The organism is Pseudomonas sp. Kh14 (genome assembly GCF_900291005.1).
In the GTDB taxonomy this organism is placed as follows: domain Bacteria; phylum Pseudomonadota; class Gammaproteobacteria; order Pseudomonadales; family Pseudomonadaceae; genus Aquipseudomonas; species Aquipseudomonas alloputida.
On the sequence record NZ_OLKJ01000032.1, the window covers coordinates 1 to 50,279 of the forward strand.

The window sequence follows — 50,279 nt, forward strand, 5'->3', positions numbered from 1 at the left end:
ATCAGGTAGTGGCTGCGTGAGGCTTAAAAAAACAATGGGTTGCATTTTGTTTGATGAGAGCGGGTTTACCCGCGAATACGGTAGCGGCGACAGCAGTGAACGGCAGGTGGAAATTGGCCAGCAGGCCCGGCCCTTTCGCGAGTAAACCCTTCCTACAGGGGGCTTGTGGTTTCCCTGTAAGAGCGGCTTCAAAGAGCGCCGCTCAGCGTATCTGGTGCTTGTGCAGCAACCGATAGAACGTCGGCCGTGAAATGCCCAGCACCTTGGCCGCCACGCTCAGGTTGTCGCTGTGCCGGTTGAGCACATCGCACAGCGCCTGGCGCTCGGCGCGCTGCTTGTACTCTTCCAGCGTGCCCAGCGGCTGTTGTTCCGGGTCGAGCAGCTGCAACCCCAGGTCCTGCGCCTCGATCTGCCGCCCTTCAGCCAGCACCAGCCCGCGGCGCACGCGGTTGGCCAGCTCGCGCACATTGCCCGGCCAGTCATGCCGCCCCATCGCCGCCAGGGCATGGTCGCTGAACGATCGTGGCCGACGCCCGGTCTCCACGCTGTAGAAATGGGCAAAATGGTTGGCCAGCATCGACAGGTCACCATGCCGGTCGCGCAACGGCGCGGTCACCACCTGCAAGACGTTCAGGCGGTAATACAAGTCTTCGCGGAAACGCCCTTGCTCGATGGCCCGCTCCAGGTCCACATGGGTGGCCGCCAGCACCCGAACATCCACCGGTATTGGCTGGCTGCCACCCACCCGCTCGATGTGCTTCTCCTGCAAAAAACGCAGCAAGTTGGCCTGCAACTCCAACGGCAAGTCGCCGATTTCATCAAGGAACAGTGTGCCGCCATCGGCCGCTTCGATACGCCCGGTCTTGCGCTGGTGGGCACCGGTAAAGGCGCCCTTCTCATGGCCGAACAGTTCGGACTGGATCAAGTGCTCAGGGATCGCCCCGCAGTTGATCGCGATGAACGGCTGCTCGCTGCGTTGCGACTGGCGGTGCAGTGTGCGCGCCACCAGCTCTTTGCCGGTGCCGCTCTCACCGCGGATCAGCACCGGCGATTCGGTGGGTGCCAGTTTACCCAGCAACTTGCGCAACTCGCGGATAGGCCGGCTTTCGCCGAGCAACTCATGGGTCGTCTCATCGACCTTGACGGCCCCCTTGCCGCGCAGGCGTGCCATGCCAAAGGCCCGGCCCAGGGTTACCTGCACGCGGGAGACGTCGAACGGCAGGGTATGGAAGTCGAAAAACCACTCACACACAAAATCACCGAACGCCGGCATGCGCAGTTGGTCGGCGCTGAGCACGGCAATCCATTCGGTGTTGCTGCGCTTGATCATGTCCTTGACCGCGTCCGGGTGCCTCAGGTGCGAAGCCTGCAAGCGCAATAGCCCGACATCGCACGTGTGGTCCAACGCGGCCCCGAGCATACAGCTGTCCACATCCCAACCTGCGTTGCGCAGACCAGGTAGCAAGCGGTGACAATCGTCGCAGGGGTCGACGATAAGCAAACGGCGTTGAGCGGCAGGCTGCTGCATAACCGATCCTTGGCGCCAGTTTTTGGTTTTTTGAAATAAAACAGCAAGTTGTGGCGCCCGTTTAACAGTAGCAACGAAGTTGACGGTGCCCAGTACCGTCTGTCTGCCGAATCATTTTTTTACAAACCGCCATGGGAATTTTCGCACTTTATCGACATCACATGGCGGCGCCGGCAAGAACTGCGTCGACGCTTAAAAAAAAATTTACAGCCAATGTGTGACTTACCCACGAACAACGAGCATCAGTAGACATAACCCCGCGCTGCACTTCGCGATCAATGAGGCGACTTTGAAGCAACGCGGACTTCACTTCGATGTTTGGGACCATAGAGAGACCGAACCATGAATGCCCCGCTCCGTGTCAACGAAGCACTGCTGATTGCCGACCACGCCTTCGAACCTTTCCAGTGCGTAGCCTGGGATGCACCCAACGGTACTGGTGAACTGAGCCTGGCAGTGATCGACCGGACCAGCACCCGCATCGGCGCCAAGCAAGTGTCGTCGCGCATCTACTCCGACCCGGCCCAGTGGGCCAGCCTGATCGAAGAAGTGCGCGCCGAATTGTCTGAAAAGGGCTACGACCTGCAACCGTGGTCGATGCCAAAGTAATATCGGCCGGCACAACAAGTGCGTGCATGGTCACGCACTTGTACAACTTCTCTGTTGCTGTTGTGGCAACTTTCCCAATTGCGACAGAGTGTCGCAACCTGCCAGTTCAATCCACCACCTTGAATTGTTGCAAGTGCTGGTAATCGGCCCGCAATTGTTCTGCCAGACGCTGCGCGCGTCCCAGGCGCACTGGCGCCAGTTCCATATCGACCAACAACGTGGCGCATGGCATCGGCTGCACGGTATTGCTGTGCTGCAGGCGCCCGTCGGTGAACACCAGGCAACGCAAGGCCTCTTGCGGGTGGGCTCGCTGCCGCGCCTGTAGCCAGTGCCGCGCCTGTTCCAGTGCGGCGATCAGCGGCGTGCCCCCACCTGCTCCCAAGGCCTGCAGCCAGGGTTGCAAGGCAGCGGATGCCTTCAGCCCGTGGCGCTGCCACTGCGGCGTGCGGCCGCTGGCAGTCAGCAGGGCCAGGCGGGCGCGCTGGCGATAGGCCTGGTCGAACAACGCCGCCAGCAGCCCTTTGGTCTGCGCCAGCGCCTGATGGCGCCGGGTTGAAGCCGAGGCATCGACGATCACCAGCCACAATTCTGCCGGCCTGCCTTGGCGCTGCTGCCAGCACAGGTCCTGTCGCTGACGTGGCCGTCCTTTGAGCAAGGTTGGCAGCCAGGCTACCCGGCCGGCCGCCGCACTTCGCACGAGGCCACGGCGGCTACCGTTCTGCTTGCCTATGCCCGCTCTGGCATCCGCCCCTTTGGCTGGTGGCTGGGGGATGCTCAGGGCTTTTTTGCCCAGTTCGGCACCTCACGGCGCGCGCCGCTGGCCACCGGCTGTGCCGGTAATGCCCCCCAGTCGCCCTGCCCACCCTGTTCACCCGGGTTGCCGGCACCAGGCTGCTGGTCAGGCGACTGTGGCGCCGACGGCGGATTGGCCTGGGGCGTCATACGGCGGCGATGGCGCAAGGCGAATTCGGCCACCGCCTCGACATCCACTTCTTCGATAGCTGCAGCCCCCCGCCAGGCACAGTGGGCGCGCGCAGCGCGCAGCCACACCAGGTCGGCGCGCAGGCCGTCCACGCCGGCGGCGTAGCAGCGCTCGGTGATCCAGGCCAGCGCCTGGTCATCCAGGGCAATGTCGGCCAGGGCCTGGCGCGCCGCCTGGCAGCGCTCGCGCAGTTGCGCCTGGGCCTGGGCCCAGTGTGCGCAGAACGCCTGCGGGTCACTGTCGAAGGCCAGCCGGCGGCGAATGATCTGCTGCCTGGCCTCGGGCTCCGGCAACCCCTCCAGCGCCACGTTCAGGCCGAAACGGTCGAGCAACTGCGGGCGCAGCTCGCCCTCTTCCGGGTTCATGGTGCCGATCAGTACGAAGCGGGCGCTGTGCCGATGCGAGATACCGTCACGCTCGATGCGGTTTGTGCCGCTGGCAGCCACGTCAAGCAACAGATCGACCAAGGTGTCGGGCAGCAGGTTGACCTCATCGACATACAGCACACCGCCGTCGGCCTGGGCCAGCACGCCCGGGGAAAACTGCGCCTTGCCCTGCCCCAGCGCGGCATCCAGGTCGAGGGTGCCGACCAACCGCTCTTCACTGGCGCCCAATGGCAAGGTGACGAACGGGCCTTCGCCAAGCAGGTCGGCCAGGCCACGGGCCAGGGTACTCTTGGCCATGCCACGCGGCCCTTCGATCAGCACACCACCGATCCTGGGGTCGATGGCGGTCAGGCACAGCGCCAGCTTGAGGTCGTCTGCACCGACCACGGCCGCCAGCGGAAATTGTACGGGTTCACTCATTTCAAGCCTGTTCCTCGCCGTCGAGCAATTGTTCCTCAAGGGCTTCGCGGTAGTCGCCCGGCGCCTGCCACAAGCCGCGCTGCTGGGCCTCCAGCAGGCGCTCGGTGAGGTCGCGCAGGGCCTCGGGGTTGTGCTCGCGCATGAAATCGCGGGTCGCCGGGTCGAGCACATAGGCATCGGCCAGCCCCTGGTAATGATGGTCGTCTATCAGGTGCGTGGTGGCGTCGAAGGCGAACAGGTTGTCGACTGTCGCGGCCATCTCGAAGGCACCCTTGTAGCCGTGACGCTTGACCCCGTCGATCCACTTGGGGTTGAGCGCACGGGCGCGGATCACCCGGTTCAGCTCTTCCTTGAGGGTACGGATGCGCGGTCGGTCGGCCTGGCTGTGGTCGCCATGGTAGCTGGCCACCACCGCCCCGGACAGGGTTTCCGAGGCCGCCAGCATGCCGCCCTGGAACTGGTAGTAATCGTTGGAATCGAGCAGGTCGTGCTCGTGGTTGTCCTGGTTCTGCAGCACCGCCTGCACCTTGGCCAGGCGCTGGGCGAACTGGGCGCGGGCCGGGGTGCCGTCGTCGCTGCCGCCATAGGCATAGCCGCCGTGGTTGAGGTAGACCTCTGCCAGGTCGTCGCGGCTGTGCCACAAACGCCCGTCGATGGCGTTCTGCACCCCGGCACCGTATGCGCCGGGTTTGGCACCAAACACCCGCCAGCCAGCCTGGCGTGCGGCCTGCTCGGCATCCACACCTTGAGCCTGCAGCGCGGCCCGCTCGCTGCGCACACGGGCAGCCAGGGGGTTGAGGTCGTCAGGTTCGTCCAGCGCGGCCACGGCCTGCACGGCGGCGTCGAACAGGCGGATCAGGTTACCGAAGGCATCGCGGAAGAAGCCGGAAACGCGCAAGGTCACGTCCACCCGCGGGCGGTCGAGCAGGCTCAACGGCAAGATTTCGAAGTCGTCGACGCGCTGGCTGCCGGTAGCCCAGACAGGCCGCACGCCCATCAGCGCCATGGCCTGCGCGATGTCGTCGCCGCCGGTGCGCATGGTTGCCGTGCCCCACACCGACAGGCCGAGCTGGCGCAAGTGATCGCCGTGGTCCTGCAGATGGCGCTCGAGGATCAGGCTGGCCGAGGCGAAGCCCAGGCGCCAGGCTGTGGTGGTGGGCAGGTTGCGCACGTCCACGGTATAGAAGTTGCGGCCGGTGGGCAGCACATCGAGGCGCCCTCGACTTGGCGCACCACTGGGGCCGGCGGGCACGAAGCGCCCGGCCAGTGCCGCCAGCAGGCCATGCATTTCAGCCGTGCCGCAGGCGTCCAGGCTGGGTGCGACCGCTTCACGCAGGGCTTGCACTACAGCGTGCACCGGTTGCCACTCACTCAGGTCGGGTAACTGTGCTGTGCCTTCCAGCGCCTGCCCGATCACCTGCAGTGCCAGCAGCTCAAGGCGCTCGCGGGTGTCGCCACAGGTGCGCCAAGGTTCATTGCTCATGGCCTGCAGCTGTTCAGGGCGCATGCCCTGCCACGGCTGCCCAAGGTCGCAATCAAGCGGGTCCCAGCCCGGTATCAGTGCCTTGGCCAAAGCCCGCAGCAAGCTGGCATTACCGCCACGGCCGTCGCCACGCTCAACCCGCAACAATGCCAGCAGCGTATCCAGGCGTAGCCGCCCTTCAGGTGACTGACCAAACACGTGCAGGCCATCGCGAATTTGCGACTCCTTCAGGTCGCACAGGTAGGTATCCAGGCGCGGCAGCCAGAGCGCCGCATCGTCCAGTTGCCCTTCCAGTTGCAACTCACGGTCAATGTGGTTGGCCTTGACCAGTTCGAGGATGTCACGCTGCAACTCGCGGGCACGCCTTGGGTCGAGCAACTGCGCTTCGTAGAATTCGTCGGCCAGTTGTTCCAGGTGGCGCAGCGGGCCATAGGTTTCGGCACGGGTCAGCGGCGGCATCAGGTGGTCGATGATCACCGCCTGGGTACGGCGCTTGGCCTGGGCACCCTCGCCCGGGTCATTGACGATGAACGGGTAGATGTTCGGCAGCGGGCCCAGCAGCGCGTCCGGCCAGCACTGCGCCGACAGCCCGACGCCTTTGCCGGGCAGCCATTCGAGGTTGCCATGCTTGCCGACGTGGATCACCGCATCGGCGGCAAATGCGTGACGCAGCCAAAAGTGAAATGCCAGGTAGCCATGCGGTGGCACCAGGTCAGGGTCGTGATACACCGCGCTGGGGTCCACCTGGTAGCCCCGCGCCGGCTGGATACCGACGAAGGTCAAGCCAAAGCGCAGGCCGGCAACCATCAGCCGGCCGCTGCGGAACATCGGGTCCTGTTCGGGCGGCCCCCAGCGTTCCAGCACTGCCTGGCGGTTGGCCTGCGGCAGGCGCTCGAAGGCCACCTGGTAATCGGCCAGGCTCAGGCTCTGGGCACAGGGGCGCTGGTCGAGGTGGTCGAGGTCGTTGGTCACCCCACCGAGCAGCTGGTGGATCAGTTGCGTACCGCTGCCCGGCAATTCGGCCAGCGGGTAGCCTTCGGCCTGCAGCGCCTTGAGGATGTTGAGTGCGGCGGCGGGCGTGTCCAGGCCGACGCCATTACCAATGCGGCCATCCCGGGTCGGGTAGTTGGCCAGCACCAATGCCACGCGCTTCTGGGCGTTGGGCAGACGGGCCAGCTCGACCCAGCGGCGGGCCAGCTCGGCGACAAAGTCCATGCGCTCGGGGTGGGCGCGGTAGCAGACAACGTCGGATTGGCTGCGCTCGCTGCGCCAGGCCATGTCCTTGAAACTGACCGGGCGCGTGATGATGCGCCCGTCCAGCTCCGGCAATGCAATGTGCATGGCCAGGTCGCGCGCGCCCAGGCCCTGCTCGCTGGCTTCCCAGCCGGGCTGGTTGTCCTGCGCGCAGATGGCCTGCAGCACCGGGATGTCGCGGCGGAACGGGCGCAGGTTGGGGCGCTCGGGGCTGGACAAGGCGAAACCGGTGGTATTGACCAGCACTTCGGCGCCGGCCTCGTCCAGCCAGGCTTCGACCTGTTCCAGGCAGGCGCTTTCCTTGAGGCTGGCCACGGCGATCGGCAACGGGTTCAGGCCGGCAGCCTGCAGGCGCTGGCAGAACACGTCGATGAAGGCGGTATTGGCCGCTTGCAGGTGCGAACGGTAGAACAGCAGCGGCGCCACTGGCTGCTCGGGGTGCCAGTGTGGGTACCAGTCCTCGAGTGTCGCGCTGCCCTTGGCGGGGTGATACACCGCCGTGCGCGGCAAAGGCTGCGGCTCGTCCCAGGCATAGTCGCGGCCCAGCCATTGGCTGGCCAGGCAGTTGAACAGGTTGATGGCGTTGGCCTTGCCGCCCTGGCGCAGGTAATGCCAAAGCCGCTCGGCCTGCTCACCGCGGACGTTGCCCAGGCTGGTCAGCTCCGGGTCCGGGCGGTCATCGCCCGGCACCAGAATCAGCTGCACGCCACGGGCGGCCAGCTCGACCAGTTGTTCGACGCCGTAACGCCAGTAACCAACGCCACCGTGCAGCGACACCAGGATGACCTTGGCGTGGCGCAGCACCTGGTCGACATACAGGTCGACCGAGGCATGGTTCTGCACCTGCATCGGGTTGGCCAGGCGCAGGCTGGGAAAGTCTTCGGGCAATTGCTCGGCGGTGTCGGCGAGCAAGGCCAGGTGTGAATCGCCGCTGCAGAGAATCACCAGCTCGGCGGGTGTCTGGCCGAGGTCGGCAATGCTGTCATCCGGTACGAAACCACCGGGCTGGGTCCGCAGCAGGTGCATGGGTCAGGCGCCCAGTGCCTGGCGCAGGCGCGCTTCCAGTTGGGCAGCATCGAGGTCCTGGCCGATCAGCACCAGGCGGGTGATGCGCGGCTCGTCGGCGCGCCAGGCGCGGTCGAAGTGCTTGTCGAAACGGGTGCCCACGCCTTGTACCAGCAGGCGCATCGGCTTGCCCGGGATGGCGGCGAAGCCTTTGGCGCGCAGGATACCGAACTCCACCACCAGCTGGGTCAGCGCATCGAGCAGCAGGCTTTCGTCGGCTTCCGGCAGGTCGATGGAGATGGAGTCGAAAGCGTCGTGGTCATGATCGTCATGATCGTCGCCGTCGTGGTGCGAATCGTGGTGGGTTCGGCGGCCATCGATATGCGCCTCGGACTCGGCACCCACGCCCAGCAGCACCTCCAGTGGCAGCTTGCCGCTGCTGGCCTCGATCACTTTCACCGCCGGCGGCAGTTCTTCGGCCAACTCGGCACGCACCTTGGCCAGGCCTTCGGCATCGATCAGGTCGGCCTTGTTCAACACCACCAGGTCGGCGCTGGCCAACTGGTCAGCGAACAGCTCGTGCAGGGGCGATTCATGGTCCAGGTTAGGGTCGAGCTTGCGCTGGGCATCGACCTGGTCCGGGTAGGCAGCAAAGGTGCCAGCGGCCACGGCCGGGCTGTCGACCACGGTGATGACCGCATCGACGGTGCAGGCGTTGCGGATTTCCGGCCACTGGAACGCTTGTACCAATGGCTTGGGCAGGGCCAGGCCGCTGGTTTCGATGAGGATGTGGTCGAGGTCGCCACGGCGGGCCACCAGCTCACGCATCACCGGGAAGAACTCTTCCTGCACGGTGCAGCACAGGCAGCCGTTGGCCAGCTCGTAGACGCGGCCGCTGGCTTCTTCCTCGGTGCACCCGATGCTGCACTGCTTGAGGATTTCGCCATCGATGCCCAGTTCACCAAACTCGTTGACGATGACCGCAATGCGGCGGCCCTGGGCGTTGTCGAGCATGTGGCGCAGCAAGGTGGTCTTGCCCGAGCCGAGGAAGCCGGTGACGATGGTGACGGGGAGCTTGGCCAGTGTTTTCATGTCGCATTGCCCTTGGCAGTGTGGCGCGGGCATGCAGGACGACAGCCGCAGGCCAGGCCGGCCGGGCTTGTTCGCCACCGGATCACCCCGCCCGGTTGAAAGTCGAAAACGTGACGAGGCAGGTCTCCTGGCTTGCACCGTTCCATGTCCCCGTTCAGTCGAACAGCGGGCTGGCGGGATGACGCCTTCCCGCGCGCTGGCGCAGTGGCTGTGTCGATCCGTTGTCGGTGCTTACAGTTGCGGGGGCAGCCGCGGCTTGTACCGCGTTCCCGTCTTAGCTTCGGCCAGGCCGAAGAACCTCGAAGTGGGCAAGGCTACGCAGTGGCTGGCGGGTGGTCAACCATTGCTGCCGGCTGGTCGACCATAAGGGGAGCAACTGCGCTACAGTGGCACCTTTTCAACGGACAAGGACGCACCATGCCCCTCGCCCCCGCCATACCTGTCCTGCGCATATTCTCGATCGACAAGGCCAAGGAGTTCTACCTCGATTTCCTGGGTTTCAGCCTGGACTGGGAGCACCGCTTCAGCCCGGACTTGCCGTTGTACATGCAGATCCATCGTGATGGCCTGATCCTGCACCTTTCAGAGCACCATGGCGATGCCTGCCCTGGCTCGACCGTGTTCGCCCGCCTCGACGACCTGCACGCGCTGGAGCGTGAATTGCAGGGTAAACAGTACGGTTTCGCCCGGCCCGAGGCCGAGCGCCTGGATTGGGGCCTGCAGATGCAGGTGTGGGACCCGTTCGGCAACCGCCTGCGCTTTTGCCAGCAGATCGATGACGAGGCTAACCCGTGAAGGCATTGGGCAAACGCGAAATGGGCCGCCTGGAGCGGGAGTTGGTCGCGTGCCTGACCGATGCCTGCGAAGCCGCCAAGGCGGAGATTGTCGGCTTCAGTTGGCTTACCCATCGCCTCCACCCCGAGGACTTTCCGGGCAGCCTGCGTATTACCTGGGTATTCGGGCAAGAGGCTGACAAGGCAGCGGCCGTGGTCGGTGATGCGAAGGCGCGCATGTTGGCACTTACCGCTCTGGCGCTGGAGCAAGCCGGCATTCAGCTGGACCATCCGGCCTGGCATGTGCGATTCGACAGTGAAGAAGCCTGCGCGCACGGCCACGGCGGAGACTGGGCCAAGCGCTTGCAGACGCAGCGCTAAGCCTCAACCGGCAGCCGGTGCTTTACCCGGCCCCAGACGGTCCGTTAGGCTACGCATTCTCTAAATTACGAGGTGTTCGTCCAATGCGCCATTGATGCCGCCGTCCGTTCGACGGCCAGTCTTCAGCCTCCGGTTCGTTCCGGAGATGTCGCGGCATTTGTGGAGTTGTGCATGACGAACACGTCGATTCTGACGCTGGACAGCGTCTCCTTGGCCTTGCCTGATGGCAGGCCGCTGTTTAGCAACCTCAACGAAACCTTCGACCAACGCCGCACCGGCCTGGTCGGGCGCAATGGCGTGGGCAAAAGCCTGCTAGGGCAGATTCTTGCCGGCCGGCGTGAACCGAGCAGCGGCCATTGTCGGCGCCTCGGGCTTGTCCATTTGCTGGACCAGCAAGTCATCGCGCGCAGCGCCACGCTGGCCGACCTGGCCCAAGTGGGGCCGGTGATTGCGGCGCTGGAGCGCATCGAGCAAGGCAGCATCAAACCCCAGGATTTCGACACCGTTGGTGAGCGCTGGGATATGCGCGAGCAATTGCAGCTGCAGCTTCAGGGCCACGGGCTGGGTCAACTCGACTGGCGCCAGCCCGCACGAACCCTGAGCGGTGGCCAAGCCATGCGCGTGGCGCTGATTGGCGCGTGGCTCAGCGATGCCGATTACCTGATCCTCGACGAGCCAAGCAATCACTTGGACAGCAACGCCCGAGCCCAGTTGCTGAGCATGATCGAAGAATGGGACCGTGGCTTGCTGGTGATTAGCCACGACCGCAGCCTGCTGGCGCACATGGCACGCATTGTCGAATTATCCAGCCTGGGCTTGCAGGCCTACGGTGGCAACTACAGCCTCTATAGTGCGCAAAAAGCCAACCAGACGGCGCAGGCGCAGCAGCAACTTGCCCGGCTGAAGCAGGAGCAGCAACGCCAGGCCCGTGAACTGCAGCGCCAACGCGAAGACCTGGAGCGCCATCAGGCCCGGGCCGGGCGCCAAGCCAAGCACGCCAACCAGGCCAAGATTCTGGTCGACCGCAAGCAGGAGCGCAGCCAGGCCACTGCTGGCAAGCAGCGCCGCGACCATCGCGATGCTCGGCAAACGCTACTGGGCAAAGTGCGTGACGCCGCCCGCGAGGTGGAGCAAGACAGCGCCATTACCTTGCACGCGCCCGCACCTCAGCGTCATCCGGGCCGTGAAGTGTTGGCCTTGCAGGCACTTTGCTTGCCCCATGGCACCCGCAAAGCGCTTGACCTGCGCTTGTGCCTGGGCCAGCGCGTAGGGCTGATCGGCGCCAATGGCAGTGGCAAGTCCACCCTGCTCAGGCTGCTGAATGGGGAATTGCCGGCATCGCCCGACAATGTGCACCTCAGTGGTGAGACCGCCCTGCTCGACCAGCACTGCAGCACACTGGCAGGCAACCGCAGCGTGCTCGAACACCTACGCCAAGCCAACCCGACGCTGGCCCAGGGGAAATTGCGCAGCCGCCTGGCGCAACTGGGCCTGGATGCGGCCCGTATCGAACTGCCCAGTAGCCTGCTTAGCGGCGGCGAGCGTATGAAGGCGGCGCTGGCCGCCGTGCTGTACCGCGAACGGCCGCTCGACCTGTTGCTGCTGGACGAACCCGGCAACCACCTGGACCTGCCATCGCTGACAGCCCTGGAACGTATGCTCGGGCAGTTTCGCGGGGCGCTGATAGTGGCGTCCCATGATGCAGTATTGCTGGAAAACCTGGCGCTGGATGAGTACTTGCTGTTGTAGAAACCGAAAAAAAAGCATCGCAGCCTATCAATTCGTGACTGGCCGTTCCCGATCCGCGTGGGATGTATTAAGGTGGCATGGTGCGCATACAACAGCAGCCCGAGCGATCGGGCACTTGCAAGACAATGAGGGTGTCATGAGCAACGAAAGCATTAATTGGGACAAGCTGGGTTTCGACTATATCAAGACTGACAAACGCTACCTGTCCGTATGGCGCAATGGCGAGTGGGACAAGGGCACCCTGACCGAAGACAACGTACTGCACATCAGTGAAGGCTCCACGGCCTTGCACTATGGCCAGCAGTGCTTCGAAGGCCTGAAGGCCTACCGTTGCAAGGACGGCTCGATCAACCTGTTCCGCCCGGACCAGAACGCGGCCCGCATGCAGCGCAGCTGCGCACGCCTGCTGATGCCGCACGTGCCGACCGATGTGTTCATCGAAGCGTGCAAGCAAGTGGTCAAGGCCAACGAAAAGTTCGTGCCACCGCACGGCAAAGGCGCCCTGTACCTGCGCCCGTTCGTGATCGGCACCGGCGACAACATTGGCGTGCGCACCGCCCCCGAGTTCATCTTCTCGGTGTTCGCCATCCCGGTTGGTTCGTACTTCAAGGGCGGCATGAAGCCGCACAACTTCCAGATTTCCAGCTTCGACCGTGCTGCCCCACAGGGCACCGGCGCGGCCAAGGTCGGCGGCAACTACGCTGCCAGCCTGCAGCCGGGTGCTGAAGCGAAGAAGGCCAACTTCGCCGACGCCATCTACCTCGACCCGCTGACCCACACCAAGATCGAGGAAGTCGGTTCGGCCAACTTCTTCGGCATCACCGCCAACAACGAGTTCGTCACCCCGAAATCGGCCTCGGTACTGCCAGGCATCACCCGCCTGTCGCTGATGGAACTGGCGCAATCACGCCTGGGCCTGACCGTGATCGAAGGCGACGTCGAAATCAGCAAGCTGGACCGCTTCATCGAAGCCGGCGCTTGCGGTACTGCTGCGGTGATCACCCCGATCGGCGGTATCGAGTACAACGGCAAGCTGCACGTGTTCCACGACCTGGAAAAGGTTGGCCCGGTTACCCAGAAGCTCTACAACGAGCTGACCGGCATCCAGAGCGGCGATGTTGAAGCACCGGCAGGCTGGATCGTCAAGGTCGACTGAGGCGCATCAGATGTATGAAAACGGGGCATGCCAGCGATGGCATGCCCCGTTTTTCATGGGTTTACGCGGCCACCTTGAGGTGCGGGTTTACCCCGACGGCAACGGTGAACGGCGTGTAGAGATTGGCCAGCAGGCCCGGCCCTTTCGCGGGTAAACCCGCTCCTACGACGGCCTGTGCCCAACCCCGACCTGTGCCCACCCCCGATCAATGAACCGCGCCGGGTGGCCGAATCATGCCAGGCGCCGCTGCACCAGCAGGTGCCGGGCTTTGTCGAACGCCCAGTTGTACAGCACCGTGTAGGGCAGGATGATCACGAAGAAGCCCAGCTCCACCATGAACGCCTGCAGCAGCGAAATCTCCAGCATCCAAGCCGCCACCGGCAGGCACCACACCACCAGGCCGGCTTCGAAGCCAAGACCGTGCACGAAACGCGTACTGGCCTTCCAGTTGATGCGTTCGGTTTGCACCCAGCGATCGACCAGTGCGTTGTAGACCATGTTCCACAGCATGGCGATCACCGACAGGGTCACCGCCAGCGCGCCCGCCGTTGCCAACGACTTGCCCATGATCCAGGACAGCAGCGGCGCACACAGCAGTACCGCAAAAACTTCATAGCCAACGGCGTGGACCAGGCGTTCGGTGAAAGACACGTTTTTCATTGCAAATTCCATCCATTGCGGGAGTCGTACTTCCCATTTTCTTTGATAGAACTGATACTCGCGACATAGCTACCATCGGTTTTATCAATACTATGCGTTACTCTCCCGAAGCTCTGGTCGCCTTTACTGAAGCCGCCTCGCTAGGTTCGTTTTCTGCGGCGGCGCGCAAGCTGCACAAAAGCCAGTCCACTGTCAGCATCGCCATCGCCAATTTCGAGGCCGATATCGGCTGCCAGCTGTTTGACCGCAGTGGCCGACACCCCACGCTCAATGAGGCGGGCAGGCAGGTGCTGAGCCATGTCGAAGCAATTCTCGACGCCAGCGCCCAGCTCGATGCGCTGGCAGTGCGACTGGCGCAAAATGTCGAGGCGCTGGTATCTGTGGTGATGTCGGACAGCTACAGCGTAACGTTCCAGGGGGCGGTGATGACTCGTTTCGCCCAGCACTACCCTCATACCGAGCTACGCTGCGGCCCGGCGGAGGACGCTGATGTGATCGAGATGATCCAACAGGGCCTGGCCCATGTCGGCATCCTTGCCACACAGCCCGGCTACCCCGCCGACGTGGCCGTGGCGCGCTTGCCGGAGCAGGCAGAGTTCGGTGTGTATGTCGCCAGCGAGCATCCGCTGGCGAGCCTGGCGCAGGTAAAGGCGCAGCACCTGGAGAACGCACGACAGCTGTATATCAAGACCTATGCCCCCAGCCTGCACCATGGCCGTGGCCAAGCGTGGTCGGCACCGGATTACCTGACCCTGCTTGAGTTCGCCGTGCGCGGGTTTGGCTGGGCCGAGCTGCCCAGGGCGCTGGTAAAACGGTTTGGCAACGAGCTGGTGGAGTTGCAGATAGCGGGCTACCCCCGGCGGGTGGATATGGATGTGGCCTGGTCGAGCCGACGTGCCTTGGGGCCGGCCGGGCAATGGCTGGTGCGACAGATGTTGGGCCAATAGTTGTGTCGCCTGCCCGAACTTGAAGTGCGCCCAGACACAACAACCGGTACACCCAGCGACAAGCCTTCCCCCCACCCCGCCCCTTAGCCTGTCACCACGCGCCGCCCCGCTGCGGCACGCACCCAAAGCACAAGAACAAACGTTGGTGACCTATGCAGACAGTAGATCCGATCACCCTTGCGGTTGTCCGGGGTGCGCTGGAGACAGCGCAACGCGAAATGACCCTGACCCTGGAAAAGACCGGGCGCTCCAGTGTGTTCAACCTGGCCCACGACTATTCCAACTCGCTGTTCGACCACTTGCCGGAAATGATCCTGCAGGGCCAGGACATTCCCATCCACCTGGGCTCGCTTATCCCGGCCATGAAGTGCGTGGCCGAGTTCTTCGGCGACGACATCGCCGAAGGCGACGTGATCTACCACAACGACCCCGCCTACAAGGGCAGCCATATTCTCGACTGCTGCATGTACAAGCCGGTGTACTACCAGGGCGAACTGGTGTTCTGGACCGTGTGCAAGGGCCACCTGACCGACATCGGCGGCCCTGTACCCGCCGGTTACAACCCCGACGCCAAGGAAATCTACGCCGAAGGGCTGCGCATTCCACCGGTCAAGCTGTGGGAAAAGGGCAAGCGCCGCGAAGACGTGATCAACTTCATGCTCACCAACATGCGCGCCCGCCCCTATCAGGAAGGCGACCTTAATGCCCAGTACGGCGCCTGCAAGGTCGGCGAGCGGCACTTGCTGGAGCTGCTGGACAAGTACGGCGTGGCCCAAGTGCGTGCCTGCATTGCCGAGCTGAAGAACATGGCCGACCGGCACATGCGCGCGCTGTTGCGCGATGTGCCGGACGGTGACTACAGCGGCACCGCCGTTCTTGAAGATGCCGGCCACGGCCTGGGTGAACTGGCCATCACCGCCCATGTGCGGATCCGTGGCGACCAGGCCCATGTACGCATCGAAAGCCCGCCGCAGGTGCCGTACTTCATCAATTCCTATGAGGGCAACTCGGTATCCGGGGTATACCTGGGGCTGATGATGTTCGCCCAGGTGGCGCCGCCTTACAACGAAGGCCTGTATCGCTGCGTAACGGTCGATGTCGGCCCCAGGGGCACGCTGTGCAATGCCGAGGAACCCGCGCCCCACGTCAATTGCACCACCACGCCGATGGAAACCCTCGCCGATGCCGTGCGCACGGCGCTGGAACAGGCCTCGCCACAGCGGGTAACGGCCTCCTGGGGGCACACCAGCGGCATCAACATCGCCGGCCACGACCCGCGCAACGGCAACAGCGAGTACGTGACGATGGTGCTGGCCTCGATCATTTCCGGTGCCGGTGCCAACCAGGTGATGGATGGCTGGCACGCCTGCGGCCCGCTGTGCTGCTTCGGAGCGCTGATGAGCGGTGACATCGAGCTGCTCGAACACGCTTATCCGGTGCTGATCCACCGCTACAGCCTGATGGCCGACAGTGGTGGCGCCGGTGAGTTGCGCGGAGGTTCGGGCACCCGCCTGGAGATCGAACCGCTGGACCACGCCATGACCGTGGTCGGCTTCGGCGAGGGCCGCCAGCTGCCAACCGCCGGGGCCGCCGGGGCTCGCAATGCCCTGCTCGAGCCCAAACTGGGCCGGCTGATCCATCGCCACGCCGATGGCCGCGAAGACCACTACACGCAGAACCCCATGCTCACCCTGCAGCCCGGCGAACGCATCATCAACATCAACCCCGGTGGTGGTGGCTACGGCGACCCTCTGCGCCGCCCGGTCGCAGCAGTACTGGAGGACGTGCGCAACGGCCTGGTCTCGCCTCAAGGCGCAGCCCTGGAATATGGCGTGGTCCTCGATGCCGATGGCCATCTGGACGAAACAGCCACCCGCCTTGCCCGCGCCCCGCGCTAACCGGAGAACCATCATGCGTAACCAATATCGCCTGGGCATAGACGCTGGCGGCACTTTCACCGATTTCATCCTGACCGACCGCGACGGCGGCGTGCAACTGTTCAAGGCTCCCTCCACGCCGCAGGATGGCACCCTGGCCATTCGCGCCGGCCTGGCACAGATCGCTGACGCCACCGGGCGCAGCCCGGCCGAACTCATCGCCAACTGTGACCTGTGCATCAATGGCACCACCGTGGCCCTCAACGCGCTGATCGAACGCACCGGGGTCAAGGTAGGCCTGCTGTGCACCGAGGGGCACGAGGACAGCCTGGAAATCCGCCTGGGCCACAAGGAAGAAGGCCACCGCTACGACGCCCATTACCCGCCGGCACACATGCTTGCCCCACGCCACCTGCGCCGCCCGATCGGTGGCCGTATCCTTGGCGATGGCCGGGAGCACAGCCCGCTGGACGAAGCCGCCATCCATGCCGCCATCGACTACTTCCGTGCCGAAGGCGTGCAGGCCGTGGCCATTTCCTTCCTGTGGGCGGTACGCAACCCCAGCCACGAACAGCGGGCCGCCGAGCTGGTACGGGCTGCCCTGCCCGAGGTGTTCGTCTGCACCGGCTGCGAGGTGTTCCCGCAGATTCGCGAATACACCCGCACCTCCACCACCGTGGTCAACGCCTACCTCAGCCCGGTAATGGCACGTTACGTGGCGCGCATCGACAGCCTGTTCCAGGAACTTGGCGCACAGCAGCCGGTACGCTACTTCCAGTCCAACGGCGGGTTGGCGCCCGGGCACCTGATGCGTGAGCGCGCCGTCAACGCGATCAACTCCGGTCCGGCCTCAGCGCCACAAGCCGGGCTGGCAGTAGCCAAGCCGTTCGGTATCGACAACGTCATTACCGTGGACATGGGCGGCACCTCATTCGATATCACCCTGACCAACGCCGGACGCACCAACTTCAGCAAGGACGTGGACTTCCTGCGCCAGCGCATCGGCGTGCCGATGATCCAGGTGGAGACCCTGGGTGCCGGCGGTGGCTCCATCGCCCACCTGGACGAATTTGGCATGCTCCAGGTCGGACCGCGCAGCGCCGGCGCCATGCCTGGGCCGGTGTGTTACGGCAAGGGTGGCCACGAACCCACGGTCACCGACGCCAACCTGGCACTTGGCTACCTGCCCGACGGCGCACTGCTGGGCGGCAGTATCCGCCTGAACCGCCAGGCCGCGCTGGACGCCATCCAGAGCAATATCGCCGAACCGTTGGGCATCAGCGTGGAACGCGCTGCATTTGGCATCACCACCCTGGTCAACCTGAACATGGTCAACGGCATCCGCCGCGTATCGATCGAACGCGGCCACGACCCGCGTGACTTCGCCCTGATCGGCGCAGGCGGTGCGGCGGGCATGCACGTGGTGCGCCTGGCCGAAGAAATCGGCATGCACACCGTGCTGATCCCCAAGGTAGCCTCGGGCTTGTGTGCGTTCGGCCAGATCCTGTCCGACGTGCGTTACGACCAGCTCACCAGCCTGTCGATGCGCCTGGACGCCGGGCACGTGGACCTGGCGCAACTCAACCAGACCCTTGCCGAGCTGCGTCAGCAAGGCCTGGCCAACCTGCGCGAAGACGGCTTTGGCGACCAGGCCAGCAGCTGCCACTACACCTTGGAGATGCGCTACCTGGGGCAAGTTCACGAATGCAGTGTGGACCTGCAGCAGCACAGCCTGGACGAGGCAGGCCTTGCCGCGCTGATCAGCCGCTTCCACAGCCGCCACCAGACGCTGTACTCGTACAGCGAACCCGACAGCCCGGTGGAGCTGGTGAACCTGGAGTGCTCGGTGATCGGCCACCTGCCACGCCCGCCGCAACCCGAGCTGCTGGGGCCGGCCGAGCCCCCCGCCCCCACCGCGCAATCCGTCCGCCCGATGCTGTTCAGTGCCGACGGTGAATGGCAGCCCACACCGGTGTTCAACGGTAACCACCTGTTGCCAGGGCAGACCGTGCATGGCCCCTGTGTGATCGAGGAAGACACCACCAACATTGTCCTGCCACCCGGCTGGCAGGCTCGCCTGGAGCCTTCGGCCACCTACCGGGTGACACGCGGGGGTTGATCTTGCGGTCGGCGCGCGCCGATCATGGGCCTGATAACCGCCCGGCAGTTTTGCGCTGCCGGGCGGTTCGTACAATAACAAGAGCTGCTTGAGTAGCTTGCCTGCAGTTCCTTTTTTCAATGCTGCCCTCTTTGAAAAAGGACCCACCATGCACACAGAACTCTCGACCCACGGCTGGCCACAACCGGAACGCCAGGTACGCTGGGCCGAAGCCATCAGTGACACCTATTTCCCCTTGAGCCTTGAATTTGCTGCCGGACAGCCGTTCGATGGCCACCTGCAGCGCTGGAGTACGCCGAGCACGCCACTGAGCCTGTCGCGCTTGCGGTCCAGCCAGCTGGGTTACTCGCGCAGCAAAGCGCATATCGGCCAGGACCATGAAGCGTTCTACCTGGTGACCGTGCCGCATGGCAGCGAAGTGCACTTCGAACAGGACGGCCACCAGATCAGTTGCAGCCCGGGCGGTTTCATCGTCGAGCGCGGCGATGCACCCTACCGCTTCCACTACGGCACGCAGAACGACTTGTGGGTGCTCAAGCTGCCCGAGCGTGCGCTCAAAGCCAACCTGCTGGGGCACAAGCGCTATACCCGGCATTGCTTCGATGCCCGTCAGGGCCTGGGGCGCATCTTCGTCGAGCAACTCGACCTGTGTGCCCGCCATTTCGACACCAGCCCCGCGGCAGCCCGGCATTTACTGCTGGAACAGGCTTCTGCCACCCTGCTGCTGGCCTTGCAACAGGATGAGCGCGTGCTGGGCAGCGAAGGCAGCAACCTCAGCACCCTGCACCTGACGCGGGTCGAGCAGTACGTGCAGCAAAACCTGGGTGACCCCGAACTGTCGCCACAAACCATCGCCAGCGCCTGTGGGCTGTCACTGCGTTATCTGCACAAGCTGTTCGCGATCACGCCTTACACCCTTAACGAATGGGTACGCCTTCAACGCCTGGAGGCCGTGCACCGGCAACTGCGCGACCCGCATTGCCACCTGGCCATCGGCGAACTGGCATTTCGCTGGGGTTTTGCCGACCAGGCGCAATTCACCCGCGCGTTTCGCCAGCAGTATGGGTGCACGGCGAGCGAAGTGCGGGCTACGCGTACGCACTGATAAAAGCAACGGAAACGTGCCCGCTTCCACAGGGGCCGCAGCTGCGTTGGCTGTGCGGGCTCAATCCCCCGCCGCCACATCCACCACTTTCCAGCTGTCATCCGGGTCGAAGCGTTTCATCTCCTTCGCCAGCCTGTCGCCATTCGGCCCGAGGTCTTTTTCGAACACTTGGCCGTCATGGCTGATCATGAAGCTCATCACCCCGGTGTCGTCGTATTTGGCCGGCCAGGCGACCATGGCGAAGCCACGGCTCATCGGGTTACCGATCAGGTAGCTGTAGGCACCGCCCGGGGCGGACGGGCCCTGTGCATCCAGGATGCGGAAGTGGTAGCCATACCAGGCGTCACCGACCACATCCTGGCCGAACAGCGGGCCCAACGGGCTGACGTCACCGTCGCCATCGTCATCCCAATACAGCCCGTCATGCTTGCCCGGCTCGCTGAAAATCTTCTGTGCGTACTCCAGCGCACCATTGCCGTTATGGTCCTGGGTGGCGTAGTCCATTTGCGCATCGTGATAGGCCAGCAGCGACTGCAGAACACCCAGCTCGTTGCGCCCGATACGACGGGCGCGGATTTCGGCACTGCCCGCCTTGAGGTCGAAGCGCCAGCCCTGGCTGGTTCTGGTCAGCGGTATGGGCAGGGTCCAGTGACCGGTGCCCACCGCCAGGATGGCCTTGCCCTCGCCTGACATGTCGATGCTGTGCTGTGCGCGATACTGCTCGAGGAAGGTATCCACATCGCTGCGTTGCACACCACCGCGCGGTATGTAGGTGCGCCAGTCATCGCCCAGCAACTGGGCCAGGCGGGCTTCATCAGGTTTTTCCTGGCCCAGCGCCGCGACAAAGGCTTCCACGGCCTTCTCCGGCGTTGAGAAGGCTTGCTGGGCAGCGGCCATGAACGACCAGGCCAGACCTGCCGTCAGCAGCAATGCAGCGAGTGTCGGGCGCTTCATCGACGGCCTCCTGCGCCGCGACGCGCGGGCGCACTGGGCCGGGAGATCGGGTGCCCGGCGGCACGCGACGCACCAGGCCGCTGAGCGAACGACTGGCTGGTACGGCCGCGGTTGGCCTGCGCGCTGGTGCGCGACGGTGAGCGCACGCCGTCGAAAGCATTGTTGCGGGCACGGCCTGCCGTATTGGCAGGACGGCTCTGCGCCGGCTGCCGCGCCTGGCCGTCGCCCTGCCGGCGTTGATTGGCCAGGTTGCCGTTCTGCTGGCGGCCTTGGTCATTGCGGGTTTCCTGCCGACGGTCAGTAGCCCGCGCGCCATCATCACGGGACGGCATGCGGTTGCCGCCAGGATTGCCTGCCTTGACCTCGCGCATTTGTTCGCGGGCCTGACGGTTACTGGTAGCCGGCCGTTCGATACCTGCGCGATCCATCGATGCCCTGGCTTTGTCTCGGGCCTGGGCCCGTTGGGCGTCGTCGCCACGGAACGCGGTGCGCTGAGTCGCACCGTCCAGCTGGCGGCCATACTGCTGACGGCTGCGAGAATCGCGGTATGGCACCCCGTCCCGGTTGGCGGCATTGTGCTGCCATTTGTTCTGGTTGTTGGTGATGCGGTTGTTGACGTTGAGGTTGTTGTAGCGGTTGACGTCAATGTCGATGTCATTGTTGTCCCAGTCGCAATCGCCCCACAACGAGGCAACGATCGCCACGCCGGTACCGAAGGCCAGGCCGGCCACCAGCGCGGAACCGGGGTAGTACATGGGCGGCGGCGGATAATACACCGGCGGCGAGGCCGGGTAGGCCCAGGTGCCATAGGTGGTGGTCGGGTTATAGCTGGGCACATACACCACTTGCGGGTCGGCCGGTTCGATGACGATGGTGGTGGGCGGGCTGCTGGCCGCTGCCCCTTGGGTGCTACTGCCGCTGGCGGCTGGCGCAGGTGCGGTCTGCACGGTTACGTTCTGGTACTGGCTGCTCTGCAGATTGCCGGCGGCCTGCGCCTGGTGGCGCAAACGCTGCACGCTGCCCATGACATCATCGGGCTGGGCGAGGAAAGCATCGCCCAGGCGCTGCACCCAGACCGGGTCCTGGCCAAGTGTTGCCAGCACCTGCGGGAAGGCCACCAGTGCCTGTACGCTAGGGTCCCAAGGCTGCTTGGCCACTTGCCTGACTGCATCGTCGCCGGTGGCCTTGGGGTTGGCCTTGGACCAGGTCACGGCTTCATTGACCTGCCCCGGGTAGGTTGACGCCATCAGCACCTGAGCCAGCAACTGATCAGGGTACAAGGCAATGGGGGCCAGCATCTGGTCCAGTTGCTCCTGGGAGAACACCGGGTCCTTGGCCACGGGCGTGGCAGCGGATGGCGCCGGATCCGGCGCGGGCACGTCTTCGGCCAGCACCAGGCCCGGAGCAGCGCTCAGGCAAAGCAGTGCCGACAGGACAGCAAACAATGGCATGCGCATCGCTTATCCCCACAAGGTCAGACCGCGTGGGTTAAGGGTAGCAATGGCGGTGCCGTTGACCAGACGAGGGGACGCAAACTTTTCGCGCTTCAACGGTGGGATGGTTGATGCGTTTGAGTCTAGGTGGGCTTCGCCGGAACCGTCGATAGTCACTATCGAGCAGGGCAATTTCTACCGAGCACTGTGGCCGCATAACCTAGCGCCATCCCCACGCTACCTCCTAGACCGCCCTGGAGCTAACCGATGAATACCTTGGCCCGCCAGCTGTCCGCCACCCTTGTCGTTTTTGCCATCGCCGTGATCAGCGGCTGTGCCAGCCACCCTGAACTGCGCCCGTACACCGCAGAAGAAACCCGCCAGTTGCAACTGGAAGCCTTACAGCGCCGCGGCCTGTCGCTGGACAATTACGAGCAGCAACGGCGGGTGATCCTGCGTGCCGACAAGCTGCCTGTAGTGACCGAGACCGCCGACGCTGAACGTTCGACCAAAGGCTGAACGGGCTAGCCGGCGGTTCCCTCCCTCCACTTGCGCAGGTATTCTCTACCGCTCAACCGCAAGCCTTCCAGGACGGAGACCATGATCAGGCCCCTTCTGTTGCTGAGTGCTGCACTGCTTTTCAGCCCCGTGTTACCAGCCCAGCAGATGAAACGCCAGCTGGGCGATTTCGACTTCACACTCGGCACCACTCCCTCGCGCAGCATGGCGCAAGGGCTTATCTCCCCCAGCGCCGTCGGCGCGTTCCATGGCGGGCTCGACCTCAGCCACCCCAGTGGTTGGTACCTGGGCCAGTACGCCCCAAGCATGGGCGTCACCCCCAACTCGACCCTGCGCCTGGACAGCTACCTGGGCTACAAGCACCATTTCGACAGCAGCCTGGGCTACGAGGTAGGGTTGATCCATTACAGTCAGCCCAATATCGCAGGCCCCGACAGCTACGCCCTGTATGGGGGGATTTCGGTGCTGGGCAGCCGCTTCGGCGGGGCGCTGCGCGACAACCCCGACAACCGCACGGGCACGCTGTTCGCCGACTTCGGCCATCTGCCGATGTTCGACGTCGACTTTACCGTCAAGCTCGCCCACCACCGCCTGGGCACGCCGTTCACCATTGGCGATGGCAGCCAGGTGAATACCTTTTCCGATTGGTCACTGGAGCTGTCGCGGCCCTGGCTGGGCATCGACCTGAACCTGATCTACAGCAACTCCAGCCTGAGTGGCGCGAGCTGCGATGCCTATGCGGGCATCAATACCTATTGCGACAGCGTGGTCACACTCAAGGCCCAGCGCAGCTTTTTTTAACGGCGCGGCGCCAACGCCAGGGCAATACCGCCCAACACCACCACACAGGCGATCAACAAACGCAACGACACCGACTCGCCGATCAGGGCAACCCCGCCCAGTGCAGCAATCACTGGCACGCTGAGCTGCAGGGTCGCCGCCTGTTGCGCACTGATCTGCCTGACCACGCCATACCAAACGGCATAGCCTGCGCCAGAAGCCAGCACACCGGAACCCAAGGCATACAACAAGCCAAGTGGCGTGAAGTGCGGGTCGGCCCCCAGCAACAGCATCGGTAGCAGCAGCACCAGGCACGGCAAGCTACGGGCAAAATTGCCGGCAGTGTCGGCCAGCGGCCTGGGCGAGCCTTTGCCCAGTAGCGTATATACCCCCCAGGCCACACCGGACAGGGCCATCAGCAAGGCACTGGCCAACGGCGGCGCGGAAACGCCGGGCAACAGCAGCACCAGCAGGCCGGCAAAGGCAATCAGCATACCCAGCAGCATGCGTACAGTGATGTGTTCGCCCCTGTACCACGCGAAGCCGAACATGGTGATCTGCACGGCACCGAACAGCAACAACGCCCCCACCCCTGCCCCCAGTTGCAGGTACGCCGCAGAAAACAGGAACGCGTACAGGAACAGGGCCAGACCGCCCCACCAACTGCCGCCCATGGTATGCACCGGCCTGCGCAGGCGAATCAGCAACAGCAGAAACAGCGCACCACTGGCCAGGCGTACCACGGTGAAGGATACCGGGTCGATGGCCCCGTCTTTCAGCGCCAGCCGGCAGAACACCGAGTTGGCAGCGAAAGCCACCAGGCTGAACAGAGCAGGCCAAAGCCAGGCTCTGGTCTTGCGTTCAGCAAGCGTGGTCGTGCCGGTGCTCATGGTGGGGTCACCTCTGAGTGGAAATTGTTGTTAAAGCGGCAGTGCCGATGCCTGACCGATATACAACAGAGTAATTCCCTGGCGCCACCACTGATTTCACCGCACTACACCGCGGCTACAGCCTCGATTTCCACCAGCATGCCGTCCAGTGCCAGCCGGGGTACCGGTATCAGCGTGCAGGTCGGTTTCATGTGCGCCCCCCAGGCCCTGTCGGCTTCGGCCACCCATTGGTGCAGCCGTGCTTCGGAGTGTTCGACAATCAGCAGGGTCAGCTTGAACACCTGGGCCAGGCTGGCACCTTTCGACGCCAGGGCCAGTTCCAGGTTGGCCAGCGCCTGGCGGGCCTGTTCGGCGAACACGGGTGACAACTGGCCCTGGCTATCCTCCCCACCCTGACCGGCGATGAACAGCAGACGGCTGTCAGCGCGCACTTCGGCGACATGGGAGTAGGCATTGCCACTGGGGTCGTAGAGGCCTTCGGGGTTGCTTAGCTGGAATGCGTTTGATGGGGTCATGACAAGCCCTCGCTCGGTGGGAAGAGCGCAGGAGTATCGGACCTTAAGTTAACTCGAGGTCAAGCGCAAAGTAGGACATTTCGTACAAAGCATCGTCATGCCAGAACCACGCGTGTGTTTGCGCCGTGGCTGTCAGGCCGTAGATTGCAAAGCCCGGCATGGAGGCCTGTAACCAACGGGGAATACCGATGAGCAAATTTGATTTTCAGCTGGCTTACACCATCAAGCCACACAACCCTGCATACGATGAAACCGATGCGGCACAGGCACGTCTGCACCTGCGGGAAAAGCTCGGCCTGGACACCGTTGAGCACATTGAAACCACGCTGCTTGGCATGATCACGCTCAATGGCCCCACCCGCGCTGACCGCAAGCGGGAAGCTGAAAAGCTGGTCCGTGATTACATCCATGACGCGCTCAAGGAACTGCGCGTACTGTCTACCGTGAAGTTCTACGGCTGCCTGATGGTGGACGGGCTGGGTCCTGCCATGCGTTTCGACATCCTGCCCAAATGACCCTCGACGGCCTCAGGCGCCCCCGCGCCCGAGGCCGCAAACCGTCATTTTTCCTGCAACACCGCCCTGCCCTTCACCGCCCGCGGCCCGCGCCAGGCCCAGAACAGCAAACCTGGGAATGGTGCGTAGACCACGAAGACGATCCACAGCATCTTGCGCTCGGCGCGCCGTTCACTGCCGATGATGTGCCAGATGGCCCAGATCTCCAGCAGAATGACCAAGGCCGCGATGATGATCCAGATCGTACCGATTTCCATGAGCGCTCTCCCAATGGCATGTATTGGGTTGGGTTGCTGCAAGCGCTGAGGGTTCAGATTGATTTGACTCACCGCGCCTCTTTGCAGACGCGGCGATAGGCCTCATCGCCGTGGTGCATTCTCCAGTGCAGCCTTCAACGCTGCTGCATCGGTGAACGCCCGTTGGCTGACCAGCACGCCCTGCTGCAGTTGCAACCACTGCACCTGGCCCTCCTGCCCGGGGTAACGGCTGGCCACTCGCCCATCACGGTCGAGCAGCACCCGGTAGCTGTAATCGCGCATGGCCGGGACCGCGAACAGTTTGCTGATCAGCGCAGGCATGCGCTGAATGTCGGCCACGAATACAGCGGCCCGTGCTTCCAGGTAGCCCTTGGGCTGCTCGGCCAGTGCCGCCTTGACCAGCTTGGCACCGTCCATATCGCGCGCCACCAGCAGAATCTGCGTGTCGGCACCAAGGCTGTAGGCCTGGTCGTACTGGTCGAGCAGCGTGAACGGGGCGAGCTTGTCGCCCTGCTCCAGGGCGTTGGCCAGCAACGGCAACAGGCTGAGCAACACTACAGCGGCATATCTCATCAGGGGCATCCTCAATGACGGAACGTCAGCATAGCGGTATAGCACCAGGACAGGCTGGTTTGCCTGAACACGACCTGTAATACGACACAGCCACCCGGGAGATTGTCTTTCCTCCGGGCACCGTCCACACTCTGCGAGCCAGCCAGGAAGCGGAGTTCAGAGTGCCCACGCCACGCCAGTTCAGCCAAAAGACCAGCACCAGCAACATGCTACGGCTCAAAACAAGCAGCGCCAATGCCCAGGCGCCCTATCGGGTCGACTTTATCCTGCTCGAACACTTCTCGATGGCCAGTTTCACGGTGGCCATGGACGTACTGGTCACGGCCAACCTGCTACGTGCCGACAGCTTCCGGTTCACCCCGCTGTCGCTGGACGGCGACCGGGTGCTCAGCGACCTGGGACTGGAACTGGTAGCCACCGAGCTGTCCGCTGCGGCGCTGAAGGAACTGGACCTGTTGGTGGTCTGTGGCGGCTTGCGCACACCACTCAAGTACCCGGAACTCGATCGCCTGCTGAACGATTGCGCTGCCCACGGCATGGCCTTGGGCGGCTTGTGGAACGGCGCCTGGTTCCTTGGCCGTGCCGGGGTGCTGGACGACTACGGTTGCAGCATCCACCCCGAGCAACGTGCCAGCCTGTCGGAGCGCAGCCCGCAAACCCGCATCACCCCGGCCAGCTTTACCCTCGACCGTGACCGCCTCAGCGCCGCCAGCCCCAATGGCGCCATGGAGCTGATGCTGGGCCTGGTGCGCCGGCTGTACGGTGATGGCCTGGCCGAAGGCGTCGAGGAAATCCTGTCATTCTCCGGTGCGCGCTACCGCCAGGTGGGTCCTGGGGCGAAGAAGTCCATGAGCCTGCACCTGCGCACCATTGTCGAGCTGATGGAGAACAACCTCGAGGAAACCCTCAGCCTCGACCAGTTGGCCGCCTACAGCGGGCGCTCGCGGCGACAGATCGACCGCCTGTTCCAGGCCCAGCTGGGCACGTCGCCCCGGCGCTATTACATGGAGCTGCGCATCACCAAGAGCCGCCGGCTGCTGCAGTACTCCGACCTGTCGGTGATGGAAGTGGCGGTGGCCTGCGGGTTTGTCTCGGTGTCGCACTTCAGCAAGTGCTATGCGGCGTATTTCGGCTACCCGCCGTCGCGCGAGCAACGGCTGGGCGAGTGACCCAGGCTTCGAGTCAGCCCAGGCGCTCGAGCAATCTCAGGTACGGGGCTCGAGCTGGATATACCGCAACACCGCATCACAGATCATGGCTTTGTGGCGCAGCTTTATTTGCTCATCAGACAGGTCGATCTGGAAGATCTCGCCAAACGTATGGCGGTTCGACACCCGGTAGAAGCAGAACGAGCTCATCAGCATGTGCAGGTCGATGACCTCGATGCCAGCGCGGAACACGCCTTCCTGAACGCCACGGCGCAGGGTGTTGCCCAAGGCCTCCAGCACCAGGCTGCTCATTTCGCGAATGGCCGGCGACTGCTTGACGTACTCACCATAGTGGATGTTTTCGGTGCAGATGATGCGCACGAAATCGACGTTGCGGTCATGGTGATCGAAGGTGAACTCCACCAGCCGGCGGATCGCCTGCTCAGCCGGCAACGACTCCAGGTCCAGGCTCTGCTCGGTCTTGCGGATATCCCCGTACAACTTCACCAGGCACTCGCAATACAGCTGCTCCTTGCTGCCGAAATAGTAGTAGATCATGCGCTTGGAAGTGGCGGTGCGTTCGGCAATGGCGTCGACGCGGGCGCCGGCCAGCCCCTGCTGAACGAACTCGCTGATGGCGGCCTGGAGGATGTCCTCGCGTGTTTTCTCAGGGTTGTTCTTGCGCGTTTTGCGCACCCCTTCGGTTTCAGGCTGGCCGAGGCCGACTACGGAATCACTCATACCCACTCACAGGCTGTTTATTGGAATGCGGGGGATTATCCGTTAGCGCGGCCATGCAGGGAAGCACGCTGTTGGTCGGGTAGCCATCATGCCTTGGCCATTGGCAAGCCTTTCGCGCCCCATAACCCCTCCTGCAACGATAGACGCCAAGCCCAAAAAACAAAAGGATATAAAAATAACAAATCAATCTAACAAATAGGAATATATAAATTGAAAGCCAAACGCCACCTCCTTAGTCTGGGCAGATCGCCTCTCACCCGATTCAAGGAGCAATGCCCATGCCCAAACATGCCTTCTCCCCACTACGCCGTCTGCTGATCGGCGGTTTACTGGCCAGCGTCGCCAGCGCCCTGCTGCCCTGGTCCGAAGCCATTGCCGACGACGCCAGGACACTGCGCATCGGCTACCAGAAATTCAACAGCATCAACATCCTCAAAGGCAGCGGCGCCCTGGAGAAGGCCCTGGCACCGCAAGGTGTGAAGGTCAGCTGGCATGAGTTCGCCGCAGGCCCCCAGCTCCTGGAGGCACTGAGCACCGGCGCCATCGACCTTGGCCACGCAGCCGATGCGCCCTCGGTGTTCGCCCAGGCCGCAGGCAAGCCTGTGGTCTACCTGGCCGCCGAACAACCCTACCCACGCGGCATTGGCCTGGTCGTGCGCGAGCAGGACCACCTGGCCAGTGTGCAGGACCTGAAAGGCAAGCGCGTGGCCACCGGCCGCGGCTGGAATGCCCAATACCTGCTGGCCGTAGCCCTGCAGCAGGCTGGCCTCAGTTACAAGGACATTACCCCCGCCTACGTCAACAATGCCGCCGATGCCGTGGCCGCCCTGCAATCGGGCAGTGTGCAGGCCGTGACCCTTTGGGACCCGTTCCTCGCCGCCGCAGAAAGCCAGCCAGGGTTGAAGAACCTGCGCGACGGCAGCGGTCTGTCCAACAACCGCACCTTCTACCTGTCCACAGCCCGCTATGCCGACCAGCACCGTGCACTGCTGAAAACCTTCTTTGCCGAGCTGGGCAAAGTCAGCCAGTGGGCCAACGCCAAGCCCGCCGAAGTTGCCGCGCTGCTGGCACCGCAGCTGGGGATCAGTACCCAGGTGCTGGAAGTGGCCAGCGAACGGCGCAACTACAACGCCGTCGCTATCACCCCGCAGATCGTTGCCGAACAACAGAAGCTGGCGGACACCTTCCAGGGCCTGGGCCTGATTCCACGCAAGCTACAGGTGGCCGAAGCGGTCTACCCGGCTTCCGTGCTGCCTTGAACGGAGCGCGCTGACCATGCCTCGCCCGATCCGCTTCAACGCCTTCAGCATGAACGCTGCCAGCCACCAGTCCCCTGGGCTGTGGCGCCATCCGCGCAACACCAGTGTGGCGTTCAACCGCCTGAGTTACTGGACCGACCTGGCCCGCCTGCTCGAGCGCGGCCTGTTCGACGCCCTGTTCATCGCCGATGTGCTGGGTATCTACGACGTCTATCAAGGCAGCCCGCAAGCCGCCCTGCGCGGTGGCGTGCAGGTGCCGGTCAATGATCCGCTGCTGCTGGTGCCGGCAATGGCCGGGGTGACCGAGCACCTGGGTTTCGGTGTCACCTTTTCGCTGACCTACGAACACCCCTACCCCTTCGCCCGGCGCATGTCCACGCTCGACCACCTGAGCAATGGCCGGGTCGGCTGGAACATCGTCACCGGGTATCTGGACAGCGCTGCGCGCAACCTCGGCCTGGCGCGTCAACTGGGCCACGACCAACGCTACGACCTGGCCGAGGAATACCTGCAGGTGCTGTACAAACTGTGGGAGAAAAGCTGGGACGACGACGCCGTGCTGCTGGAGCGTGAAAGCGGGCGCTATATCGAACCCTCGCGGGTACACCCGATCAACCATGTGGGCGAGCACTTCCAGGTGCCCGGCATGCACCTGTGCCAGCCGTCGCCGCAACGCACCCCGGTGTTGTTCCAGGCCGGTGCGTCGGCACGCGGCCAACAGTTTGCCGCACGGCATGCCGAATGCGTGTTCATCAGTGGGCCAACGCCGACGGTGTTGCGCCGCTACGCCGACGGCATCCGCCAGGCCTGCGAAGCGGCCGGGCGTGGCCGTGACGAAGTGCTGATCTACGCCCAGGCGCTGTTGATCATCGCCCCCACGCGGGAAGAGGCCGAGGCCCGCTTTAACGACTATCGCCGCTATGTCGACCTGGACGCTGCCCTGGCGCTGCTGTCAGGCTGGACCGGTATCGACTTTGCCGGCCTCGACCCTGATGCACCGATCGAGTACGTCGAGAACGATGCTGGCCGTGCTGCCCTGGCAGCCTTCACCGCCGCCGACCCCACTCGCCGCTGGACCGTACGCGAAGCCGCCGAGTTCGTTGGCCTGGGCGGTCGCGGCCCCGTGCTGATCGGCGCTGCCAGCGAGGTGGCCGACCAGCTGGAAACCTGGCTGGACCCTACCGGCATCGACGGTTTCAACCTGACCTACGCCGTGCAACCGGACGACCTGGCCAATGTAGTCGACCTGCTGGTGCCCGAGCTGCAACGGCGCGGCCGCTACCCGCTGAGCTACACCGAGGGCCCCCTGCGCCACAAGCTGTTCGGCCGCGGCGGCCAGCTGCCCGAACGGCACGTTGGGCGCCAGGTCAGCATTCAGTGATCAAATACCGGGTATTCCAACATTTAATTTGTGGATAGCACGTACTCGACCCTATTCTGTGGCCACATCCCCTGCGCCGCACCGGCCGGTGCGGTTCAAGGCATGGGGAGAGAACAACAAGTCGAGATCGTCCATGTCGAACCATTCGTACTTCGCCCCCCACGGTGGGCACCCGGCTCAAACCGAGCTGCTGACTGACCGTGCCATGTTCACCGAAGCCTATGCCGTCATCCCCAAAGGCGTGATGCGTGACATCGTCACCAGCCACCTGCCCTTTTGGGACAAGATGCGCATGTGGGTCATCGCCCGCCCGCTGACCGGTTTTGCCGAAACGTTCTCTCAGTACATCGTCGAACTGGCCCCGGAAGGCGGCAGCGAGCGCCCTGAGCTGGACGCCGATGCGGAAGCCGTGGTGTTCATCGTCGAAGGCGAACTGGACATCACCGTCGAAGGCAAACACCACACCCTGGTACCTGGCGGCTACGCCTTCCTGGCCCCGGGCGCCGAGTGGAGCCTGCGTAACAACAGCAAGTCCAACGTCACCTTCCACTGGCTGCGCAAGCACTACCAGAAGGTTGAAGGCCTGGACGTACCGGAATCCTTCGTCACCCACCGCGACAACGCCACCGTCATCGAGATGCCGGGCACCGAAGGCCGCTGGAAAACCACCCGTTTTGTCGACATGGCCGACATGCGCCACGACATGCACGTGAACATCGTCACCTTCCAGCCGGGCGGTGTGATTCCGTTCGCAGAAACCCACGTGATGGAACACGGCCTGTACGTGCTGGAAGGCAAGGCAGTGTACCGTCTGAACCAGGACTGGGTCGAAGTGGAAGCCGGCGACTTCATGTGGCTGCGCGCCTTCTGCCCGCAAGCCTGCTACGCCGGCGGCCCAGGCAACTTCAGCTACCTGCTGTACAAGGACGTGAACCGTCACGTACACCTGACGCTGAACCCCAAGCGCTAAGCCCAGGCTGATGCCCGCAAGCCCGCCAGCCTGGCGGGCTTTCTGTTTGCCGCGCATACTGAAATACCCACCCTTGCAGGGTACCGGCCATGAACCGCTGCCTGCTGATTGCGACCTTGCTGCTGTGCACCTCTGCCCTGGCCACCAATGGCTGGAATCTGGCCTACGACCGCGAAGGCATTCGCGTGTACCTGAAAGACCCAAGCGCCTCGCCCTACCAGCAGTTTCGTGGTGTCAGCACCATGAAAGCCAGCGTGCGCACGCTCACTGGCCTGCAGGATAACCTGCGCGTAGCCTGCAAGTGGCTGTACGCCTGTGACCAGATGCGGCTGCTGGATGTGGAAGGTGACAGCACCTGGATATACCTGACCACCAACCCACCATGGCCGACGAGGCCGCGGGACATCGTGCTGAAAGTGACCAGCGAACGCCTGGCCGACGGTACCCTGGTGCGTCACCTGAGCGCCGAGCCCGACAGGATCCCCAACGTTGACGGACTGATCCGGGTACGGCACCTGAGTGGCAAGTGGCGGATGAAGCCGCTGGGTGAACGGGTGACCGAGGTGACCTACCAGTTGCAGGCCGCCCCTGCCGGGGATGTGCCGAGTTGGCTGGCCAACCGGTTCATGGTGGATACAGCGGTGGTCACGCTGCGTACGTTGCGCGCGGTGGCTGAGCGCCAACCTTGAAGTGCCGGCAGGCCGCAGACCGACTGCAGCAGGGCCGGCAGCCTTTTATGCAGTACACCTGGCAAAAGGCCTGGCTCAGCGGTCACATCTTGTAGGTCGAAAGCAGGATGCTGGTCTCGGTGTTCTCGATATGCGGGATCGAGCGGATGGCGTTCAGCGCCCGGTCGAACGCTTCGAGGGTGTCGGCGCGCAGCTCTGCCATCAGGTCCCAGCGGCCATTGGTGGTGTGGATGGCCACTACATTGGGATGCCCGCGCAGCGCGTGCTTGACCTCTGCGGCATGGTGGCCGCTGATGCCGATGCTGGTGATTGCCCGCACCCCCTGGTCCAGCGCATCGGAGCGCAAACGTACCGTGTAACCGATGATCACACCTTGTTCTTCAAGCCGGGTGATGCGGTTGTGCACCGTTGCCCTGGCCACCTTCAGCTTCTTCGCGAGGGTCAGCACAGGGGTACGTGCGTTGTCCCGCAACAGTGCAATCAGTTCCCGATCGATCGTGTCCATAAGCCTGCCAAATAATCAGATTGCTACGTTGGGTTAGCAGATTGTCCAGAAGCCTGACAAAACTGACAACCTGCATGCTTCCGATTGACGCAACCTGTCATCAAAATGTTCATGCGGCTTCACTTCGATAATCCCAAGCGCTTACCCCGCACTGCTGGGCAAGCGCACAATAACAAGGTGCAAGAGCATGACGTATTTCATTGATGTTCCAACCATGTCGGACTTGGTGCATGACATTGGCGTAGCGCCGTTTATTGGCGAGCTTGCCGCTGCCCTGCGGAACGATTTCAAACGCTGGCAGGCGTTTGACAAGTCCGCGCGCGTTGCCAGCCACTCGGAAGTGGGCGTGATCGAACTGATGCCGGTCGCCGACAAAAGCCGCTATGCCTTCAAATACGTCAACGGCCACCCGGCCAACACTGCACGCGACCTGCATACGGTGATGGCCTTCGGTGTGCTGGCCGATGTCGACACCGGTTACCCGGTGCTGCTGTCCGAACTGACCATCGCCACCGCCCTGCGCACCGCAGCGACTTCGCTAATGGCAGCCCAGGCACTGGCCCGCCCGAACGCGCGCAAGATGGCGCTGATCGGCAACGGCGCGCAAAGTGAATTCCAGGCCCTGGCCTTCCACAAGCATCTGGGCATCGAAGAAATCGTCGCCTACGACACCGACCCGCTGGCCACCGCCAAGCTTATCGCCAACCTCAAGGAATACAGCGGCTTGACCATCCGCCGGGCCAGCTCGGTAGCCGAGGCAGTGAAAGGCGTGGACATCATCACCACGGTGACGGCCGACAAGGCCTACGCCACCATCATTACCCCCGACATGCTGGAGCCTGGTATGCACCTGAACGCCGTGGGCGGTGACTGCCCAGGCAAGACCGAGCTGCACGCCGATGTGCTGCGCAACGCGCGGGTGTTCGTCGAGTACGAACCACAAACCCGTATCGAAGGTGAGATCCAGCAGCTGCCAGCGGACTTTCCGGTGGTCGACCTGTGGCGCGTACTCTGCGGAGAAACGGAGGGCCGCCAAAGCGACAGCCAGGTCACTGTGTTCGATTCGGTGGGCTTCGCCCTCGAAGACTACACCGTACTACAGTACGTACTACAGCAAGCCGAAAAGCGCGGGATGGGTGCCAGGATCGACCTGGTGCCGTGGGTTGAGGACGACCCGAAAGACCTGTTCAGCCACACCCGAGGCCGCGCTGGCAAAAGGCGCATCCGACGGGTTGCCTGACATTGAATCGGGCTGGACGAAAGTGTGTGGGCTTTGTTTCATGTGCAAGCGCATCGCCCACAGATCGTCAGATCCCACCGCCCGCCAGCAACTGCGTCATCACCTCAGCCAACGCCTTGACCATCACATCCGCCGTCGGCCGATGCACGATGACGATCTCATAGCTGTCGACCTCCGGCAGCCCTTGCCCGCCCCCCAGCACCCTGTGCTCGCCGGTGGCCGCCCTGGGTGGCAGCAGGCTGATACCCATGCCATCGGCGACCGCAGCCTGGATGCCACTGAGGCTGGAACTGGTAAAGCTGATGCGCCAGCGCCGCCCCATGCCTTCGATGGCGTTGATCATGTCCTCGCGGTACAGGCCGCGCGGCGGAAAGGTGACCAATGGGATCGGGTCCAGCTCGAAGGCGGGCGTGCGCGCGCTGTCGATCCACTGCAGACGCTCTGGCCAACAGGCCACGCCCTCACGGCTGTTGCGCCGCTGCTTGAGCAGCACCAGGTCAAGTTCGCCATTGTCGTAGGCCTGGCTCAGGTCACGGCACAAGCCACTGGTCACTTCGAGCTTCACCTGTGGGTGCAGCCGGCTGAATGCCGACAGCGCATTGGTGGTACGCCCGCCAACGAAGTCCTCGGGCACGCCAAGGCGTACCGTGGTGCCCACCATCGCCCCGGCCAGGGCTTCAAGCATCTGGTCGTTCAGGGCCAGCATGTGCCGGGCATAGCCGAGCAAGGTCTGCCCGGCGTCGGTCGGCAGCACGTCACGGTTGCCCCGCACCAGCAGGCGGTGGCCGACCATGTCTTCCAGGCGGCGCACCTTCTGGCTGATCGTCGACTGGGTCGAATGCAGCCGCGCGGCAGCGGTGGTAAAGCTGCCGCAGTCTGCCACCACGACAATGGCGCGCAGCAGGTCGAGGTCGAACAGAGCCCTATTCGATTTAACGCTGATAGACATCTTGGTATTCAACTACTGAATGGCAAGTCTGCGTTCTATCACGGCTAGTCACCGAGGGCCACTCCTTCCCGCCGAGGATCGGCACCGCCTGACCAACCCTCGCCGCTGCGCTGGATGATCTGCATGCCGCTGGTCATGGTCATCGGTGTCACCTCATGGCCCCAGGCTGCCAACTGGCGGATCAGCGCCGGGCTGCTCAGCCCTGCTTCCACTTCGGTGCCGGCATTGCGGCTGCCGAAGTTGGGCAGACCGGCGGCCTGCTGGGGGTCGAGCTGCCAATCCAGCAGGCCGATCAGTGCCTTGTTCACGTAACCGATGATCTGCGAACCACCCGGCGAACCGAGGCTCGCGACAAACTCGCCCGTGGCACGCGAGAACACCAATGTTGGCGCCATGGCCGACAGCGGCCGTTTGTCCGGCTGCACCCGATTGGCCACCGGCTTGCCGTGCTCGTGGGGGATGAACGAGAAGTCGGTCAGCTGATTGTTGAGCAGGAAGCCCTTGACCATCAGGTGCGAACCAAATGCGGCCTCCACCGAGGTGGTCATGGCCAGGGCCTGGCCGCTGTCATCCACCGCACTGAGGTGAGAGGTGGAGATGCGCAGTGGCGAGCGGTCGGGCGCAAGCGCCAGGTCCGCTCCTTGCGGCTGACCCGGGTGGGCGCGCTTCATGCTGTGCTCGCCGATCAGCGCCGCGCGGCTGGCCAGATAAGCAGAATCGGTCAGGGCCTTGACCGGGACGGGCACGTAGTCGCTGTCGGCCAGGTACTGAGCGCGGTCGGCGTAGGCCAGGCGCTCGGCCTCGGCGATCAGGTGCACGGCCAACGGCGGGGCCTCCAGGCGGGCGGGGGACGAGGTGGCCAACGGTCGCAGCGCTGCCAGGTCGCGTTGCGGCGCGGTGCGCTGCACGGCTTCGAGCAGGCCCAAGGTCTGCAGCACGGTCACCCCACCCGAAGACGGTGGCGGCATGCCGCATATTTGCCAGGCCTTGTAGGGGCCGCACAACGGCTCGCGCTCCTTGGCCTGGTACTGCTGCAAGTCCTGCAACGACAGATACCCGGCATTGGCATGGCCACGCACCTTGGCGACGATGGCTTCGGCAATTTCACCGCTGTAGAACACCTCGGGCCCCTGAGCGGCGATCTGCTCCAAGGTATGTGCCAGCTCAGGGTTGCGCAGGATCGTACCCACGGCCAGCGGCCTACCCTGTTCATCCAGGAAGTAACGGGCCATTGCGGGTGAGCGGGCAATATAGGGGTCCCCGGCCAGTAGCGTGTGCAGGCGCTCGGAAACCGCGAAGCCGTTGCGTGCCAAGGCGATGGCCGGGGCGAACAGGGTGTGCCAGGGCAACTTGCCGTGCTGCTCGTGGGCCTGTTTCAGGGCACGCAGCACCCCGGGCACACCCACCGAACGCCCACCGATCTGCGCCACCCGGAACGGCATGGGTGTGCCATCGGCTTGCAGGAACAGTTTTTCCGTCACCGCCGCAGGTGCGGCCTCACGCCCGTCGAATGCCTGCACGCGCTTGCCATCCCAGTACAGGATGAACGCCCCGCCACCGATGCCACTGGACTGCGGCTCGACCAGTGTCAACACCATTTGCATGGCGATGGCGGCGTCAATCGCACTGCCGCCGGCACGCAACATCGCCCGCCCCGCTTCACTGGCCAACGGGTTGGCTGCGGCGACCATGTGCCGGCTGGCGGGCACCGGCTGCAAACCGCTGCGGTAGCCGGAGGCCAGTTCCGGTGGGGCGGGCAATACCTGGTCGGCACCGGCCCAGTTACTGGTAACCAGCAGGCACAGAGCGCCGATCAGCGGGGTGGGGTATTTCATCGTCATGCATCCTGCCATCACCTGTTCAGCGAAGCACTGTCGGTCATACCCAGTCTCGACTTCAAGCCTTGCTGTAATTACCGGCAAGCCATTCGCTGACCAATGCAGCCCTTGCTCTCTGCGTGAGTGCCAGGTATGCGCAATGACAGATCAGGTCACTTCTTCGAACGGCAGCCCCACATAGTTCTCGGCAATGTTCGCCAGGCCCGCCGGCGAGGTCAGGAAGTACTCGCGGTCAGCTTCCTGCATCTTCTGGTCCCAGGCATCCTTGTGGCTTCCGAAGTCATGCAGCAGTTGGGTCATGAACCAGCTGAAGCGCTCGCCCTTCCACACGCGGCGCAGGGCCAGCGGCGAGTATTGCGCAAGCAGGTCGACGCGCCCTTCGTGGTACACCTTGACCAGAATGCGGTACAGGTAGTTGACGTCCGAGGCCGCCAGGTTAAGGCCTTTGGCACCGGTGGGTGGGACGATGTGCGCAGCGTCACCCACCAGGAACAGGTGGCCATACTGCATGGGTTCGACCACCAGGCTGCGCAGCGGCGCAATGCTTTTTTCCAACGCGGGGCCTGTGACCAAGTCCGCCGCCACCTCGGCGGGCAAACGGGCTTTCAGTTCGTCCCAGAAACGCTCGTCAGACCACTCCTCGACACGATCCTGCAAAGGTACCTGCAGGTAGTAGCGGCTGCGTGTTTGCGAGCGTTGGCTACACAGCGCGAAACCGCGCGCATGGTGGGCGTAGATCAGCTCGTGATTGACCGGCGGTGTGTCCGACAGCAGGCCCAGCCAGCCAAACGGGTAAACCCGCTCATACTGCTTCAGCACGCCCTCCGGAATGCTCTGCCGCGAGATGCCGTGGAAGCCGTCGCAGCCGGCGATATAGTCGCAGTCAACCCGCTGCACCCGGCCATCCTTTTCGAACGTCAGGTAGGGCTTCTCGCCTTTCAATTCATGCGGCTGAACGTTGGCGGCTGAATAAATGATCGGCGCACCACTGGCTTCGCGGGCCTGCATCAGGTCACGGGTGACTTCGGTCTGGCCGTAGACCATCACCGTCTTGCCACCGGTCAGCGCCTTGAGGTCCAGGCGTTGACGGCGCCCGCCAACCAGCAGCTCGACCCCCTCGTGCACCAGGCCTTCACGGTCCATGCGCTCGGCCACGCCGGCCTCGCGCAGCAGGTCGACCGTGCCTTGCTCCAGCACGCCGGCGCGAATGCGGCCTAGTACGTACTCGGCGGTCTGGCGTTCGACGATGATGTTATCGATACCGGCCTTGTGCAGCAGTTGGCCCAGCAGCAGGCCAGACGGACCTGCACCAATAATTGCAACCTGAGTTTTCATTGTTGTTGTCTCTGTTCGGACGATACCGGCCCAGGACTGGCAGCGGGGCGGCATCTGCTGTTAGGGTTTGCCATTGCATTTTTAATGGCAAAAAAAGCCGCTTAAGTGTGCTATTCCATAAAAAACCTGCACTTTTACGAAAAGCGTTCGATTAACGGACAGGTCAGCCCTGATGAAATCCACCCTCCCCGGCGTCCCGTTGTTCAAGCTGTATGGCGAAAATCAGGCCTGGCCCGGCACCGACCTGCTGCACTGCGAATCGATCCCGGCACGCAGCCGGTTGCATCACTGGGAGATCAAACCGCACCAGCATGCCGAGCTGTTCCAGCTGCTGTATGTACAGCGTGGCCAGGCCCAGGTGGCGATCGAGGGGGTGCGCAGTGCCATCGGCGAAGCGGCGATCCAGGTCGTGCCACCGATGACCGTGCATGGCTTTCGCTTCAGCGCCGATATCCAGGGCTATGTCCTGACCTTTGGTACTGCCCTAGTAGCGAACCTGGAACAGCGGTTGGGCGCGCCACTGACGGTGCTGGCACAACCTGCGTGTTATCCGTTGGGCCCTGACCGCGTGCACCTGCGCAGCCTGGTCGACACCTTGCAGCGGGAGTACCAAGGCAACGCCCCGGCACGCGCAGCGATGCTGGAAGCGTTGGTGACCGCGCTGATTGTGTGGATCAGCCGCCGTCAGCAGCAAGGGCAGGCACCGCGTAACCGTGATGAACGTGACCGGCAGTTGCTGGGGCAATACTTGCGCTTGGTCGAAGCGCATTACCGCGAACATCTGTCGGTTGAAGACTTTGCCGCGCGGCTTAACGTTCCGAGCTTGCAACTGAACCAGCTGTGCCGGGCGCTGAGTGGCCAGACTGCGTTGCAGGTGGTGCACCAGCGGTTGTTGCTGGAGGCGCGGCGCAACCTGATCTACACGCGGATGAGCATCGGGCAGTTGTCGGATAGCCTGGGGTTTACCGACCCGACCTACTTCGCCCGGTGGTTCAAGCGCTTGAGTGGGCAAACGCCCAATGGGTATCGCAGATCAGGGTTGTCGGAATAATCCTTGGCGGCCTCTTCTTGACGTATACGTCAACCTGCCCTCAGGATATCCGCATACCCCACGCCGAGCCCGAGCATGAGCACTCAGACCTACAGCATCTCCGACCTGTCCCGCGAACTGGACATCACCACCCGCGCTATCCGCTTCTACGAAGAACAGGGCCTGCTCAGCCCTGAGCGTCGTGGCTTGGAACGTATCTACTCACCGCGCGACAAGGTCAGCCTGAAGCTCATCCTGCGCGGCAAGCGCATCGGCTTTTCCCTGGCCGAGTGCCGCGAGCTGATCGAACTGTACGACCCCACCAGCGGCAACCTCAAACAGCTCAACAGCATGCTGGCGAAGATCGCCGAGCGCCGCGCCCAGCTGGAGCAGCAGATGCTGGACATTCACCAGATGCAACTGGAACTGGACACCGCCCAGGAACGCTGCGAACAAGCCCTGGCCGCCACCCTGAACAACAAAGACAACCGCTGAACGCCACAGGAAACCCGCCATGTCCTTGCCCAAACACGTCCGCCTGGTCGAAGTCGGCCCCCGCGACGGCCTGCAGAACGAAGCCCAGCCCATCAGCGTCGCCGACAAGGTACGCCTGGTCAACGACCTCACCGAAGCGGGCCTGACCTATATAGAAGTGGGCAGTTTCGTGTCACCCAAGTGGGTGCCACAGATGGCCGGCTCTGCCGAGGTATTCGCCGGCATCCAGCAGCGCCCCGGCGTGACTTATGCCGCACTGGCGCCGAACCTGCGTGGCTTCGAGGACGCCCTGGCTGCCGGGGTGAAGGAAGTAGCGGTGTTCGCTGCAGCCTCCGAAGCGTTCTCGCAACGCAATATCAATTGCTCGATCAGCGAAAGCCTCAAGCGCTTCGAACCCATCATGGACGCTGCGCGCAGCCACGGCGTGCGCGTGCGCGGGTATGTGTCGTGTGTGCTTGGCTGCCCTTACGAGGGCAAGGTCAGCGCCGAGCAGGTGGCCCCGGTAGCCCGCGCCCTGCACGACATGGGCTGCTACGAGGTCTCGCTGGGTGACACCATCGGCACCGGTACCGCAGGCGACACCCGACGCCTGTTCGAGGTGGTGTCGGCCCAGGTACCGCGCGAGCAGTTGGCCGGACACTTCCATGACACTTACGGCCAGGCCTTGGCCAACGTCTATGCCAGCCTGCTCGAAGGCATCAGCGTATTCGACAGCTCGGTAGCCGGGCTGGGCGGCTGCCCTTACGCCAAGGGGGCTACTGGCAATATCGCCACCGAGGATATTGTGTACCTGCTGCAGGGGCTCGGCATTGAAACCGGCATCGACCTGGGCCGGCTGATAGCCGCCGGCCAGCGCATCAGCGACGTGCTGGGCCGCGACAACGGGTCGCGGGTAGCACGGGCGTTCAGCGCACGCTAGGTCACACGGGTGTCACATTGGTGTGGGTGAAGTGTTACCTCCCGCACATTTCACAGCAAAAAATCGGGTAACAGGGAAACAAATCGGCAGAATTTCAGGCTGGGTGGTGTCGACCAAAATTCTTAACTCATTGATTTTAAAGGGTTTTCAAAAGTTGGCACGCACCCTGCTATATCTCTGGTACAACAACAAAAAAAACGCGATACCCAATAAAAACAACAGGTAACGGCTCTGACATAACAAGAACAACACGGCAGAGGCGTAGCAAGCAGATTTTTTTGGAGTCGACACGCTTTTCAGGGGTTCGCCCCGCGGTCTGGCACAGAACAATAAAAACTACCTCAAGGTAGCGGCAGCCAGGTTCGGATCAGCAATGATGAAAGCAGGTCAGCGCTCAAAAAAATACGTTTGCTCTTGACCCCGCATGGGGGTCGCCCGCAACACCAGGACAAGCCGACAAAAACAACAATAGGCCGGTCCCAATAATAAAAAAAGAGCAGGCAACAACTCTTTGAGGGGAGCTTCGGCTCCCCTCAGTGCTTCCTGCCCTCTTCCTCCTTCTGCTTCTCCTCATCCTGCCCTTCGACCTTCTCCACCAGCAACGGCATCGTGCCCAGTACCAGCAGGGCCAGTACCGTGCTGATCAGCGCCGTGGCTTCGCGTCCCATGCCAGCCGCCGTACCGATGGCAGCTGTCATCCATAGCCCGGCAGCGGTCGTCAGGCCCTTCACATGGCTGGTGTCCTGGCCGTTACCCTTCAGAATGGTACCCGCACCGAGAAAACCGATACCGGCAACGATGCCTTGGATCACCCGACTGAGTGCCTGTTCGTCGGACCCCGCCATACTGGGCGACAGAACGAACAGGGCGGCCCCCAGCGACACCAGCATATGGGTACGCACCCCGGCAGACTTGCCCTTGTGTTCGCGCTCGAAGCCCAGTACTGCGCCGAGCACAGCAGCCATCAGCAAGCGCACAAGGATTTGCGTGACCTCGCGCTCATCGGTGACATCGGCGAATTCCGCCTGGATTGCTTGCCAGATGACGTCCATCGCAGTTGTTTCCCTTGCTTGAGCTTTATGAATCCGCCTGCCACGTCGGCAGGCCTGCCCTATGCAAGGTTGACCGTCACACGTACTGCAAAGTGCCGCTCAGCTTGCTGATGCAGCAACTGGCCCCTGGCCGTGGTCCACCCTGTAATCACCCCGGGAGGACCCCACCATGCCCATTGAAATCGACGAAACCACCCGCCGCTGCACGCTGATCGGTGAAGACCTGCGCATCGAGGGCGAAGGCCCGGACATCGAGATCATCACCGACGAGCAGTTGCGCATGTCGGTGGCCATACTGGCCGGCCAACGCGTGCCCATTACCGAAACCGAGGCCGATGCACTGACCGTGGCGGGTGCGGTGGATAGCCGCAGGCATCTGAAGGCCAGCGCGCCAGGCTCGGTGATATGAGGCCTGGCGAGGGTATGCGGCAAATCTGATATGGTTTTTATCGTAAAACCTGAACCTGTGCTGATAACAGCTTCAGCGCCATAGTGCTCATGCCTGATCGAGGCCTGATGAGCACCGAACCATGAACGATAGAATCCCTTTTACAGAGATCGCCACCGCCCCAGCCAGCATCCAAGCGCGACGCACCGACAGCGGCATCCATACTCGCAGCTTTACCGGGCTTTACCGTAACCTGCGCATCGGCTTTGCCGGCGCCCTGTTCGTGCTGTTCTTCGGCACGGCCTGGCTGAACTGGAACGGCCGCCAGGCCGTACTGTGGGACCTGGGCAACAGCAAGTTCCACATCTTCGGCGCCACCTTCTGGCCACAGGATTTCATCCTGCTGTCGGCGCTGCTGATCATCTGTGCCTTTGGCCTGTTCGCCATCACCGTCTACGCCGGGCGCGTCTGGTGCGGTTACAGTTGCCCACAAAGTACCTGGACCTGGCTATTCATGTGGTGCGAAAAGGTTACCGAGGGGGACCGCAACCAGCGCATCAAGCTGGCCGCGGCGCCCTGGAGCCTGAACAAACTGGCCCGTCGCACGCTCAAGCACAGCCTGTGGTTGGCCATTGGCGTGCTCACGGGCCTGACCTTCGTCGGCTACTTCACCCCGATCCGGCCACTGGCCACAGAATTGCTCACCTTGCAACTGGGCGGTGTGGCACTGTTCTGGGTGCTGTTCTTCACGGCCGCTACCTACATCAACGCCGGCCTGCTGCGTGAAGCGGTGTGCCTGCACATGTGCCCGTATGCGCGCTTCCAGAGCGTGATGTTCGACAAGGACACCCTGGCGGTCGCTTACGACCCGCGTCGTGGCGAGGCCCGTGGTCCGCGCAAGAAAGGCAGTGACGTCGGTGCCCAGGGACTGGGCGACTGCATCGATTGCACCCTGTGCGTGCAGGTGTGCCCCACCGGCATCGACATCCGTGATGGCTTGCAGATGGCTTGCATCGGCTGCGCCGCGTGCATCGACGCCTGTGATGGGGTAATGGACAAGATGGGTTACGCCCGCGGCCTGATTGGCTACAAGTCCGAGCACAGCCTGCAAGGCGGTACCACTCACTGGCTGCGCCCGCGCCTGTTGGGCTACGCTGCCGCTCTGCTGGTCATGATCGGGGCACTGGTGGTGGCCCTGCAGATGCGCCCGATGGTATCGCTGGATGTGATCAAGGACCGCGGCCTGTTCCGCGAAAACGCCCAAGGCCAGATCGAGAACATTTACCTGCTCAAGGTCATCAACAAGACCGAACGTACCCAGCACTATCAATTGCGCCTGCTGGACGCTGACGGTTTCTCCCTGCAGGGCAATAACGCACTGGTCATCCCTGCTGGCGAAATGAGCGAACTGCCGGTGTCGGTGGCGATGCTCGCCGAGCGCCCGACCAGCAGCTCGCAGACGCTGAGCTTTGAAATCAGCGAGCGAGACGACCCCGCTATCCGCAGCGTCGCGCACAGTCGCTTCGTCGCCCCCATGAACCGCTGATCCCTTACACTCACGCCACCGTGCCTGCCAGGCTTGGACAGAAGGCCAGAATGAAACGCTACGAACGCTTCGCCGATGACATTGCCGAACTGATCCGCTCCGGGGTGCTGGGCCCCGGCCAGCGCGTACCGTCCGTGCGCTACGCCAGCCAGACCCATGGGGTCAGCCCGTCCACCGTTTTCCAGGCCTATTACCTGCTGGAACGGCGCGGGCTGATCCGCGCCCGGCCGCGCTCCGGGTATTTCGTCAATGCCCACGTCCCGCGCCAGTTCAGCGAGCCGCAGGCGCTGCAGCCGGTGAGCGAGTCTACCGATGTCGACGTTAGCGCCTTGGTATTTTCGATCCTCGACTCGATCAAGGACCCCAACACCATTGCCTTCGGCTCAGCCTTTCCCAGCCCTGAGCTGTTCCCGCTGCAACGCCTGTCACGCTCACTGGCCAGTGCCAGCCGCAGCATGGACCCGCGCATGGTGGTGACCGATCTGTCCCCCGGCAACCCGCAGCTGCGCCGGCAGATCGCCCTGCGCTACATGGTCGGTGGGCTGATGCTGCCGATGGAAGAGCTGTTGATCACCAACGGCGCACTGGAGGCCCTGAACCTGTGCCTGCAGGCCGTGACCCAGCCGGGCGACCTGGTCGCCATCGAGGCCCCGGCTTTCTATGCCTGCCTGCAGGTGCTGGAGCGGCTCAAACTCAAGGCCGTGGAAATCCCCGTGCATCCGCGTGAGGGCATGGACCTGGGGGTGCTGGCGCAGACCCTGGAAAAGCACCCGGTAAAGGCCGTGTGGTGCATGACCAACTTCCAGAACCCGGTAGGTGCAAGCATGCCGGAGGCCAAGAAACAGGCCCTGGTGGAGTTGCTGGCGCGCCATCAGGTGCCGTTGATCGAAGACGACGTGTACGCCGAGCTGTACTACTCGCAACAGGCGCCCAAACCCGCCAAGGCCTTCGACACCCAGGGCCTGGTCATGCACTGCGGCTCGTTCGCCAAAAGCCTGGCACCGGGCTATCGCATTGGCTGGGTGGCCGCCGGGCGCTTTGCGCAGAAGATCGAGCGGTTGAAACTGATGACCTCCCTTTGTGCCTCCATGCCGGCCCAGGCGGCCATCGCCGACTACCTGCAACACGGCGGCTACGACCGCCACCTGCGCAAGCTGCGCTACGCGCTGGAGGGCCAGCAAGCCAACATGCTGGCAGCCATCGCCCGCCACTTCCCGGCGCAGACACGGGTCAGCCAGCCCTCCGGCGGCTACTTCCTGTGGCTGGAACTGCCCGAGCAGATGGACGCCCTCAAGCTGTTCCACATGGCCCTGGCCCAAGGCATCAGCATCGCCCCTGGGCCAATCTTTTCGCCCACCCGACGCTTTGGCAATTGCATCCGCCTGAACTACGGCAGCCCCTGGCATGACGGCGCCGAACAGGCCATGGAAACCCTCGGGCGGATCATTCGCTCGTTCTGATAGCCGGGGGCCCGAGGGGCGACTATAGTTGCTCGATCCGATCATCAGGCCCTCGTCATGTCGCCAGATACGCTTGCGTCCTTTGCCCAGTTGCAGGCGCGTGTCGCAGAACTGGAAGCACGCCTGGCAGAGCGCGAAGATAGCGTTCAGGCGCATGACAGGCTGCTTGGAGAACTGCTCGACAACAGCGTGGCCAACGTGTTTGCTGCCGACCGCAGGATGCGCCTGTTGGCCATCAATCGCACGGCGCGCGAAACCTTCAAACGTTACCGAGGCTTCGTACCGCAGATTGGCGACTACGTACCCCAGTTCCTGACCGATCAACCCGACATCATGGGCCGCCTGGCCCCGATATGGCCGCGCATACTGGCAGGGGAAGCGTTCATCGACACCGTCACCTTCGGGCTGGACGACGCACCACGCCACTACGAAATTCGCTACCACCCGTGGCTCGATGCTCAGCAGCGAATTCAGGGCGGCTACCTGTTCGCCTATGACATCACGCAGCGCGTGACCGAACAGGAGCGCCTGCAGCAGGCCGAAGAAGCACTGCGCCAGGCGCAGAAAATGGAGGCGGTCGGCCAGTTGACCGGCGGGATTGCCCATGATTTCAACAACCTGCTGGCCAGCATCCTTGGCGCCCTGGAACTGGCCGGGCAACGTCTGGTGCAGCAACAGCTGACGGATACTGCGCAGCTGCTTGAAATCAGCCGGCATAATGCGCAACGCGCCGCAGCCTTGGTGCAGCGCTTGCTGGCATTCTCACGGCAGCAGACGCTGGTCCCGCAACGGGTCGATGTGCAGCAACTGGTGGCCGGTATGCACGACCTGATCAGCAGCTCCACCGGCCCCTATGTCGACTACCACGACCAGACACATGCCGGACTATGGCCTATCCGAATAGACACAGCAACTGGAAAGCGCGCTGCTCAACCTGTGCATCAACGCCCGTGACGCCATGCCGCTTGGCGGCACCTTGAGCATCGGTTGCGCCAATGTCGAAGTGCAAGGCGCCGAAGCCAGACAGCTGGGCCTGGCCGCTGGCCGGTTTCTGCGTATCCGCGTTGAAGACACCGGCATGGGCATGTCCAAAGCAGTGATGCAGCGCGCCCTTGAGCCCTTCTTCACCACCAAGCCGCTCGGCCAGGGCACTGGCCTTGGGTTGTCCATGGTCTACGGCTTTGTGCGGCAATCCGGTGGCCAGCTGGTCATCGATAGCGCACCTGGCCAGGGTACGGTCATCAACCTGTATCTCCCCCACGATGAAAGCATAGACGCCGCTTCACCCAGCCCCGACGTCGAGGGGCCTGCCCCTGCGGTCTCACATCAGCGGCGCGTGTGCAAGGTGATGCTGGTGGAAGACGAGCCGGCCCTGCGCCTGGTCATGCTGGAGGTATTGATAGATCAGGGCCATGAAGTTCAGGCATTCGAAGATGGCCGCCAGGCCTTCAAGGCCTTGCAGGAAGCCCCAGCGCCGGACTTGCTGATCACCGATGTCTGCCTGCCAGGGGGTATCGATGGGCACCGACTCGCGCAAGCCTGTCGAAGTATTGCACCACATGCAGCGGTGCTGCTGATTACCGGCCCTGACGCTGCGCACAGTACGGCAAAAGCGTGGCCCGACCAGCGCACAGAACTGCTGGCCAAGCCATTCGATCTTCAAACACTTGCCCAGGCGCTTGAACGGCTGCTGGGGAGCACCGCCCAGTCGCACTGAGCGGCTATTCGCCTACAGGTGAACACGTTAAAGTCATCACTTTCATTTGCCGGACGCAGGCATGTCTTCTAGTGATCTGAACTCACTGCGCCAACAAGTCGAAGACCTCCAGCGACAGAACACACTGCTGGAGCAACGGCTTGCAAGCAACCAGGCGCACGACCAGGACTTCTATCGCTCACTGTTCGACACCATGGACGAAGGCTTCTGCATCATCGAGTTCTTCGATGGCCCTCATGGCCCCCTGAGTGACTACGTGCATGTGCTGGCCAACGCAGCCTATGCCAAACACGCCGGCATCCCTAACGTGGTCGGGCAAAAACTGCGCGAGATGGTGCCCGATGAGGCGGATGACTGGGTGGCCCGCTATGGCGCGGTGCTTCGCACCGGCGAACCGCTGCACTTCGAGCAGGAACTGATTGCCACGGGCCACGTGCTGTCGGTGACCACGTTTCGCATAGAACCTGCCGAGAAACGTCAGGTAGCAGTGTTGTTCAAGGATGTGACCGAACGCCGGCGTGCAGAGCAGGCTCTGCAGCGCCTGAACGAAGAGCTTGAACAAAGGGTGAATGCAGCGCTGGCGGAGCGCCGCTTGTTTGCCGAGCTGGTCGATCACAGTGTGGTCAATGTGCATGTGGTCGACAAGGACCTGCGCTGGCTGGCTGTCAATCGCCAAGCCAGGCATGACTTCCACCTGCTGTACGGGAGGACACCCGAAATCGGCGACTACCTGCCCGGATTGTTCGAGGATGGCGCCGCCGGCCAGACGCCTGTTCTGCCGATGTGGCAGCGCGCCCTGGCAGGCGAGCAGTTCATCGAGATCGGCACCTTCGGCAAGCCCCCCGCGCTGCGCCATTATGAGTTGCGCTTCAACGCCTTGCGCGACCCAGAAGGCGAGGTACATGGCGCGTTTCTGTTCGCCTATGACATCAGTGAGCGCGTGCAAGAGCAGGAACGCTTGGCCAAGGCAGAAGCGGCGCTGCGCCAGGCACAGAAGATGGAAGCCGTAGGCCAGCTCAGTGGCGGCATAGCCCACGACTTCAACAATTTGCTGGGCGGCATCCTGGGCGCCCAGGAGCTGATGCGGCAACGCCTGGAGCAGTCACGCTTCGACGCCCTGGCGCCTTTGCTGGAGCTGTCCAGCAGCGCGGCGCAGCGGGCCTCTTCGCTGGTGCACCGGCTGCTGGCGTTCTCCCGCCAGCAGACCCTGCAACCCTGCTCCACGCAAGTGGCCACCTTGGTGGCCGGCATGGAAGACCTGCTGCGCCGCACCATCGGCCCGGCGATTACCCTGAGCAGCCGCTTCGCCAGCCAGCTGTGGCCGACCTTCATCGACCCTCCCCAACTGGAAAGCGCCTTGCTCAACTTATGCATCAACGCGCGCGATGCCATGCCTGCCGGTGGTGTGATCGAGATCATTGGCGACAACCTGCAGCTTGACGACAAGCAGGCCGTGGCACTGGAACTGCCGGCCAGCGAGTTCGTGCGGCTGAGCGTCGTCGACAACGGTAGCGGCATGTCGGCCGAAGTTGTCGAGCGCGCTGTCGAGCCGTTCTTCACCACCAAGCCGATGGGCCAGGGCACCGGCCTGGGTCTGTCCATGACCTATGGCTTCGTGCGCCAGTCGGGTGGGCAATTACGGGTGCTGTCGGTGCCTGGCGAGGGTACCCGCATCGAGCTGCTGTTACCCCGCCACCACGAGCAAGCCCAGGCGCCAATCAGCAAAGCTCCGCGCGCGCCCTTGCGAAGAAGCAGCGAGAGTGCAAAACGCATTCTGTTGGTTGAAGACCAGACTGCCTTGCGTCTGGTGATTGGCGAAGTGTTGGAAGAGCTGGGCTATCGGGTGGACGCCTTCGAGAACGGTCCGTCTGCCCTCACCCACCTGCAAGGCGGCGAACGGCCAGACTTGCTGCTGAGCGATGTCGGCCTGCCTGGCGGCCTGAATGGCCGCCAGTTAGCCGAACGCTGCCGTGAGCGCTACCCGGACCTCAAGGTGCTGTTGATCACCGGCTACGATGAGAGCGCGGCGCTCAGCGACGGCCAACCGCTGCAAGGTACGTTGGTGTTGACCAAGCCGTTCGAACTGGAAGCACTGGCAGAGCGGGTTCGCGAGCTGCTGGAACCTTGACGGGCGCTCAGCGCCCGCCGCCCAGGTCGATGAAGCTGCCGGTGGCATAGGAAGCTTTGTCCGAAAGCAACCAGAGGATGGCCTGGGCCACTTCCTCGGGATACCCTCCTCGGCCCATGGGCAAGCCAGATTCAAGCTTGCTGACGCGGTCCGGGTCGCCCGAAAGCGCATGGAAACCGGTATGGATATAGCCTGGTCGTACGCCATTGACGCGCACGCCCTCGCCTGCCACTTCTTTGGCCAGGCCGATGGTGAAGGTGTCGAGCGCGCCCTTGGAGGCGGCATAGTCGACATATTCGTTGGGCGAACCCAGGCGTGCGGCGACCGATGATACGTTGACGATGGCCCCGCCTTGCCCGCCATGCCGGCGTGCCATGCGCAGCAGGGCGTGCTTGGCGCAGAGCATGGGGCCGACGACGTTGGTCTTCATGACGTTCAGCAGACGGAACTCGGACATGTCCTCGACCCTGCTCTGCTGGCCGATGGTGCCGGCGTTGTTGACCAGTGCGGTGACCGGGCCGAGCTCATCGTCGACGCGCAGGAACAGCTGGATGATTTCATCTTCGACGCTGACGTCGGCGCGCACCGCGATGGCCTCGGCGCCCAGGGCGCGGACCTGGCTGAGGATGGCTTCGGCGGCCTGGTCATCGGCGTGATAGTTGATGCAGATGCGGTAGCCCTGGCGGGCGGCCAGCAGCGCAGTGGCGGCGCCGATACCGCGGCTGCCGCCGGTGATGACAATGACGTTCTCCATGGATTTGCCAATGGTTTTGGGAAGGGAGCATCGACAATAGGCGAAATGGCGCTGCGTTGGAATGACGAAGATCAGCACAGCCAACCCTCTGCTGTTGATGTGGCTGTTGATCTGGCTTTTGATCTTGATCTTGATCTTCGCGACTTCAGGAGGCCGAACGCAGGCCTTGCGGAGGCAGGTGACGGGCATGGATGCCCGTCAAGCGCTGAGGCCCCAGGATGGGGCCTTCGGCGCGGTCCTGCCGGGAGCAAGGCCGGAGTGAGGGAACCCCGGAGCGTAGCGCAGGGGCCGGATGATGGGAGCGCAGCGTTTTTTGGTTACTTTTTGTCGCGTTTGANGAGGGAACCCCGGAGCGTAGCGCAGGGGCCGGATGATGGGAGCGCAGCGTTTTTTGGTTACTTTTTGTCGCGTTTGACAAAAAGTGACTCGCCGTAAGGGCGAAAAGGTGAGTCAGCGTCGCCATCGCAAATGGACTGTTCGCTGAGTCAAAACAGACAAGTTCGCTTCTTGCTTCTTGCTTCTTGGATGTGGGCATTCACATCGAGTAGGTATTCATTCACGCAAGTGGCGCATAGTCACCTTTCCGCCCTTACGGCGGGTCACTTTTTGTCAAACGCGACAAAAAGTAACCAAAAAACGCTGGCTCCTATCATCCGGCCCCTACGCTCCGCTCCGGGGTTCCCTCGCTACGGTCTTGCTCCCGGGAGTACGCGCTGCAGGCCCCATCCATGGGGCCTCAGCGCTTGACGGGCATCCATGCCCGTCACCTCCCT

44 protein-coding genes, 1 pseudogene and 1 riboswitch are annotated in these 50,279 nt (G+C 63.3%); of the genes and pseudogenes, 26 read left to right on the top strand and 19 right to left on the bottom strand.

Annotation, left to right across the window (positions count from 1 at the left end):
• Positions 1 to 202 precede the first annotated feature (202 nt).
• The gene (locus FQ668_RS16535) at positions 203 to 1,528 is read right to left on the bottom strand and encodes a sigma-54 dependent transcriptional regulator (RefSeq protein WP_019437001.1); all 1,326 of its coding nucleotides are present in this window, start codon (positions 1,526 to 1,528) and stop codon (positions 203 to 205) included.
• A 342-nt stretch (positions 1,529 to 1,870) separates the two neighbouring features.
• On the opposite strand from FQ668_RS16535, the gene FQ668_RS16540 reads away from it, so the two are divergent.
• Positions 1,871 to 2,137, top strand: coding sequence for a hypothetical protein (locus FQ668_RS16540; protein WP_014590766.1), 267 nt, complete (start codon positions 1,871 to 1,873; stop codon positions 2,135 to 2,137).
• Positions 2,138 to 2,243: 106 nt separating this feature from the next.
• Here FQ668_RS16540 and FQ668_RS16545 read toward each other — a convergent pair whose 3' ends face one another.
• From FQ668_RS16545 to cobW, 4 genes are all read right to left on the bottom strand, one after another.
• Positions 2,244 to 2,834: a VWA domain-containing protein gene (locus FQ668_RS16545; RefSeq protein WP_019437000.1), complete on the bottom strand. Its 591-nt coding sequence runs from the start codon at positions 2,832 to 2,834 to the stop codon at positions 2,244 to 2,246.
• 77 nt (positions 2,835 to 2,911) lie between these two features.
• Entirely contained in the window at positions 2,912 to 3,925 is a 1,014-nt protein-coding gene (locus tag FQ668_RS16550) for an ATP-binding protein (RefSeq protein WP_014590764.1), read from the bottom strand.
• A 1-nt stretch (position 3,926) separates the two neighbouring features.
• Positions 3,927 to 7,688, bottom strand: coding sequence for a cobaltochelatase subunit CobN (gene cobN, locus FQ668_RS16555; RefSeq protein WP_019436999.1), 3,762 nt, complete (start codon positions 7,686 to 7,688; stop codon positions 3,927 to 3,929).
• A gap of 3 nt (positions 7,689 to 7,691) precedes the next feature.
• Positions 7,692 to 8,759, bottom strand: a complete 1,068-nt coding sequence (gene cobW, locus FQ668_RS16560) for a cobalamin biosynthesis protein CobW (protein WP_019436998.1) — start codon at positions 8,757 to 8,759, stop codon at positions 7,692 to 7,694.
• Between the two features lie 99 nt (positions 8,760 to 8,858).
• A riboswitch (cobalamin riboswitch) is annotated at positions 8,859 to 9,076 on the bottom strand.
• A 100-nt stretch (positions 9,077 to 9,176) separates the two neighbouring features.
• Between cobW and FQ668_RS16565 the strand changes: the two genes are divergently transcribed.
• The 4 genes from FQ668_RS16565 to FQ668_RS16580 all read left to right on the top strand — a co-directional run bounded on the left by FQ668_RS16565 (position 9,177) and on the right by FQ668_RS16580 (position 12,818).
• Complete coding sequence (locus FQ668_RS16565) at positions 9,177 to 9,554, top strand: glyoxalase superfamily protein (RefSeq protein WP_010954367.1); 378 nt, start codon at positions 9,177 to 9,179, stop codon at positions 9,552 to 9,554.
• Complete coding sequence (locus FQ668_RS16570) at positions 9,551 to 9,913, top strand: hypothetical protein (protein ID WP_014590760.1); 363 nt, start codon at positions 9,551 to 9,553, stop codon at positions 9,911 to 9,913. The genes FQ668_RS16565 and FQ668_RS16570 overlap by 4 nt, the downstream gene beginning before the upstream one ends.
• A 171-nt stretch (positions 9,914 to 10,084) precedes the next feature.
• The gene (locus FQ668_RS16575) at positions 10,085 to 11,662 is read left to right on the top strand and encodes an ATP-binding cassette domain-containing protein (RefSeq protein WP_019436997.1); all 1,578 of its coding nucleotides are present in this window, start codon (positions 10,085 to 10,087) and stop codon (positions 11,660 to 11,662) included.
• 136 nt (positions 11,663 to 11,798) lie between these two features.
• Complete coding sequence (locus FQ668_RS16580) at positions 11,799 to 12,818, top strand: branched-chain amino acid aminotransferase (RefSeq protein WP_014590758.1); 1,020 nt, start codon at positions 11,799 to 11,801, stop codon at positions 12,816 to 12,818.
• A gap of 231 nt (positions 12,819 to 13,049) precedes the next feature.
• Here FQ668_RS16580 and FQ668_RS16585 read toward each other — a convergent pair whose 3' ends face one another.
• Positions 13,050 to 13,478, bottom strand: a complete 429-nt coding sequence (locus FQ668_RS16585; RefSeq protein WP_019436996.1) for a multidrug/biocide efflux PACE transporter — start codon at positions 13,476 to 13,478, stop codon at positions 13,050 to 13,052.
• Between the two features lie 92 nt (positions 13,479 to 13,570).
• On the opposite strand from FQ668_RS16585, the gene FQ668_RS16590 reads away from it, so the two are divergent.
• From FQ668_RS16590 to FQ668_RS16605, 4 genes are all read left to right on the top strand, one after another.
• A complete protein-coding gene (locus FQ668_RS16590; RefSeq protein ID WP_019436995.1) occupies positions 13,571 to 14,425 on the top strand; it encodes a LysR family transcriptional regulator in 855 nt (284 codons plus the stop codon).
• A gap of 152 nt (positions 14,426 to 14,577) precedes the next feature.
• Positions 14,578 to 16,323: a hydantoinase B/oxoprolinase family protein gene (locus tag FQ668_RS16595; RefSeq protein ID WP_026031822.1), complete on the top strand. Its 1,746-nt coding sequence runs from the start codon at positions 14,578 to 14,580 to the stop codon at positions 16,321 to 16,323.
• Positions 16,324 to 16,336: 13 nt separating this feature from the next.
• The gene (locus tag FQ668_RS16600) at positions 16,337 to 18,421 is read left to right on the top strand and encodes a hydantoinase/oxoprolinase family protein (RefSeq protein ID WP_019436993.1); all 2,085 of its coding nucleotides are present in this window, start codon (positions 16,337 to 16,339) and stop codon (positions 18,419 to 18,421) included.
• Positions 18,422 to 18,569: 148 nt separating this feature from the next.
• On the top strand, positions 18,570 to 19,526 hold the full coding sequence (locus FQ668_RS16605; protein ID WP_019436992.1) for a helix-turn-helix domain-containing protein: 957 nt from the start codon (positions 18,570 to 18,572) through the stop codon (positions 19,524 to 19,526).
• A gap of 60 nt (positions 19,527 to 19,586) precedes the next feature.
• Here the strand turns inward: FQ668_RS16605 and FQ668_RS16610 are convergent, their stop codons facing one another.
• Together FQ668_RS16610 and FQ668_RS16615 are read right to left on the bottom strand one after the other, a co-directional pair.
• Entirely contained in the window at positions 19,587 to 20,480 is an 894-nt protein-coding gene (locus FQ668_RS16610) for a DUF2950 domain-containing protein (protein WP_019436991.1), read from the bottom strand.
• Positions 20,477 to 21,937 (bottom strand): DUF3300 domain-containing protein, encoded by a 1,461-nt coding sequence (locus FQ668_RS16615; RefSeq protein WP_019436990.1) that lies wholly within the window; start codon positions 21,935 to 21,937, stop codon positions 20,477 to 20,479. The genes FQ668_RS16610 and FQ668_RS16615 overlap by 4 nt, the downstream gene beginning before the upstream one ends.
• Positions 21,938 to 22,180: 243 nt before the next feature.
• Here FQ668_RS16615 and FQ668_RS16620 point away from each other — a divergent pair, with 243 nt between their 5' ends.
• Both FQ668_RS16620 and FQ668_RS16625 read left to right on the top strand, forming a co-directional pair.
• Positions 22,181 to 22,432, top strand: a complete 252-nt coding sequence (locus tag FQ668_RS16620) for a hypothetical protein (RefSeq protein ID WP_014590750.1) — start codon at positions 22,181 to 22,183, stop codon at positions 22,430 to 22,432.
• Between the two features lie 81 nt (positions 22,433 to 22,513).
• Positions 22,514 to 23,233 carry a TorF family putative porin gene (locus FQ668_RS16625; RefSeq protein WP_014590749.1) on the top strand — a complete coding sequence of 240 codons (720 nt, stop codon included), beginning with the start codon at positions 22,514 to 22,516 and terminating at the stop codon, positions 23,231 to 23,233.
• Here FQ668_RS16625 and FQ668_RS16630 read toward each other — a convergent pair.
• Together FQ668_RS16630 and FQ668_RS16635 are read right to left on the bottom strand one after the other, a co-directional pair.
• Positions 23,230 to 24,102 (bottom strand): DMT family transporter, encoded by an 873-nt coding sequence (locus FQ668_RS16630; protein WP_019436989.1) that lies wholly within the window; start codon positions 24,100 to 24,102, stop codon positions 23,230 to 23,232. The genes FQ668_RS16625 and FQ668_RS16630 overlap by 4 nt on opposite strands.
• A 104-nt stretch (positions 24,103 to 24,206) precedes the next feature.
• Positions 24,207 to 24,617 carry a RidA family protein gene (locus tag FQ668_RS16635; RefSeq protein ID WP_019436988.1) on the bottom strand — a complete coding sequence of 137 codons (411 nt, stop codon included), beginning with the start codon at positions 24,615 to 24,617 and terminating at the stop codon, positions 24,207 to 24,209.
• A gap of 188 nt (positions 24,618 to 24,805) precedes the next feature.
• Between FQ668_RS16635 and FQ668_RS16640 the strand changes: the two genes are divergently transcribed.
• A complete protein-coding gene (locus tag FQ668_RS16640) occupies positions 24,806 to 25,132 on the top strand; it encodes a hypothetical protein (protein ID WP_014590746.1) in 327 nt (108 codons plus the stop codon).
• A 44-nt stretch (positions 25,133 to 25,176) separates the two neighbouring features.
• Here the strand turns inward: FQ668_RS16640 and FQ668_RS16645 are convergent, their stop codons facing one another.
• On the bottom strand, positions 25,177 to 25,389 hold the full coding sequence (locus FQ668_RS16645; protein WP_003247877.1) for a PLDc N-terminal domain-containing protein: 213 nt from the start codon (positions 25,387 to 25,389) through the stop codon (positions 25,177 to 25,179).
• A 102-nt stretch (positions 25,390 to 25,491) separates the two neighbouring features.
• Positions 25,492 to 25,962, bottom strand: a complete 471-nt coding sequence (locus tag FQ668_RS16650; RefSeq protein WP_014590745.1) for a hypothetical protein — start codon at positions 25,960 to 25,962, stop codon at positions 25,492 to 25,494.
• 161 nt (positions 25,963 to 26,123) lie between these two features.
• Between FQ668_RS16650 and FQ668_RS16655 the strand changes: the two genes are divergently transcribed.
• Complete coding sequence (locus FQ668_RS16655) at positions 26,124 to 27,131, top strand: GlxA family transcriptional regulator (RefSeq protein WP_014590744.1); 1,008 nt, start codon at positions 26,124 to 26,126, stop codon at positions 27,129 to 27,131.
• A 36-nt stretch (positions 27,132 to 27,167) separates the two neighbouring features.
• Here the strand turns inward: FQ668_RS16655 and FQ668_RS16660 are convergent, their stop codons facing one another.
• On the bottom strand, positions 27,168 to 27,851 hold the full coding sequence (locus FQ668_RS16660) for a TetR/AcrR family transcriptional regulator (RefSeq protein WP_014590743.1): 684 nt from the start codon (positions 27,849 to 27,851) through the stop codon (positions 27,168 to 27,170).
• Positions 27,852 to 28,129: 278 nt separating this feature from the next.
• On the opposite strand from FQ668_RS16660, the gene FQ668_RS16665 reads away from it, so the two are divergent.
• From FQ668_RS16665 to FQ668_RS16680, 4 genes are all read left to right on the top strand, one after another.
• On the top strand, positions 28,130 to 29,110 hold the full coding sequence (locus tag FQ668_RS16665) for an aliphatic sulfonate ABC transporter substrate-binding protein (RefSeq protein ID WP_019436987.1): 981 nt from the start codon (positions 28,130 to 28,132) through the stop codon (positions 29,108 to 29,110).
• A 16-nt stretch (positions 29,111 to 29,126) separates the two neighbouring features.
• Positions 29,127 to 30,491 carry an LLM class flavin-dependent oxidoreductase gene (locus FQ668_RS16670; RefSeq protein ID WP_019436986.1) on the top strand — a complete coding sequence of 455 codons (1,365 nt, stop codon included), beginning with the start codon at positions 29,127 to 29,129 and terminating at the stop codon, positions 30,489 to 30,491.
• 133 nt (positions 30,492 to 30,624) lie between these two features.
• A complete protein-coding gene (locus tag FQ668_RS16675; RefSeq protein ID WP_003247865.1) occupies positions 30,625 to 31,461 on the top strand; it encodes a bifunctional allantoicase/(S)-ureidoglycine aminohydrolase in 837 nt (278 codons plus the stop codon).
• Positions 31,462 to 31,550: 89 nt separating this feature from the next.
• Positions 31,551 to 32,150, top strand: a complete 600-nt coding sequence (locus FQ668_RS16680; protein ID WP_019436985.1) for an START domain-containing protein — start codon at positions 31,551 to 31,553, stop codon at positions 32,148 to 32,150.
• An 82-nt stretch (positions 32,151 to 32,232) separates the two neighbouring features.
• On the opposite strand, the gene FQ668_RS16685 is transcribed toward FQ668_RS16680, so the two are convergent.
• Entirely contained in the window at positions 32,233 to 32,655 is a 423-nt protein-coding gene (locus FQ668_RS16685) for an Lrp/AsnC family transcriptional regulator (protein WP_010954389.1), read from the bottom strand.
• A gap of 187 nt (positions 32,656 to 32,842) precedes the next feature.
• Between FQ668_RS16685 and FQ668_RS16690 the strand changes: the two genes are divergently transcribed.
• The gene (locus FQ668_RS16690) at positions 32,843 to 33,895 is read left to right on the top strand and encodes an ornithine cyclodeaminase (protein WP_019436984.1); all 1,053 of its coding nucleotides are present in this window, start codon (positions 32,843 to 32,845) and stop codon (positions 33,893 to 33,895) included.
• Positions 33,896 to 33,962: 67 nt separating this feature from the next.
• On the opposite strand, the gene FQ668_RS16695 is transcribed toward FQ668_RS16690, so the two are convergent.
• From FQ668_RS16695 to pobA, 3 genes are all read right to left on the bottom strand, one after another.
• On the bottom strand, positions 33,963 to 34,844 hold the full coding sequence (locus FQ668_RS16695) for a LysR substrate-binding domain-containing protein (protein ID WP_014590738.1): 882 nt from the start codon (positions 34,842 to 34,844) through the stop codon (positions 33,963 to 33,965).
• A gap of 44 nt (positions 34,845 to 34,888) precedes the next feature.
• Positions 34,889 to 36,679 (bottom strand): gamma-glutamyltransferase, encoded by a 1,791-nt coding sequence (gene ggt / locus FQ668_RS16700; protein ID WP_019436983.1) that lies wholly within the window; start codon positions 36,677 to 36,679, stop codon positions 34,889 to 34,891.
• A 150-nt stretch (positions 36,680 to 36,829) separates the two neighbouring features.
• Entirely contained in the window at positions 36,830 to 38,017 is a 1,188-nt protein-coding gene (gene pobA, locus FQ668_RS16705) for a 4-hydroxybenzoate 3-monooxygenase (protein ID WP_019436982.1), read from the bottom strand.
• Between the two features lie 172 nt (positions 38,018 to 38,189).
• On the opposite strand from pobA, the gene FQ668_RS16710 reads away from it, so the two are divergent.
• The 3 genes from FQ668_RS16710 (at position 38,190) to FQ668_RS16720 (ending at position 40,461) form a co-directional block, all read left to right on the top strand.
• Positions 38,190 to 39,068 carry a helix-turn-helix domain-containing protein gene (locus tag FQ668_RS16710; protein ID WP_019436981.1) on the top strand — a complete coding sequence of 293 codons (879 nt, stop codon included), beginning with the start codon at positions 38,190 to 38,192 and terminating at the stop codon, positions 39,066 to 39,068.
• 75 nt (positions 39,069 to 39,143) lie between these two features.
• Positions 39,144 to 39,542: a MerR family DNA-binding transcriptional regulator gene (locus tag FQ668_RS16715; RefSeq protein WP_003247847.1), complete on the top strand. Its 399-nt coding sequence runs from the start codon at positions 39,144 to 39,146 to the stop codon at positions 39,540 to 39,542.
• A gap of 19 nt (positions 39,543 to 39,561) precedes the next feature.
• A complete protein-coding gene (locus tag FQ668_RS16720; RefSeq protein WP_019436980.1) occupies positions 39,562 to 40,461 on the top strand; it encodes a hydroxymethylglutaryl-CoA lyase in 900 nt (299 codons plus the stop codon).
• Between the two features lie 533 nt (positions 40,462 to 40,994).
• Here the strand turns inward: FQ668_RS16720 and FQ668_RS16725 are convergent.
• A complete protein-coding gene (locus FQ668_RS16725) occupies positions 40,995 to 41,513 on the bottom strand; it encodes an MgtC/SapB family protein (protein WP_014590733.1) in 519 nt (172 codons plus the stop codon).
• 169 nt (positions 41,514 to 41,682) lie between these two features.
• Here FQ668_RS16725 and FQ668_RS16730 point away from each other — a divergent pair, with 169 nt between their 5' ends.
• The 5 genes and pseudogenes from FQ668_RS16730 (at position 41,683) to FQ668_RS16750 (ending at position 48,752) form a co-directional block, all read left to right on the top strand.
• Positions 41,683 to 41,922 (top strand): DUF3203 family protein, encoded by a 240-nt coding sequence (locus tag FQ668_RS16730; protein WP_014590732.1) that lies wholly within the window; start codon positions 41,683 to 41,685, stop codon positions 41,920 to 41,922.
• 121 nt (positions 41,923 to 42,043) lie between these two features.
• Positions 42,044 to 43,447, top strand: a complete 1,404-nt coding sequence (gene ccoG, locus FQ668_RS16735) for a cytochrome c oxidase accessory protein CcoG (protein WP_019436979.1) — start codon at positions 42,044 to 42,046, stop codon at positions 43,445 to 43,447.
• 50 nt (positions 43,448 to 43,497) lie between these two features.
• Complete coding sequence (mapR, locus tag FQ668_RS16740) at positions 43,498 to 44,907, top strand: GntR family transcriptional regulator MpaR (RefSeq protein ID WP_003247831.1); 1,410 nt, start codon at positions 43,498 to 43,500, stop codon at positions 44,905 to 44,907.
• Between the two features lie 57 nt (positions 44,908 to 44,964).
• Positions 44,965 to 46,624 (top strand): annotated as a pseudogene (locus FQ668_RS16745) (ATP-binding protein).
• A 61-nt stretch (positions 46,625 to 46,685) separates the two neighbouring features.
• Entirely contained in the window at positions 46,686 to 48,752 is a 2,067-nt protein-coding gene (locus FQ668_RS16750; RefSeq protein ID WP_019436977.1) for a PAS domain-containing protein, read from the top strand.
• Positions 48,753 to 48,759: 7 nt separating this feature from the next.
• Here FQ668_RS16750 and FQ668_RS16755 read toward each other — a convergent pair whose 3' ends face one another.
• A complete protein-coding gene (locus FQ668_RS16755) occupies positions 48,760 to 49,506 on the bottom strand; it encodes an SDR family oxidoreductase (protein ID WP_026031821.1) in 747 nt (248 codons plus the stop codon).
• Between the last annotated feature and the right edge of the window lie 773 nt (positions 49,507 to 50,279).

Excerpts from the sequence above, each read along its gene's own strand:
- FQ668_RS16535 (WP_019437001.1), bottom strand. The coding sequence starts at position 1,528 with ATGCAGCAGCCTGCCGCTCAACGCCGTTTGCTTATCGTCGACCCCTGC.
- FQ668_RS16540 (WP_014590766.1), top strand. The coding sequence starts at position 1,871 with ATGAATGCCCCGCTCCGTGTCAACGAAGCACTGCTGATTGCCGACCAC.
- FQ668_RS16550 (WP_014590764.1), bottom strand. The coding sequence starts at position 3,925 with ATGAGTGAACCCGTACAATTTCCGCTGGCGGCCGTGGTCGGTGCAGAC.
- cobN (WP_019436999.1), bottom strand. The coding sequence starts at position 7,688 with ATGCACCTGCTGCGGACCCAGCCCGGTGGTTTCGTACCGGATGACAGC.
- cobW (WP_019436998.1), bottom strand. The coding sequence starts at position 8,759 with ATGAAAACACTGGCCAAGCTCCCCGTCACCATCGTCACCGGCTTCCTC.
- FQ668_RS16565 (WP_010954367.1), top strand. The coding sequence starts at position 9,177 with ATGCCCCTCGCCCCCGCCATACCTGTCCTGCGCATATTCTCGATCGAC.
- FQ668_RS16575 (WP_019436997.1), top strand. The coding sequence starts at position 10,085 with ATGACGAACACGTCGATTCTGACGCTGGACAGCGTCTCCTTGGCCTTG.
- FQ668_RS16580 (WP_014590758.1), top strand. The coding sequence starts at position 11,799 with ATGAGCAACGAAAGCATTAATTGGGACAAGCTGGGTTTCGACTATATC.
- FQ668_RS16585 (WP_019436996.1), bottom strand. The coding sequence starts at position 13,478 with ATGAAAAACGTGTCTTTCACCGAACGCCTGGTCCACGCCGTTGGCTAT.
- FQ668_RS16590 (WP_019436995.1), top strand. The coding sequence starts at position 13,571 with ATGCGTTACTCTCCCGAAGCTCTGGTCGCCTTTACTGAAGCCGCCTCG.
- FQ668_RS16595 (WP_026031822.1), top strand. The coding sequence starts at position 14,578 with ATGCAGACAGTAGATCCGATCACCCTTGCGGTTGTCCGGGGTGCGCTG.
- FQ668_RS16600 (WP_019436993.1), top strand. The coding sequence starts at position 16,337 with ATGCGTAACCAATATCGCCTGGGCATAGACGCTGGCGGCACTTTCACC.
- FQ668_RS16605 (WP_019436992.1), top strand. The coding sequence starts at position 18,570 with ATGCACACAGAACTCTCGACCCACGGCTGGCCACAACCGGAACGCCAG.
- FQ668_RS16610 (WP_019436991.1), bottom strand. The coding sequence starts at position 20,480 with ATGAAGCGCCCGACACTCGCTGCATTGCTGCTGACGGCAGGTCTGGCC.
- FQ668_RS16615 (WP_019436990.1), bottom strand. The coding sequence starts at position 21,937 with ATGCGCATGCCATTGTTTGCTGTCCTGTCGGCACTGCTTTGCCTGAGC.
- FQ668_RS16620 (WP_014590750.1), top strand. The coding sequence starts at position 22,181 with ATGAATACCTTGGCCCGCCAGCTGTCCGCCACCCTTGTCGTTTTTGCC.
- FQ668_RS16625 (WP_014590749.1), top strand. The coding sequence starts at position 22,514 with ATGATCAGGCCCCTTCTGTTGCTGAGTGCTGCACTGCTTTTCAGCCCC.
- FQ668_RS16630 (WP_019436989.1), bottom strand. The coding sequence starts at position 24,102 with ATGAGCACCGGCACGACCACGCTTGCTGAACGCAAGACCAGAGCCTGG.
- FQ668_RS16635 (WP_019436988.1), bottom strand. The coding sequence starts at position 24,617 with ATGACCCCATCAAACGCATTCCAGCTAAGCAACCCCGAAGGCCTCTAC.
- FQ668_RS16640 (WP_014590746.1), top strand. The coding sequence starts at position 24,806 with ATGAGCAAATTTGATTTTCAGCTGGCTTACACCATCAAGCCACACAAC.
- FQ668_RS16645 (WP_003247877.1), bottom strand. The coding sequence starts at position 25,389 with ATGGAAATCGGTACGATCTGGATCATCATCGCGGCCTTGGTCATTCTG.
- FQ668_RS16650 (WP_014590745.1), bottom strand. The coding sequence starts at position 25,962 with ATGAGATATGCCGCTGTAGTGTTGCTCAGCCTGTTGCCGTTGCTGGCC.
- FQ668_RS16660 (WP_014590743.1), bottom strand. The coding sequence starts at position 27,851 with ATGAGTGATTCCGTAGTCGGCCTCGGCCAGCCTGAAACCGAAGGGGTG.
- FQ668_RS16665 (WP_019436987.1), top strand. The coding sequence starts at position 28,130 with ATGCCCAAACATGCCTTCTCCCCACTACGCCGTCTGCTGATCGGCGGT.
- FQ668_RS16670 (WP_019436986.1), top strand. The coding sequence starts at position 29,127 with ATGCCTCGCCCGATCCGCTTCAACGCCTTCAGCATGAACGCTGCCAGC.
- FQ668_RS16675 (WP_003247865.1), top strand. The coding sequence starts at position 30,625 with ATGTCGAACCATTCGTACTTCGCCCCCCACGGTGGGCACCCGGCTCAA.
- FQ668_RS16680 (WP_019436985.1), top strand. The coding sequence starts at position 31,551 with ATGAACCGCTGCCTGCTGATTGCGACCTTGCTGCTGTGCACCTCTGCC.
- FQ668_RS16685 (WP_010954389.1), bottom strand. The coding sequence starts at position 32,655 with ATGGACACGATCGATCGGGAACTGATTGCACTGTTGCGGGACAACGCA.
- FQ668_RS16690 (WP_019436984.1), top strand. The coding sequence starts at position 32,843 with ATGACGTATTTCATTGATGTTCCAACCATGTCGGACTTGGTGCATGAC.
- FQ668_RS16695 (WP_014590738.1), bottom strand. The coding sequence starts at position 34,844 with ATGTCTATCAGCGTTAAATCGAATAGGGCTCTGTTCGACCTCGACCTG.
- ggt (WP_019436983.1), bottom strand. The coding sequence starts at position 36,679 with ATGAAATACCCCACCCCGCTGATCGGCGCTCTGTGCCTGCTGGTTACC.
- pobA (WP_019436982.1), bottom strand. The coding sequence starts at position 38,017 with ATGAAAACTCAGGTTGCAATTATTGGTGCAGGTCCGTCTGGCCTGCTG.
- FQ668_RS16710 (WP_019436981.1), top strand. The coding sequence starts at position 38,190 with ATGAAATCCACCCTCCCCGGCGTCCCGTTGTTCAAGCTGTATGGCGAA.
- FQ668_RS16715 (WP_003247847.1), top strand. The coding sequence starts at position 39,144 with ATGAGCACTCAGACCTACAGCATCTCCGACCTGTCCCGCGAACTGGAC.
- FQ668_RS16720 (WP_019436980.1), top strand. The coding sequence starts at position 39,562 with ATGTCCTTGCCCAAACACGTCCGCCTGGTCGAAGTCGGCCCCCGCGAC.
- FQ668_RS16725 (WP_014590733.1), bottom strand. The coding sequence starts at position 41,513 with ATGGACGTCATCTGGCAAGCAATCCAGGCGGAATTCGCCGATGTCACC.
- FQ668_RS16730 (WP_014590732.1), top strand. The coding sequence starts at position 41,683 with ATGCCCATTGAAATCGACGAAACCACCCGCCGCTGCACGCTGATCGGT.
- ccoG (WP_019436979.1), top strand. The coding sequence starts at position 42,044 with ATGAACGATAGAATCCCTTTTACAGAGATCGCCACCGCCCCAGCCAGC.
- mapR (WP_003247831.1), top strand. The coding sequence starts at position 43,498 with ATGAAACGCTACGAACGCTTCGCCGATGACATTGCCGAACTGATCCGC.
- FQ668_RS16750 (WP_019436977.1), top strand. The coding sequence starts at position 46,686 with ATGTCTTCTAGTGATCTGAACTCACTGCGCCAACAAGTCGAAGACCTC.
- FQ668_RS16755 (WP_026031821.1), bottom strand. The coding sequence starts at position 49,506 with ATGGAGAACGTCATTGTCATCACCGGCGGCAGCCGCGGTATCGGCGCC.